Origin of the sequence: Flavicella sp. (assembly GCF_029238425.1) — a bacterium.
Lineage (GTDB): Bacteria > Bacteroidota > Bacteroidia > Flavobacteriales > Flavobacteriaceae > Flavicella.
Genome location: NZ_JAQWGB010000129.1, coordinates 1 through 57,671, shown reverse-complemented (window position 1 = coordinate 57,671; position 57,671 = coordinate 1). Strand labels below are relative to the sequence as shown.

Below are 57,671 nucleotides of genomic sequence, written 5' to 3'. Positions count from 1 at the left end.
GTTGTGTTCCTTCATCTACTTTGTTAATTTCATTCAGGGCTTTTAACAAAGCATCATAATGACGAGAATTGGTAACAATCGTGTCGTTATTATTCAAAGCACCAATTTTTACCAGTTTGGTCAATTCATTTGTCATTGTTTCGATACCTGCCTTTTCTTTTGCTGAGATTGTAATTATTTCAGGAATTTCAGCTTGTATATTTGCACGTTCTTTGTCAGAAATCTTGTCCGCCTTGTTGGCAATTATAATCAATTGCTTTTGCGGATATTTATTTTTTATGACTTCCAACTCTAGTTTTAAAATATCACTTTTAATCTTGTATTTTTCAGCGTCGAATAAATAAATAACAACCTGGGCTTGGGTGATTTTTTCAAAAGTTTTTTGAATCCCTATATTTTCTACCAGATCGGTAGTTTCTCTAATTCCCGCCGTATCAATAAATCGATAGGTAACCCCATCAATGATCATTTCATCTTCAATGGCATCTCTCGTAGTTCCTGCAATATCAGATACAATGGCTCTTTCTTCATTTAACAAAGCATTCAACAAAGTAGATTTCCCAACATTAGGTTCTCCTACAATAGCCACCGGAATTCCGTTTTTAATCACGTTTCCAACGGCAAAAGAATCAATCAAGCGTTTTAATACCAACTGAATTCTTTCAATCAAGGTTTTGAATTCAGATCGATCTGCAAATTCCACATCTTCCTCAGCAAAATCCAATTCTAGTTCTATCAAAGAAGCAAAATTTAACAATTGCTCTCTTAACAATTGAATCTCATTAGAAAAGCCTCCACGCATTTGTTGCATGGCTACTTGATGCGAAGCTTCGGAATCAGAAGAAATTAAATCCGCTACTGCTTCGGCCTGACTTAAGTCTAATTTTCCGTTTAAGAAAGCACGTAGGGTAAATTCTCCCGCATCCGCCATTCTGCATCCTTGTTTTAAAAACAATTGGATGATTTCTTGTTGGATATAAGAAGATCCATGACAAGATATTTCAATGGTATCCTCACCGGTATAAGAATTAGGATTTTTAAATACAGATACCAACACCTGATCAATGGCGCGCACCCCATCTATAATATGTCCTAAATGCAAGGTATGCGATTTTTGGTCTAAAAGAGATTTGTTGCTTTTTATCGATTGAAAATTAGCCGCAACTAAGGAGATTGCTTCAGGTCCGGATATACGGATAACGGCAATAGCGCCAACTCCAGAGGCCGTTGCTAAGGCAATGATGGTATCTTTGTGATTCATCTGGCAAAAATAGTGCTTTTTTGAATATTTTAAATGCTTTCGAGACTGCTAAATGGCATAACTTGTATTTTTGAATACTCCTTGCAACTTCTTTAATTTTTCTGCGTGTTTTAAAATATTGTAGTATTTTTACGTTCTTGTTTAGTGTCTCTACTGATGTTAAATTTTTAATGAAGAAACTACTGATAATCCTTACTTTTCTAACGTCTCTTTTTTCCTACGCACAGGTAGGAGGGGAAAAGGTGTATAGTTTTTTAAATTTACCATCTTCTGCACGTCAGTTAGGAGTAGGGGGAGCAGCGAATACTATTGAAGGGGATGTAAATATGCCCTTATGGAATCCAGCGATGTTAGATACCACCATGAACAACCAATTTGCAGTGAATTATACGTCTTATTTGGCGGGAATTTCTTTGGGAGCGGTGAGTTATGCTGCCAAGATAAACGACAAATTTGGAATGTTATATGCCGGAGTGCAATACCTTGACTATGGTTCTTTTACCAGAGCGGATGAGGATGGGACCATTACAGGTGAGTTCAAGGCTTATGATGTAGCACTTACTGCAGGATATGCGTATACCTCCAAAGAAAGTAATTTTACCATAGGTGCCAATGTAAAACTGATCAATTCATTGATAGATACCTATTCGTCTTTTGGAATTGCTGCAGATTTTTCTGCCTTGTACCGTCATTCTAACGAGAGAACTTTAATGACCTTAGTGGTTCGTAATGTAGGAACACAGTTAAAATCTTATGATGGCACGATTGAAGAGTTGCCCTTGCAAATTAATTTCGGGGTTTCTTCTAAACTAGAGCATTTGCCTTTGTTATGGTATGTAAACGTTGAGAATTTACAACAATGGAATGTGGCGGTTGCCAATCCTTCTAATGGAGAAATCGACATAGAAGGGAATACAAACCCAGAAAAAATATCGGCATTAGACAATGCGGTTCGTCATTTAGTAGTGGGAGCAGAGTTGTTTCCGGATAGAAAAATAACCATTAGAGGAGGCTATAATTTTAGAAGATCTAAAGAATTGGCTTTGAATGGAACCAACAGTTATGGTGGTTTTTCTTATGGTTTAGGATTGAACTTAAAAAGAATTCAGTTCAATTACGCAGTTACCAAATTTCACCCAAGTGCCAACTCAAATACGTTTAGCTTGGTGGTCAACTTATTTTAAGATATGAGTCATACAAATAAAATCATCGTTGCAATAGATGGATTTTCATCTACAGGAAAAAGTACGGTTGCCAAACAATTGGCTTCAAAACTAGGCTATATTTATGTAGATACTGGCGCTATGTATAGAATGGTGGCGTTGTATGCTTTTGATCAAGGATGTATTAGTCCAGATACTTTTGATGTTGAGAAGTTGATTACTCTCTTACCCAAAATAACGTTGAATTTTGTTTTCAATGAAAAGGCAGGTTTTGCAGAGGCTTATTTGAATGGTGTCAATGTAGAAAGTAGAATTCGTACCCTAGAAATTTCTAATTATGTGAGTCGTGTATCGTCCATCTCAGAGGTGCGTAGCAAATTGGTAGATATTCAGCAGAAATTAGGTCAGGACAAAGGTTTGGTTATGGACGGGAGAGATATTGGTACCGTGGTGTTTCCAGAGGCTGAGTTGAAATTATTTATGAATGCTTCTGCCGCAACTAGAGCCCAAAGAAGATATGACGAATTGCTAGCAAAAGGAGAAAGTGTTACCTATGAAGCCATTTTAGAAAATGTCACTTCTAGAGATGCTCAAGATACATCGCGTAAAGATTCTCCCTTAGTAAAAGCCAAGGATGCCATAGAAATTGACAATTCTGATTTGACCAGAGAAGCCCAGTTTGAATTGATATACGACCTTGCTTTAAAAGCCATGCAAGCCTAGTTAGAAATCAAGTCCATATGGGAATCCCGACTGTTTTATTTTAGTGATTTCAGATTCTCGAACGTCGGATGCCTTGCTGAGTGCATTGTTTAAAGCGGTGATCAAATGTTCTTCCAAAACGGTTTTATCGTCCATCACACTAGAGTCGATCGCAATATTTACAATTTGTTTGTTTGCCGTGATGGTTGCCACCACCAATCCATTCCCAGATTCTCCGTCAATAAAAACGGTTCTTAAGTGTTCCTTTTTAGCCACAATCTCTACTTGAGTTTGTTTCAATTCGTTTAATAAACTTTCTGCATCTTTTACCATATCCTGTGAGTTTTAATAATCATTTATTGTAAATTAGAGCTACAATAATCGTTCTATATAAATGTATAAAATAAATTTAGGTTTCGGGTTTTTAAGTCTTATTTTTGTCCTCTCTTGTAATAAAAATAATATGTCAAATATACCTGCGAAAGCACCTGTAGCAAAGAAGATTCCAACAACCTTTGAAATCCATGATGATCAACGTGTTGACAACTATCATTGGATGCGTTTGTCTGATGCTCAAAAGAATTCTAAAGATCCAGACGCGCAAACAAAAGATGTTTTGGAGTATTTAAACGCAGAGAATGACTTCTTAGAAGCTGCGTTAAAACATACCGAAGATTTTCAGAAGGATTTATTTGAAGAGATGAAGGGAAGAATTAAAGAAGATGATGCTTCTGTTCCCTACAAGAAAAATGGATATTTTTATATTACAAGATTTGAAAAAGGAAAACAGTATCCAATTTATACTCGTAAAAAAGGAAGTCTTGAGGCAGATGAGGAGTTATTGTTTGATGTCAATGAAATGGCAGAAGGATATGACTATTATACTTTAGGTGGTTTGTCTATTAGTCCAGACAATACCAAAGCAGCCTTTGCTATTGATACCGTAAGTAGACGCCAGTATATTATTTATGTAAAGGATTTGATTACAGGTGAAATTCTTTCAGATAAAATTGAGAATACTACTGGAGGAGCTGTTTGGGCCAATGATAGTGCTACTTTTTTCTATACAGAGAAAGATGCAGAAACCTTAAGAAGTACTAAAATTAAAAGACATAGTCTTGGCACTGTTGCTACCGAAGATGTACTGGTTTTTGAAGAAAAAGATGAAACTTTTGGTACCTATGTTACAAAATCTAAATCGCAAAAATATTTGGTGATAGGTTCGTATAGTACCTTGTCTACCGAATACCAATTATTAGAAGCCGATAACCCAACGGGTGCATTCAGAGTGTTTCAAAAAAGGGAAAGAGATTTAGAATACAGCATTGCTCATTACGAGGATCATTTTTATGTAGTGACTAATAAGGACAAGGCGACGAATTTTAAGTTGATGAAAACGCCTATTACGGCTACAGAAAAAGAAAACTGGGTAGATTTAATTCCGCATAGAGAAGATGTGTTATTAGAAGATATCTCCATCTTCAAAAATCATTTGGTTTTAGAGGAAAGAGCCAATGGTCTGAATTTGATTCGAATTAAAAAATGGGATGGATCTGAAGATTATTATTTGCCTTTTGGTGAAGAAACTTATTCTGCTTATGTATATGCCAATCCAGAATTTGATACAGAGGTAATTCGTTATGGATACAATTCAATGACAACCCCTAGTTCTGTGATCGATTTTAATATGGTGGATCAATCCAAAGAAATCAAAAAAGAACAGGAAGTTCTTGGGGGGGCTTTTGATAAAGAAAACTATACTTCCAAACGTGTTTGGGTAACCGCAAGAGATGGGAAAAAAGTAGCCATTTCTTTGGTGCATAGAAAAGATACCGAGTTGAATGAAAACACACCGTTTTTACAATATGCATACGGATCTTATGGTCATACCATTGATGCTAGTTTTAGCACCACTAGATTGAGCTTATTGGATAGAGGTTTTGTGTATGGAATCGCCCATATCAGAGGAAGTGAATATTTGGGTAGAGTCTGGTATGAAGACGGAAAGCTGTTGCGCAAAATGAATACGTTTACCGATTTTATCGATTGTAGTAAATATTTGATTGAAAATAAATATACTTCAGAAAAGCATTTATATGCCATGGGTGGTTCTGCTGGTGGATTGCTGATGGGAGCAGTGATCAATATGAATCCTGAATTGTACCATGGAGTATTGGCGGCAGTTCCTTTTGTAGATGTCATTTCTACCATGTTAGATGAGTCGATTCCTTTGACAACAGGTGAATTTGATGAATGGGGGAATCCAAAGAACAAAGAGTATTATGATTACATCAAACAATATTCTCCTTATGATAATGTAAGTGCTCAAGTATATCCTAATTTATTGATCACAACTGGTTTGCACGATTCTCAAGTGCAATATTGGGAGCCTGCCAAATGGATTGCTAAATTACGTGACTATAGTACCGGAACCAATAAGTTGTTGATGCATACAGATATGGAAACCGGGCATGGTGGTGCTTCAGGAAGGTTTGATGCATTGAAAGAAACAGCAAGAGATTATACTTTTATATTAGATTTGGAAGGCAAATTAGAATAAGGTGGATTTATTTAATTCAGACATTCAAACAAATCAATTACCATATGATGGGGACGTAGTGTATTACGGCCCCATTTTTTCTTTGCAAAAAGCGCAGGAGTATTTTACTATTTTAAAAGAAACGATTGCCTGGAAAAATGATACTTCTATCATGTTTGGAAAATTGATTACTACCGACCGAAAGGTTGCCTTATATGCGCATGAAAAATTGAGTTATACCTATGGCAGGATTCAAAAAACAACACTGCCTTGGACCTCAGAATTGTTGGAGTTAAAAAAGTTGATAGAAGAGAAAACAGGAGAGACGTATAATTCTTGCTTGTTGAATTTATATCATAATGGGAATGAAGGTATTGGTTGGCATACGGATGCGGAAAAAGAATTAAAAGAAAGTGGTGCCATTGCTTCCTTGAGTTTCGGAGCAGAACGTAATTTTGTTTTCAAACACAAAGAGTCCAAACAGAAAGTAAGTATCCTGTTACAAAAAGCAGGACTTTTAGTGATGAAAGGGGAAACCCAAAAACATTGGTTGCATAGTTTACCTAAAACCACTAAGGTTGCAACTCCACGGATCAACTTAACCTTTAGAACGATTCATAACCTCGGGGAATAATTATTGATAGGTATTGAGATTGTGATTGTCACTTCGAGTGTTTTCGGAATGAAATGAAGAAAATGTATCGAGAAGTGGTTTTTTATTGATAGTGCAGTTCTCGATACAAAATCATTTTCCACTTCGTTTCAAATAATTCCACTCGAACTGAAATCCTAAAATCTTAATTGTTGATTTTTATAAAGTGAACATTTGTATATCTATATTTTTTTGATATATTTGGTTTTCCAATATGGTTTACCAGATTGGAAAACCAAAAACCAATAGTATGAAAAATATTTCTATAAGCAAATGGAACCTGATATTGCTTATTTCATTTTTTGTGTCTTTAGCAGTATCGGCACAAAACAAAACCTATGAAATTGATGATCCCGAGGACGTAAGAAACGTTTTTTACCAACCTGGTGATGTCATTATTTTAAAAAATGGGACCTATACTACTGATGAAAGAATTCGTTTTTTGGGTTCAGGTACCGCTGAAAACCCAGTTACTTTACGAGCTGAAACACCAGGCGGTGTTATTTTTACTGGTGGACCACGATTGACTATTGGAGGAGAAACTGAAAATGATGTTGTAGTTGCAACTGGAGAATATTTGGTGGTTGATGGTTTTCACTGGAAAGGTGGATATGGTGCAAGTAATTTTATTGAATTTAGAAATGGTTATGACTATGCACATCATAGTACCATTCAAAATTGTGTCATTGACGGTTTGTCGGCAGAGCCAGCTGAATTGGCTGAAGATCTAGCAGATGGACAAATAACAAAGCACAGATGGATTGTTCTATATGGAACCTATAACACAGTGATCAATTGTTCTTTTATGAATAAAACAACCGCTGGAGCCATTGTATTGGCAGAATATTCCTACAATGCCTTCCCAAATGTTCCTGATGGTGAACCTGAAATAAATAATAGTTGTGAATTGGTTGGACATACCATTAGCAATAATTACTTTTTTAATTTCGAAAAAATGGATGCTGCTCTTAGTAATGCGGGAGATAGTGAAACTATTCGGATTGGAACAAGTGAATATCAGATGGTAAATTCGGGAGCTACCGTGAGTAACAATTATTTTGTGCGATCTGATGGAGAAAATGAAATCATCACTAATAAGAGTAAGAACAATACCTATTTTAATAATACTTTTAGAAGATGTAGAGGTTCGTTGGTATTGCGTCATGGATCCCATGCCAAGGTAGAGCAGAATTATTTTTTAGGTGAAGATGTTGATGGAACTGGTGGAATTAGAATAACGGATAGCGATCATACTATTAGAAATAATTACATCCAAGATTGTATCGCTGTAGTCAATCAGGCAAAGTGGAACAATGGAATTACTTTTATTGGAGGCTCTGCAAATGCGTCTGTCGATTGTACTTCTACGGATGTCACAAATGGCTATCAGAAAACAGAAAATGTTGAAATTTCTAACAATACCATTATCAACACCAATGCTCCATTGTTTTATAATACAGATAAAGGGTCTACTGATCCAAAAGGAGTATTCAGCAATAATTTAATTTATTTTGACGCGAATGATGCAAATATATCCACCGTTATTTCTGGAGAATATGCAGATTTAGGTACAGCTTTGACTTATTCAGACAATGTTTTTAAAGGAACAACCTTAGGAGCTACAAACAATGGGTTTTCAGAGGATACTGGAATTATAGCCACTGCCAATGGGGAGATTTTTGATATTACTGGCGTTTCTGGGAAAGGAGCCAATATGGGAAGTTATTCACCTACTACGGATACGGATGTGGGCTATGGAGTAGGAGCTTGCTTTGTAGATTTTGAAGGATTGAATATCAACGATGGTGACTGTACTATTGTAATTCCTGAACCAGGTAATTTTTTAACGATAGCCAGCGTACCCGCTTTTACGGCCGCTGCTGGGAGTAAAGAGGCAAGTGTTTCTGCCAATGTAAGTTGGACGGTTGCTTCTTCTTCTAATTGGATAACTGTGAATCCACAGTCGGGTACGGACAATGGAACGGTTTCTATTATGGTGAGTGAAAATACTGCTTATACCAGTAGAACGGGCTCTGTTGTGTTTTCTGAAGTTGCAGGGGGTGATGATATTGTAAAAACCATCACGATTCAACAAGAAGGAGCAGATCCTAAATCAAATTTTACTTTGATCAATGATGCGTCTTCCCATGATAAAGTAACGGTTGCTTCTGTTTTTCATGAAGAGATTACAGATTCAAAGAATAATATAGCCATCAATAGTTTGGATAAAAACTTGGATACGCAATGGTCAGGAAATGGAGTTCCGGGTGAAATTGTTTATGATCTAGGTGGGACTTTTGATCTAGGTTTGATTGATTTCGCAACAACTAGCGGTAAAACCTATGAGTTTCAGATTTGGGTTTCCAAAACAACAAATGAATCAAATGCATTCACAAATGCATTTCCAACGCAAGGCAATAATGACGGAAATTTAACTAGTAATTCCACGGGAGAATTTGAAACATATATTTTAGATACTGCCATAGAAGATGTAAAGTATGTGAAGGTTATTGGGTATGGTCAACCTGCTAGACCTAGTGATTGGAATACCATAAAGGAAATTGAATTTTACAAAACTAAAGAGCTGGTTTCTACTACAGATTCTGACGGGGATGGAGTTTTAGACGAAAATGATGTATGTGGCAATACACCAGCAAATACTGAAGTAGATGAAAAGGGCTGTCCAATAATTTTTGAATTGGATGCCGATAATTTTAGCATCAAAACAACTTCAGAGTCTTGTGATGGAAAAAATAATGGGATCATTTTTATGAGTGCCAAAGCAACATATGTGTACAAGGCCACTTTAGATGGAGTTGCCAGTAATTTTGATGGAAAAGAGTTGACTTTGGATGGATTGGCACCTGGTACCTATGAACTGTGTATCGAAATAGAAAGTGAAAATTATGTACAATGTTATAAGGTTGTAATTGATGAAGCTTCGCCAATTGCGGCAAAAATTACTACGGAGTCGAAAGTTTCTACCATTGAGATTACCTCTGGTACAGCACCCTATTCTATACTAAAAAATGGAACTCGATTTTTGGTGACTTCGGAGCAGACAATCAGTATGCCAACTGAAAATGGTGATGTTATTGAAGTTCTTACAGACAATGAATGTGAAGGAAGTTTGCATGAAAAAATAGAAGTGTTTACTGATATAGAAGTTTTTCCTAATCCAACAACCTCTCAAGTAACGATCCAAATGGCGAGTCAAGAGGAAGCTATGTTTGTAGAGGTATTTAATTCTTACGCCCAATTGGTACACTCTAAATACGAAACCATAGAAAATCAACAGATCACATTAGACTTAGAAAACAAACCAAAAGGAGTGTATTATATAAAGCTGTATACTGAAGAGCCGGTGGTTTTAAAAATTATTAAAGAGTAAACTATGAAAACATTTATATATTGGTTTCTTGTATTGTTAGTGATCACTGCTTGTGGGAGTGAAACAACAGAACCAGAGAATGATACAAATACAGCCCCAAGTAGTCCAAGTTCAATGTCCCCAGCGAATAATGAGCTGTGTACTGAATTGACTTTAACGTTTAATTGGAGCGCAGCGATTGATGACGAAGGAGATGCTGTTACTTATCAGTTCCAAGTGGCAACCGATGCAAACTTTACAGCAATTTTTCATGAGGAAACACTTTCAAGTACTACAAAAGTATTGACCTTAACAGTGGATAAGGGATATTATTGGAGGGTGAAAGCTATGGATACAGAAGAAGCAAGTAGCGATTATACATCAGTGCATAATTTTTATACAGAGGGAGAAGGAGTAGAGAACCATGTTCCTTTTGCCGCAGAACTTGTGTCGCCAGTATTGGGAAGTTCTCTAAGTTCGGGGACTACAAAATTGGAATGGTCTGCTACCGATTTAGATGGTGATTCCTTGTTGTTTGATATTTATATAGGCACAGCAAAAGATAATTTACAAAATATTTCTATGGATGTAAGTGATATTGAAGTAGAGGTTTCAACAGTAGCTTCAGAAACCTATTACTGGAGAGTAGATGTAAAAGATACCAATGGAGCGAGTTCTGTTGGGCAGGTATGGGATTTCAAAACCATGTGATTAGATTTAGATTTTGATTAGAAGCATCCATAGAAATATGGGTGCTTTTTTTGATTTTTATTTATCTAAAAAGGATTTATTCTTTAGAAGTGATTAGTTTTGTAGGGACATAAGCCTAGTCAACTCAAAATTTCTCATGCACAACGAAAATTCCTCCAAAAGAAAAAAAACACCTTGGCCAACGAAAAAGGCCATGGCTCAGATTTATGAGCAAAATTTATGGGGTGCTAATGGAGATTTGTTTTATTCTGGTGATGGCTCGCATAAGGAGGCTATTATAACCCCTTATATAAAAAAAGTATCTGAGTTTTTAGATTCCTTTGAAAAACCTATTACTGTTTGTGATCTAGGCTGTGGTGATTTTAATATCGGTAAACAACTTGTAGCAAAAACCAGTAGGTATATCGCTGTAGACATTGTTCCCAAGTTGATTGACTATAATAAAACCCAATTTAGCCAAGCAAATGTGAAATTTGAATGTTTGGATATCGCAAAAGATAGGTTGCCAACCGCAGATTGTGTGTTGATCCGACAAGTGTTACAGCATTTATCAAATGCTGAGGTACATGAAGTTGTAAAAAAAATTAAACAGTACAAATATGTGATTCTTACCGAACATATCCCAAATGGTGATTTTGTACCTAATATTGATATCATTTCTGGTCAGGGAATACGTATAAAAAAGAAGAGTGGCTTAGATTTAATGAAGCCTCCTTTTGATTTAAAAGCAGCAAAATTAACAGAGTTGATATCTTTGGATCTTGAGGGATCTAGAGGGTGTATAAAAACCGTCTTATATCAAATGTTTTAGTGGTTTGTTGTCGGCAATTTTGAGATGAATAAAGGCTTCAATATTACATTGAAGCCTGATAAATTATGTTCTCTAATTTTTAATCTTTTGTGACTAAACTTCCCCACCAGTTGTTATTGGGGTCAAAGTTTCGTCTTAGAAAAGTCAATCTTTGTTTTTCTAAACTTTTTAGTTTTTTAGTTGCTATTTTATGCAAATGTTTTGCTTCTAATTCCTTGTTGTAAATTGGGTCTTTTTCTGGGAAGTTAGCACCTACCTTTTCAAGATAGTCAAACAATTCCTGATCCAATTTTTTTGCAATCTCTGGTTGGCTAGAAACAAGATTGTTAGTTTCAGAAATATCTTGTTTGATGTTATATAATTCTTTTCTTCCGTCTTCGTAATAATGGATAAGTTTCCAGTCTCCTTTTCTAATAATAGAGGAAGGCTCACCTCCTTGATTTCCATAATGAGGATAATGCCATACAAGTGGTCGCTCATCAATTTGTTGCCCTTTTAATAAGGGTAAAAGACTTACACCGTCTTGATGTTCTGAGGGACGTAATTTTGCGCCAACCAAATCTAATATAGTAGGGTAAAAATCTGTTCCTGATACGGGAGTATTACTTTCTTTTATTGCGTTTTTAAGCCAAGGAACTTTGATAAAGTAAGGTTCTCTAATTCCACCTTCAAATTGATATCCTTTACCACCGCGTAAGGGAAGGTTAGAGGTAGAAAAAGAATCGCCCGCAGAAACCCCTCCATTGTCCGAAGTGAATACGACCAAGGTGTTTTGATCCAAGCCTAGCTCTTTTAATCCTTGCATTACTCTCCCGACTGCATCATCCATAGATTCCACCAAACCTCCATAAATTGGATTGTCTTGAACTTGTCTTATGGGAAGGTATTTGGCCATTTTATATCCTGTTTCATCGATACCATTTTTTTCTGCCTTATCTCTATATTTTTGCCATTTGTCTTGTGTTGTTTGTATGGCTCCATGCACGGCATAAAAAGATAGGTAGGCAAAGAATTTTTGGTCTTTATGTTCCTTCATAAAATCTACTGTCTCATTTGCCAAGCGCATGCTTAAATTTTCTCCGTCTTCTTTATTTTCAAGGTTAGGATTGTTCCAAGGAGAAAAATATCCCCCTCTGGGTCCACCGGCATCAAAACCACCAATATTGATGTCAAAACCATGATCTTCAGGCCATGATCCTTTTTTTCCTAAATGCCATTTACCTGCAAAAAAAGTTGTGTATCCTTCTTGTTTTAATGCCTCAGGTAAGGTAATATCTTTGTGTTCTAAATTGTGCTTGTAGGCTGCGGGAAGTAATTTAGAAAAACGCTTTTTTTCTCTCCATTTTTCACCTGATCGTGCACCAATCCAGTCTGTGATTCCATGTCTTGCAGGAAATTTTCCATTTAAAATACTCGCTCTAGAAGGACTGCAGACCTGACAAGTGGCATAGCCTTCATTGAAAATAGTTCCTTCTTTTGCAATTTTATCAATATTGGGTGTTTCATAGAAACTGTCATTTCTTAAGCTTAAATCGTTGTAACCGTAATCATCGGCTAGAATAAATAAAACATTTTTTATTTCTGGCTCTTCTTTAACGGTATCTTGACATGACGTAAATAATAAAGTAAGAAGGGCACCTGTGAATAATTTTCTCATTTTTATTTTTTTGCTAATTTTTTAGATTGAATTGGAATGGCAATGTTTCCGTTGGTGTTTTTATCATAAACGGCAACATATAACATGATAGGTTGTCCTTGGTCATTGGTCAGAACAAAGGGTCTTTCTACTCGTTTTGGTTTCCAAATACTGCCGTCATTTAAAGCAAATTCTTTCTTCATAAAAATCTTGCGTTCATCTGGTTGCCAGTCAAAACCATTCTCCGAGCTAAACAATGCCAATTCGCTTTTTCCCATGACGTGGCATACCATATAATGTTTCTTTATAATTTGATCATACCAAAAGCAAGCATCTTCAGTTTGAGCCTCAGCATACACAGGTTTTGGAACAAATTCAAAAGGACCATCTGGATTGTTAGAAGTTCCTACCAATTGTATTCTAAAGGGATCTTTATGAACCATATCATCCCCTTTCATAATCATATAATAGATGTTGTTTTTGTAAATTACAGCAGGGTTTACAGCAATTTTTTTGAACTTCTCATTGTCTGGTGCAACCACAACTTTTTCCGACCTTATAAATGGACCTTCTGGGTTGTTCGCTGTAGCGACTCCTATACATTGACTTTCTCTAATGATGGTTCTATTATTTTCTAACCATTCTGAAGATGGGTAGCTCGTTTTTCCGTTAACGTTGGGAAAAAAGGATTTAATATTATTTGCGATATAGTACAAATGAATTTTTCCTTCAGCTACAATGGCATAGGGATTGTGTGAGTTGTTGATATCCCAACCGCCTTCTTTTTTTGCTTTTAAAACTACATTCTGAAATATAAACGGTCCTTCAGGAGTTTTAGATACCGCATGAGCAATCTCACAATGTGTCATCCAACCTTTATGTTCGTACTTTTTTTTCCATCTAGAATAGTATGCATGATATTCACCTTCCCATGAAACAACACTCAAGCCCCAAACATAATAGCCCGGTTCCACTAGAACTTGAGAACTTATTTCTTCATTATAGAAGTTTGTTTGTTTCTCTTTGTTTAGTGTTTGGAATGTGATCTCATGATAGCTTTTTATAACTTTTTTCTCTAGGTCGATTTGTTGTTTACAAGTAGCAAATCCAAAGAAAAGTATGATGATTACTATGGGAATTCTCATTATTAAATTTTAAAATGTATGGAACTTTTTTTTAAAGCAAAATAAAGGCAATTATCTAAAAAGGAGAGAAAGGATTGGTTTAATAACAGTAACAAATGTTCAAAAAAAAAGCTCCTTATCATGGATAGGAAGCTTTGCTTAATTTTTGTGAGGATTTATTTTAATTGAATTTCGGCAATTTGAGGATCTGCTGCGCCTAGTTTTTTACTTAGTTTAGAAGGAGAAGAGTTTCCTATAAAGACTTTGTAAAGCCCCTTTTTCCAAATTTTTTCACCTTTTGAGTTGATTACCTTGAGCTCGTTTGATGGAACTGAAAAATTCAAGGTTTTAGTCACTCCCTTTTTAATTGAAATTCTTTGGAATCCTTTCAAACTAGTATTTGGTAAATTATCATTGTTCTTAACCGGACTGATGTAAAGTTGTACCACCTCATCAATATCAAATTCTCCTGTATTGGATACTTTGATCGAAAGCTCTAGATTTTTGTTTTTTCTGATTTTTGAGTTTCTAATTTCTAAATTGTCAAACTTAGTAGTAGAGTAGGTAAGTCCAAAACCAAAAGGAAACATAGGTTCTTCTGTCATATATTTATAGGTTCTACCTTGCATAGAGTAATCTTCAAATGGAGGAAGTTGCGCAACATTTTTTGGAAAAGTGATAGGCAAGTGTCCAGAAGGTGAAATATTTCCAAATAGCACATCTGCAACTGCATTACCTCCTTGTTCTCCAGGGTACCACATTTGTAATATGGCATCGCAGCCCTCTTCAATTCCTTCAAGTGAAACAGCACTACCACTAGCAATGACAAGAATTAATGGTTTGTCCTTCTTTTTCTCAATCATCGTTTTGATATAATCCACTTGGTTTTGAGGAAGCTTTAAGTTTTTTCTATCTCCTTTACTTGGAGAAGCGATTGCATCTACTTCTTCTCCTTCCATATCAGCTGAAATTCCCACGACACAAATAGTAGCATCAGACATACCTACAACAACGGGTGCATAATTCAAAGGGTTTAAGTTTTTTTGAAAAGGCAAAGCACCACTTCTATAATTTAAAGATGTCCCCAAAGAAACGGCATCAGCAATTCCTTCTAGAACAGTAACTAAATTAGGACTGACTCCATAATAGTTTCCCATCAATACATCTGCAGAATTCGCAAAAGGTCCTGTTACATAAGGAACTCGAATGTTTTTTGATAGGGGAAGGGTGTTGTTATCATTTTTCAATAGCACAATTGATTTTTGCGCGGCTTCTCTAGCCAAGGCAATGTGTTCGTCACAATGAATTTTATCTGGACCCATACTATTGTATGGATTTTCACTGTTTTCTTTATCAAGTATTCCTAATCTGAATCGAGTTTTAAAAAGTTGCTCGGTTCTTTCGTCTAGCAATTCTTCAGTGATATATCCTTCTTCAAGGGCTTTTCCTAAAAACTTATACGTAAATCCACAGTTCAGATTTACACCAGCCATCAGGGCTATTGCAGCGGCTTCTTCTTTAGTTTTTGCTGTTTTATGACCTTTGAAAATGTCGTTGATAGCACCACAATCGGATACAACATAGCCGTCAAAGTTCCAGTCTTCCCTTAAAGTTTCTTTCAATAAAAATTCACTTCCAGAGGCTGCTTTTCCATAGACTGCATTGTAAGCACTCATAACTCCTTCTACTTTAGCCTCCGTAATCAAGGCTTCAAATGCAGGTAGGTACGTTTCGTATAAATCTTGTTTGCTAGGCTCTGCATTGAAATGATGGCGTAATTCTTCTGGGCCAGAATGTACCGCAAAATGTTTGGCACAAGCAGCGGATTTTAGGTAATCTGGATTGTCTCCTTGCAAGCCTTTTACAAAAGCTACGCCCATTTTAGACATTAAATAAGGATCTTCACCATAGGTTTCTTGACCACGGCCCCACCTAGGGTCTCTGAAAATATTAACATTGGGAGTCCAAAATGTCAATCCTGCATATTTTCCTCTATTTCCCATACTTTGAGAAACCTCATATTTGGCTCTTGCTTCGGTAGAGATAGCAGAGGATACCCTATGAGCTAAAGTAGGATCAAAGGAAGCACCAATCGCAATTCCTTGTGGGAAAATGGTTGCCTTTCCATTTCTAGCAATTCCATGTAAAGCCTCATTCCACCAGTCATAACTCGGTATGTTTAATCTTTCGATGGCAGGAGCGCTGCTTAATAATTGTTTTAATTTTTCTTCATTGGTCATTTGAGAAACCAAAATTTCCGCTCTTTTTTCAGGCGATAAATTTGGATCCTGAAAAGAAAAATCAATTTCTTGTGCATAACCAGATACAATAGTCGCTATAAATACTAGTAGTGTTTGCTTTATAGAAGAGAGTTTGTTCATATGTTTAGCTTTTGTAAGTGAAGTTGAACTCATCTTGAGTCAATGGTTTTTTCTTGTTTTGCTCTTTAACAATCAACTTAAGAGTGTACTTCTGGTTGTTCTTTAATTTGTTTAATTTCTGAATAGATAGTGACTTATGACCACAACCCGCAAATAAATTTTCATTGAATTGAAGGACCATTTTTTTATCAGCATCCATTACTTTTATAATTACTTCACAATCCTTATTTGCTTTGTAGATATAACTAGTTTTGAGTCCTTCCTTTTTAGAAACCGATTGAGGTTTGTCAGTAAAAAAGATGTTTTCATTAAATATTTGTTGATTGCTGTATTGAGAAGGTGTCGTTTTTTCATCCACATCAACCAAAGTATAGGCTCTAACCCAATCATAATAACAACTGTTCTTTTTAGGATCTGCCAGCTCTTCATCAGTGGGTAATGAAATCCATGGAAATGGATAGGTTTCTGACACTAAATTCACATGCATCGGTTGATCAAAAGGTTCCTTTTTGATGTCAGAATAAAAGTGAACCGATTTTACTTTTCTATCGTCTATATAATAACTGACCTCACTGGCATCATGCCACCAACCTCCATAAGTGTAAAAATCTTGTGATGGTAATGTTTTGGTTTTTATTTTTGATTGAGGAGCTCTTAAATCATGTTTTTTCTTGTCACAATCTGAATACCAAAAATGAGAGTTTGAATTCATTCCTTGAGCAAAATAAGTTCCATTAAAATCTCCAGTTCGTCCAATACATTCCTGAATATCTAATTCCAAGCCATAATTATCACAGCCATTGGGACCTTCTGCTCTTTGATTTGTAGATAACCAAAAAGTTGTAGACATCGTTGTTTTGGCTGCCTTAAATTTACATTCATAGTATCCAAAAAAAGCATCATTACTTTTTGAAATAACAGCACCACCGGCAATATTGAAAGTTAATTCTCTACCATAAGCCTTTACAATTGTATCTTTTTTTAGTTTTTTTCCAGTGATTTGCATAAAACCGTTGCTAACAGAAACTTGAGAAGGTAAAAATATACCAGGCTCTCTACCAATCCATTTTGGGTGATAGTCGTACCATTTATCAGTATCTAATGTGGTTCCATTGAACTCATCAGAAAAAGTTTCATTTAGAATCCAGCGCTTTCCAATAGGTGGGTCTGGTGGATCGGCAACCATTAAAAAAATATTGAATAAAAAAAGTAATGCGGTGATGCTGTTTTTCATAGATGTTCAAATTATTTAGATTGCATTTTTTTATTTTCCTCTGCGATTCTTTTCTTTTGAGCACCATTCAATCCGTGCTTAAAATAATGTTCAGGTTTGTAGTAAACATGATTTTTCTTCATTCCTGGATCATTAATATCCTGACTTAAATCACAGTCGAAACGAGTTAGAATAGAATGGTTCGTTTTCCAACCATTGACCGCTGTAAAATGAGAGATTCCCCAAGTAATACCTCTACCATCTTTAGTATCGGTAAATGCATCAGGAATAAAAGGACCTCCTGCATTTGGCATTAGTTCTGTGATAGAAGCAATATCAAAATTAATTCCATCCTTTGCATACTGGATAGTATTATGTTCGTTTCCATCTCGGATGACCAAAGCAGCAATTCCTTCTTTAAAAGGGAAAAGTGTTGTTTCATGACCTGAATTTATAACTGGGTTCTGTGCGTATTTTGTAAAAGGTCCTAATGGGTTATCAGCAGTGGCTAAACCTTGCATTCTAATTAAGTTTCCTTTGACACCGTAATCCGATTTATAGTATAAATATATTTTTCCTTTGTATACCAATGGGTAAGGATCGTGAATTGAATATTGATCCCATTGTCCAGCGGCACCGTTTGGTATGACAACTTTGTTATAAGGAGTCCAAGGACCATCCGGAGAGTCGGAATAAGAAACGGCAACAGGGCAGTCATCTCCACGTTTTCCACTGGCTTCTTGAAAACCTTGGTAGTACAAGTAATATTTATCTTTCCATTTTAAGATATCTGTGGTTGCAACAGATCTCCATCCTACATTCGGTTTTGGAGGTCTAGGGACGGCAACACCTTGTTCTTCCCAGGTAAACCCATCTTTACTAGTTGCATACCAAATATCACATAAATCCCAGTCGCTTGAAGGAATTGTTTCTGTACTTAATTTAGCTCCTTTTGGAGAAGTAGGTGTTTGCCTATGTGTATACCAAACATAATATTTTCCATTTTCGAAAATAACTTTTGAAGGATCTCTACGAGTAACTGTACCATCATGGTTGCTATAATCCAAACCTTTTAATTCAGTATATTTAAATTGTGTGTACAATTCATTGTATTTAGGTTGGATTCCCATGTAGGCATCATAGTTTCTTTCCATGGCATGACTCAACTTGATGTTCGGTTTTTTATGCTGAATTTCAAATGGAAATCCTTTGTCCTCTTTTTCTGGTAATGACGCGTTTTCTGTTGTTGAATTCGAGGATACACTTGAGCAGGAAATCGCCAAGGGTACTAAAGCTAAGATAAAAAGGCTTTTGATTGTTTTCATAAAATTTAAATTATTGATGTTTACGTAACATTTATAATTACAAATTTCAAGAAAAATCAATAATTCCAAGAACTATAAACTAGACTTTAACTAGATGAATCCTATCCTAGCTAGATTTTAGCAATACATTTGGGTTGGGATTATAACAAATGGTTTATTCCTAAAAAAAAGCATCCATTAAATGAATGCTTTTTATATCAAACTGAAAACTGATGAAGATGATGGTCTAGATGTTTGTAAAACATATTGTTCCATTCTTTTGCTGTTAGAACACCGAAGGAATGAGATTCTTTATTCTCAAAATAGCTTTCTCCTAGTTCTTGCGTTTTTTTGATATATGCAATAAGTCTTTCCTTTTCAATATCGAAATCTCTAGAATCTGAAATAATGAACTCAGGAGCTGTTCGGCTATTTGTTTTATACGATTTCTCGCCAACAACGATATTTTTTACAAATAAATTTAACATCAGCGCTTTGAATTTATTTGGTTTGGCATGTTTCTTTTCAAAGGTGAACTCATAAGTAATACAACAATGTGCCAACATTTGAGCTACAGTCATTTTTCCCCAAACAGGCGTTGTATTGTGATGCAGTTTTTCTATTCTAGCAATGATATTATCACTAACCTTTTTATCAAAAATATTTTCCATGCTGTTATTTTTTCTTCATGTCAATTAAAATAGAAAAAGTGTTGTTCACATCTTCCTCTTTTACCACGATAGTCATTTCATGTGTCGTAGAAATAATTTCTTGCACCGAGATTCCAGCCCAAGCCAATTGTTTTAGAATAAAATAATAAACTCCAGATTGCTCAACATTTGTTTTTGGAAGTTTGATGGTGATAGAAGCAAGTTCATTATGACCGTAAATTAATATTTCTTTTGAAAATAATTCTTTAACCTGCTCTTCTAGGTTTTTACTAGTCACAATATTTGTCTCAAAAATTCCTTGTGAGATGGTGAAAAAATAATCTTTATCGTCACCAATAACATTCAGCAAAGATGTGATGGATCTCAATAAAGTGGGCGTGTTTTTATAAGTGAAATTACATAAGTTAGAACGCACAATAAAATCACCAAGAGAAAAGGTGAATTTTCTTATGTTTTTTCTGATACGCAATAAATTTGAAGGAGAAAGTCTGTTGATGGCCATCATAATTGCCCCAGATTTCACCTCCTTACCAAGGTCACTTTCTACATCCTCTTGAATGGCTCTAGCCAAAGACGATACATTGATCAATTTGTCATTTAAAGCTTCTTCATAAAAAGGAGTTTTTCTGATAATGCTTTCTACCGATTCTTGAATAGTTTTCATGGCCTGTTTAATTTTAAACAATTTGTAATAAAGTGTAAATATATTATAATTTTTTGCTGTAAATTAACAATTGGAGGATTTTTGCGAAACATTTTAACTCTTATAATCTTAACTATTTCAATAGGGGAGGCTTAGAGTTGCTAAATGAATTTAAACAAAAGCAAAATGAAAGTATTAAAATTTGGTGGAACTTCAGTAGGAAGCCCTGAAAGTATAAAAGAGGTAGCGAAAATTGTTTCTAATATAGAAGGACAAAAAATTGTTGTTTTGTCAGCAATGTCTCAAACTACAAATGTTTTACATCAAATAACTGATGCTATTGGTGCTTCTAATTTTGAAGAAGCAAATTCAATCATTGACATGATGATTGATCGTTATAAAAAAGTAATTGAAGGATTATTTTCAACGGAAGCTGTTAAGAATACAGCGAGTGCTTTTATTGAGGAGCGTTTTGATTTTATCAAGTCTTATGCACACGAAGGTTCTGTTGAAATTATTGATGCCATAGAAAAAATCATTGTAGCGCAAGGAGAGATTTTGTCTACAAATATGTTTTCTATATATATGAATGAAATCAATACAGCGGCAAGTTTATTGTCTGCTTTTGATTTTATGAGAATTGATGAAGCCGGAGAGCCTGATTCAGATTTTATCACGGAGAGTTTAGGAGAAATTATCAAGGCGAACGCCAATACAGATATTTTTATCACTCAAGGATATATTTGCTTGAGTCACCTTGGGGATATAGATAATTTAAAACGTGGAGGTAGTGATTATTCAGCTTCATTGATCGGAGCAGCTATTGTAGCAGAAGAGATTCAGATTTGGACAGATATTGATGGGATGCATAATAATGACCCTAGATATGTGGATAAAACCTTTTCATTGAAAGAAATTTCTTTTGATGAGGCAGCTGAGTTAGCGTATTTTGGAGCTAAGATTTTACACCCACAAAGTGTAATTCCTGCAAAAGAGAAAAATGTACCTGTATTGTTAAAGGATACTTTTAATCCAGAATCAGCCGGAACCATCATCCGTAACTGTGAGGTGCCAAATAAAGTAAGAGCCATTGCAGCAAAAGATGGGATTACTGCTATTAGAATTAAATCGTACCGAATGTTAATGGCATACGGTTTCTTAAAAAATATTTTTGAAGTTTTTGAGAAATTCAAGACTTCTATTGACATGATTACTACCTCAGAAGTAGCTGTATCTTTGACGATTGATGATGATACGAATCTTAGTGAAATAGTCAAAGAATTAGAAGATATAGGTAGTGTAAAAGTTGATAGTGATTTAAGTATCATTTGTTTGGCAGGAGATTTTTCTGAAAAACAAAAAGGTGGAAGTGCCGCGATTTTTAATAGCTTGACAAATATTCCTATCAGAATGATTTCTTATGGAGGAAGCAATTATAATGTTTCTTTGGTAGTGAATTCTAAAGATAAAATTCAAGCCTTGCAAGATTTGAATGCAGGAGTTTTTGAAAGCAAATAAAATTTATAAAAATTAAATAAAAAGCCTTCTTTTATGAGAGGCTTTTTTTAGATTGATACTAAAAAAGGCGTAGCGTTTAAAAAAGCTGTCATTTATCATGAAAGCAATAGAGATTTAAGAAACTTTTTTTTATTTTTGCGTTTCACAATTTAAGAAATTACAACAATGGCAATTATAATAACAGACGAATGTATTAACTGTGGGGCTTGTGAGCCAGAATGTCCAAACAATGCAATTTATGAAGGTGCAGAAGATTGGCGTTATTCAGATGGTACTGAACTTTCTGGAGATATCGTATTACCTAACGGAACAAAAGCAAATGCAGACGAGGATCAAGAGGCTGTAGATGATGAGGTTTATTTTATTGTACCAGATAAATGTACAGAGTGTAAAGGATTTCATGATGAGCCACAATGTGCTGCTGTATGTCCAGTAGACTGTTGTGTTCCTGATGATGATATCGTAGAAACAGAAGAAGAGCTTTTAGGAAAAAAAGCATTCATGCACGGAGAGTAATCAACGTACATATAAAAAATAATACATCCCGCTTTATAGTTATATTGCGGGATTTTTATTTCAGAATTATTGAAAATGAGGGTTTTATTTTTTGAATAAAATTTCAAGAAATGATTACATTTGCAACCTCTTAACAAGAATAAAAGATCTCATGTCGAATTGATTTTTGAAGATCTAAAAAATAGAATAACATGAAAGCAGGAATTGTAGGATTACCTAATGTAGGAAAATCAACTTTATTTAATTGTTTATCAAATGCAAAAGCACAAAGTGCAAACTTTCCCTTTTGTACCATTGAGCCGAACATAGGTGTGGTAAATGTGCCTGATTCTAGAGTTGCAACTTTAGAAGAAATGGTAAACCCAGAGCGCGTTGTTCCTGCAACCGTAGAGATTGTTGATATTGCTGGTTTGGTAAAAGGAGCGAGTAAAGGGGAAGGTTTAGGAAATCAATTCTTAGGAAATATTAGAGAAACGGATGCTATTATTCATGTATTGCGTTGTTTTGATAATGATAATATCATACATGTGGATGCTTCTGTAGATCCAGTAAGGGATAAAGAGACTATTGATATAGAATTACAGTTAAAGGATTTAGAAACTGTAGAAAAAAGGTTAGAACGTGTTAAGCGTAATGCGAAAACAGGAAATAAAGAGGCTCAAGCAGAATTTGATGTGTTGAGTAGAATTCAAGAAACTCTTTTAGAAGGGAAATCGGTAAGGACATTAGAGTTCACTGAAAAGGAAATAGAATTTGTTACACCAATGCAGTTTATAACTTCTAAGCCTGTGATGTATGTGTGTAACGTTGATGAAGCAGCTGCAGTAAACGGAAACGATTATGTAGAAAGAGTTAAGGAGACAGTGAAAGACGAAAACGCTGAAATCGTTGTGCTTGCGGTTGGAACTGAAGCAGATATCAATGAGTTAGATGACTATGAAGAGCGTCAAGTATTTTTAGAGGATATAGGTTTGGATGAGCCTGGTTCTGCTAAGTTGATTCGTTCTGCATACAAATTATTAAATCTTCAAACGTATTTTACGGTAGGAGTGAAAGAGGTTAGAGCTTGGACTATCAATATTGGTGATTCAGCTCCTCAAGCGGCAGGAGTAATTCATACTGATTTTGAAAAAGGGTTTATTCGCGCTGAGGTGATTAAGTACAATGATTATATTGAGCTTGGTTCTGAAGTGAAGGTAAAAGAAGCTGGAAAACTTGGAGTTGAAGGAAAAGAATATATCGTAGAAGATGGAGATATCATGAATTTTAGATTCAATGTTTAATCGATAACTAATGAATAAAAAAAAGGTTCAAATTAATTGTTTGAACCTTTTTTTATTGCTTTATATTTTTTGAATTTTAAATATTTTTTCTTCAACCTTAATAAGATACAGGTTTAAAGAAAGACTTGAAATGTCTACAGTATCGCCTTTTCCTTCAAGAAGAAGTGTTCCAAACATATTGTAAACTTTCCAATTTTTGTCTATATGAGTTCCTTTAATGAATAAGGTTTCTTTTGCAGGATTAGGATAAATTTTAATAACAGGTTTTTCTGTCTTTACTACGGATAATTCATCGTCAGTAATAGTTAAGAGTTTTTCCTCATTTACTATATCAGAGTCTGGTGAGGTCCCGCCAATGGGACGAATAGAGATACTTACTTTGTAGTTTTCTCCTAATTCAGCGGTTTCGGCCAACGATATGTTTAAGGTTGTGGATGCATTTTCTGCGGATACCGTTTTTTTTGCATTTCCAAGCCATTTTCCGGATGGAGAGTTAAGAATAGCGACCAAAAGACGGTCTTCTAAGCTATTGTAATTGACCTCTATCGGAATACTTGTGCTTGGGTTTATTGCGTTCTTGAAATCTATAAAATCTATACTTTCCTCAAATAAAGCAGTGTTGATAGTTGCTTTGCTCCAAGATTGACCAAAATGCGCACACCAAATTACATTTTCATCTACGGGGTCGGGTTTTAAGTCGGTAATATGATCAGGTCTTCCAATATTGTTATTTATTTTATACCAAGTCAATCCTGCATCTCTCGACATATAGGCACCTGGATTGATGGGATAAGATCCTTTGTTTTCATGTTGAAGCGGAACATTCACTAGAATAATATTCGAGTTTACCGGTGATACTTCAGTCTGCCATACATAAGGCATGTCAAAAATTTTACTCCAGGTAGTACCGTTATCTTTACTGACCCAAACACCACCTTCATTCAGTTCTCCTTCTTCGTCTCCACAAGAGATAAAAATATGGGCCGTATTTCGATCAATAAAAACATTATTTACCGCTTTGATATCACTTGGAATATCCATTTTAACCCAGCTAGATGCCTTGTCGGTAGATTTGTATAAACCACCATTTCCACCATTTCGTCCGATGTTTAAGGCTGCATATAAAATATCAGGATTTGATGGATCCATTTTTAATCTTCTCACAGAAGCATCGGCAGGTAAACCTGTGTTTTCTGTGGTCCAAGTATATCCACCATCTGTACTTTTGTGAACTCCTGTATCGGTAAAATCTTCAGGTTGTTTGGATGAAGATACTTCTGCAATAGCATTTGCAATAGATGTAAAATAGATATTATCAGTATCATTATAATCAATGGTTAATGAGTATTGAAATAAATTATCTCCAGATAGATTTGAAGCAGAATAAACCAAAGGTTCAGAAATGTTAGTCCATGTTTGTCCTGCATCACTTGATTTTCTAAAAAACCCTCGATGTGATTGCCTGAATTGTAAAGTATAGATGATGTCTGGGTTTTTAGGGTCTACTGCGACCGTTGCTGTTGAATGTGCACCTCCTGCATTCACTTGTCCCTCGAGTTGCTTTACAGCTACTTTGGTGTCATCAGGAAAATGACCTAATGGGGCTGATTCCCATAAGCCATGCTCTCCACTACAAAATAGTTTTCTATCAGTAACTCCGGTCTCAAGGAGCATAAATCTTCCAGGTAGATTACTTGCTCCTTTTCCTACCCAATGATCGCTACCCTCAGAAGTTTCAGTATCATCAATTTGTTCCCAGCTAGTTCCGTTGTTGGTTGATTTTAAAACTTGTTGATCTAAACAGATGAACACATGCCCTTGAGAATTGATGCTTAAAAAGCGATTTCCCCAGGTTTCTTGGTTTCTGTCAATTTCTGGTTGCAAGTGAGCAAATTTTGTATTCACGTCCATGGATACGCCTCGGTTATCCCAATAATCCTTGTTTTTTTGTTCAGACCAGTACGGACCTGTTTTGGCACATGGGAACCAGGTAGTACCTCCATCTTCCGTTTTCCAGATATCACCGGGTCCGAAGGATTTATCATGTTTTACATTATTACCAATATAAATTTCATTTTTATTCAAAGGATTTACAACAATCCTGTTGTAGTTAGGTAGGATGGATGTCGGATAATCAGGGTACTCTGTCTCAATGTAAGATTTCTCTTCCTCTAACCAAAAAGCGACCGCTTTAAAATATTTATCTCTTGTCGTGTAGTTTGTCACTTGGGTTAAATCCAAAGCTAAATTTCCGGTGATGCTAGCCCATGAACTACCTGCATCTGTACTTTTAAAAATTCCGCCTGTTGAGGATATTGTACTGCCATTTGGACTATATACAGGTTGTTCTACGAGATACATGATAAATTCTTCTGTTTCCGAATTGTAATAGGCGGTAAGGTCTTTAGGTAAGTTGTTAGGCAAACCGTTGTTGGTGCTTTTTGTCCAATTGATTCCTTGATCATCACTTAAGTATAAACCACTTTTAGCTATAAGAACAATCCTATCTGTATTCGTTGGGTCAATTACAATTTGTGCCACATCTAAAGTAGAAGGAAGTCCAGCTGTAATTTTTGTCCATGTAACACCTTTGTCTGTACTTTTATAGACATGGCCATACTGTGCGTATCGGTACACATGACCTTGAATATTGTTAACACTTCTATGATATTCTTTTACGTCCCAAAAGGTACCGGCACCTATATACCAGTTGTTATCGTTGGTTGGATCAACAACCAATTTAGAGTGTCTTCCTCCAAAATCAACAGGTTGTAATATCCATTTTTTTCCTTTGTCAGTAGTTTTTAAAAGATTTCCTCTAGTGTCGATCGCATATCCGAAATTTTCATCTTGATGAGAAAATGTGATATCTCGAACCCTTTTCATTAATTGTCCTGTGTCATCAGAGTCCTTTAGTGTTTTCCATGATTCTCCACCATCAGCAGTGTAATAGGAATCGAACATATCTGGACTTTGATACATGAAATTATCATCGGTTGGATGAATCCAAAAGTGTTCACAATAGCCAGCCATACCGGGGCCAAATTGAACCCAGTTTACTGAATTGTGTGAGTTAACTTTTTCTGTTCTAAGTTTTTCAAAATATGCCTCATCCAATTGAGCATAAATATTAAAACCTATGAAAAAGAATAAAAATAATAGATTATGAATTGATTTTTTTGTTCGTTGCATTTTGGTTTTTGATTAGGTGTTACGAAAAAAATCATAAAACCATAAACCTAATAGCACATATGTGTAAACCTGTTTTATTAAAACATATGAAGTAGTGTTTTGAACATCTCTTTTAAAAAATCTATTTCTATGCTGGTTTTATCTAGTTAAAGTGTAATGTTTTGAAAGCATTTTACAAGAAGTAAAAACCATCCAATTACCAAAAACAAACCTCCTAAGGGGGTAATAGGGCCAAGAATTTTTATTTTCTTGTTTTTAGCAGAGCTTAATACCAATCCATAAATACTGAATGAAAACAGAAAAGTTCCTATGATAAAACTATAGGCGATATAACTCTCTATTGGACTGGTGAAACTAAGAGTACTTGAGATAAATAATAAAACAAGGGCATGGTACATTTGGTATTTAACTCCTGTCTCAAAACTTTTAAGTAAGTCTTCTGGTACTATTTTTTTTAAGGCATGAGCTCCAAAGGCTCCAAAAACAACAGCAAACATTCCATAGAAGCTTGCAAATAGTAATGTGATTTGATTCATATCGGTAATAATTTTTATAAAACTTTTATATTTTTTAAGAGCTGCAAGATAACATGGAACATCCTACTTTGTTCTTCGCCCATTCTGGTCTTTTAGCAAACCATTTTTCAAATTCTGGTTGTTCGTCGTATGGCTTTTTTAATAATTGATAAAATTGGTCAATAAGGCTATAGTCTGAATTGTCAGCTGCATCAATGGCTAATTGCGCCATATAATTTCTAAGTACGTATTTAGGATTTACTAGATTCATTTGTTTTTTCCTTTCGGAATCATTCTGTGTTTCTTTTTTTAGTCGATTTAAATAACTTTCGATCCAAGCAAGCCATTTCGTTTTTGTGTTTTCCTTAGTTTTGGGAATATCGTAGAAGGCATCTGATATTTTTTTATAAGCAGCTTCAGAGCTATCATTGATTGAGATCGACGCTAAATTTCTGAAGAAAATAGTCATGTCAGTTTCCGTAAGATGTAGCGTGTTTTCAAGTTCGTTGATCAATTGACCATCCGTATCAAAATTATTTTCAAGACCAATTTTAGAACACATCATTTTATGATATTTCTTTTCGAAGTCTGTTTTATAGCTCTCTAATACCGATTCTAATGGAGCTGTTTCTTCAATTAACGGATAAATAGCATTGGCTAATTTCAAAAGATTCCATAATCCCATATTTGCTTGGTTTCCGTAACGATATCTTTTGTTTTGTCGATCCGTTGTGTTTGGAGTCCAGTTGTAATCATAGCCTTCTAACCAGCCATATGGACCGTAATCTATGCTAAGTCCTAAGATAGACATGTTATCTGTATTCATCACTCCATGCACAAAACCTACACGTTGCCAGTGAATAATCATATCCAAGGTTTTATCGGCAACTTCCTTAAAGAAATCGAGATATACTTGTTTAGACGGTTTTCCTAAATGTTTGTAAAAGTGATTGATGGTATAGTCAATAAGTGTTTTTAGGGTTGTGATTTCTTCTCGAGCAGCGAAAATTTCATAATTTCCAAATCTTAGAAAAGACGGGGCAACTCTTGTTACGATAGCTCCTTTTTCATAAGCAGGATTTCCATTGTATAAAATATCACGTAAAACATCATCACCAGACAAGGATAGACTTAGGGCTCTTGTGGTTGGAACTCCTAAATGAAACATAGCTTCACTACATAAATATTCTCTTATAGAAGATCTTAAAACAGCCAATCCATCTGCGGTTCTTGAATAGGGGGTTGGACCTGCTCCTTTCAATTGAAGCGCCCAGGAATTGTTGTTGTGTTCAACTTCTCCAAGATTGATAGCTCGGCCATCACCAAGTTGTCCTGCCCAATTTCCAAATTGATGTCCTCCATAACACATGGCATAAGGTTGCATCTCTTTAAAGACTTTATTCCCTGTAAATACTTGAAGAAATTCGTCCGAGGCAGCGTCTTCTTTAGTCAGGCCCAAAAGATTTTGAACCTCAGCTGAAGAATGCAGTAACTTAGGCTCTTTTGTTTTTTTAGGTTTTACATATGAGTAGCATGCATTTGATACTTGTCTACGCGAATTTTCTATAATTGGATCAGATGGGAGCTCTTTGTTAAAGGTATCTTGTAAGTTCAGCTTCATGTGTACAAAGTTACCACATTAGGCTCAATGATATTGCTTTTGCTGGCTTATAAATAAAAAAAGAAGGTTTTCAAACCTTCTTTTTTTATAGGTGGGGTAGAATTTAATTGGTTTCAATTACATCGGGCATATAAGATGCTGGAAGTTTTACGGCAGGGTCGTCGTGAGTTTCAATGCTATAATTGCTAACATCATTATAAAAAAGAATATAATCTAAACTACATCCTTGTGCCCTTCCTGAGATGGTTAAAGTATAGGACTGACCTGCGGATAGATAATAAATGGCTTTGTTTAACTTTTTTACACCGTTTACATGACCTTCCATTTTATGCGCCGATCCCCATTTGCGAACTCCTCGTCCCCAAAATTTATGGTTTTTCTTTAGGTCTTCTGTAGGGAATACGCATTTGGAAGAAAAGGTTCCGGCTAATTTTATCCATACATCATTTCTTTTGTCTCCCTCTTCATGGTCATTGAGCGGTTGGTACATACGCATTACAATTCTATACTTTGCTGTTTTCGGACAAGTAAACGTATACTTAAGAGGTGACTTAGCGCTTCCTCCGTTTAGATTATTTCCTGTAAATTCTAGGTAACCATTGTTTATCGGTGCAACATTTCCTTCGTGGTATTCTGGGTTTCCAGGTACTCGTTTGACCCATAGCCCTAAATCAGATTTTGTTATTTCCGGCTCAAAGACAACATAATCTTCACCATATTTTACACCATCTTTTGTAAATGGATATGTTGTGGGTTCTTCTTCTTCTTCAGGCTCCTCCTCTTTAATAGGAGTATCACTTGGAGTTTCATCTTTTTCAGTTTCTGTAATGTCAGTATCACTACTTGAATTACATGCTTGGATTGATAGTACTATTAAAAATAGTGCAAGGAATTTCGTTTTCATAGTTTAAGTTGTAGGGTTTAGTGAACTCAATGATAGTGTTTTCTTTGAGTTATTTATAGAACTCTAGTTTCTAAGATTAGAACATATGTTTCAAATGAATCTAGTATAATTGGTATAGAAAACTAACTCGTTTTAGGTCCTTTAAAATACGAAGTCAATGGATAGCGCTATGTTGAACATCGTATATTGAAAGTATTTGAACAAGGGCAGCGTATTATAAATACTAATATTTGCAATATGTTTAAATTAAAAGCAAATACATTAGGAGTTGTATTGGCGGTATTAGGAGTGATCCTTTTTTCGGCCAAAGCGATTATGGTAAAATTAGCTTATCATTATGAAATTGATTCGGTAAGTCTTTTGTTGTTAAGAATGTTGTTTTCGCTACCGGTATACGTTGTAATTGCATTTGTAACAAGAAAACAAACGAATCAAAGCATAAAGAAAACGGATTATCTATGGTTGGTCTTTTTCGGGTTTGTGGGCTATTATCTTGCGAGTTATTTTGACTTTGAAGGCTTGCAATATATAAAAGCGGGTCTAGAAAGAATTGTTCTATTTGTGTATCCAACGTTGGTACTTATCATTTCCCGATTGTTTTTGAAAACTAAAATATCAAGAATTCAAATATTTGCTATTTTTCTAACTTATTTAGGGGTTCTAACTGCTTTTTCAGGAGAGCTAGATCTTTCTAGTGAAAATTTGTACTTAGGAGTTGGCTTGATTTTTATGAGTGCATTGACCTATGCCATGTATTTGGTAGGTAGTGGCTGGTTGATCCCAAAATTTGGAGTCGTTCGTTTTACGTCCTATGCTATGATAATTAGTACAATTTGTGTGTTGTTACATTATATTTTTACGCATGAAATTGATTTGCTTGGTTATCCTCAAGAAGTATACTTCTTAGGTATTGGAATGGCTATTCTATCCACAATTATTCCTTCTTTTATGGTTTCTAAATCTATTGAATTGATAGGAAGCTCTAATTTTTCAATAATTGCTAGTATTGGTCCAATTTCAACAATATTATTGGCCTATATTGTTCTTGGAGAACAGTTGAATGCAAGTCAATTGATAGGGACAATTATTGTAATTGTAGGAGTATCTCTTGTGTCTAGAAAAGCAAAAAAATAATTAATTGATAATTAGGTTTTTTGTTGCTGTTCCATGTTGGTTTGCAAGTTGGATATAGTAGATTCCTTTTGATAAATTTTCTGTACTTAATTGGATTGTTTCCTTTTTTTTAATCTCCGTTAAAACAAGTACTCCAAGGGAACTAAATATGCTTATTTGTCCGGTATTTTCCGATTTCAGATTCAGGGTTGTTTTAGCCGGGTTTGGATACATAGTGAAGACGGTTTTTTGTTCCGCTTCTGATATTGAAGCTGTATTGTCATTCTCAAAGACAATATCATCAATATAAAACAAAGCATTTGAACTTGAAATATCCTGTCCTCTTACACGAATAGAAAGTCTGTCCCCATCCGTTACATTAGTGTCTGAAGCAGAAGCTCTATTAAAGCTTTTTGAAACCTCAACCCATTCACCTTTGTTAACTCCAGTCAGGTCAAAGAAAATTGTGGTACCTGGATTTTTAAGCTGACAATACAACCTATCAATGTCAGTTGTAGGATCTATCCATATTTTTAAAGTAATTTTATTACTTCCAGAAGGCAAATCTAAAGAACCGAAAGGTGCATCCGCATAGGTATTTGTTGCAAAGGGAGATTCTTTTTCAAAACGTAAAGAAATATCTCCAGAAGCAGATTTTTCGTCTTTCATTCTAAAACCAGAATTTGGGTTTGTTGACCAATTCCTGCTTCGTCCTTGATAATAGAAGGGGCCTTCAAAGCCTAATGAATTGAAATCAGGGCCAATTATTTCTTTTTGCCAGATTCTTATATAGTCAATTTTGTATTCAGCATCTGGAGTAAGATCCGCTAAAGTTGGCATTCCGTACCAAGAGAAAACCTCTGAATCAATCCAAAGTTCCTGCGGGTATTGATGTCTCCATTGGTCGTTTGCTTCGAGTTCAGCGCGTGTGGCTGTTCTTATCAATTCTCCCTCAAAATATATTTTTATATAATCTTCATCCCATTCAAAACCATAAACATAATAATCACTGGCAACTCTTACATCTAATACCTCTTCTACCTTCCAGTTTTGATGATTTTCATCCGCATCAGGATCCCAGTTGATCATATTGGTGCGATATTTCTTTTCTAATTCTTCAGGTCTGTTTTCTGGATTTCCGATAGGTCTTTTTCCGTAATTTTCTGTCATGTCAATTTCAGAATGATAACCGGTGGTCTAGAAAGAAGAGGTTACTGGAGCATCTGGGGCGATGCACCTTATTTCCATGTAGCCATATTTGAAAAAACGTTCACTGATAATAGCAGCTTGAGTAATAGGCTGACTTTTATTTTCTCCTCCGTAAGGTATATCCCCTAGGGATTCATCTGCAAATTCAAAGTCAGGATCCCATTTGGAATATAAGATAAGTTCATTGTTGATAACAGCTACGTTTTCAGGAGCAAACTGAGCTGGAGCTCTCCCTTTCCATTTATTTCTGTAGTCATTGTTTTCTCCAAGAATCCACCATTTATCCTTGTCTAACGAATTTCCATCAAACTCATCACTCAATGCCTCGTTTAGAATCCACCCTTCAGAATTTGTAGGGTCTGAAGCTGGGTAGTTCTGACCATGCATATAACTTATTACGAAAAGAAATAGTGGAATCAAAAAAGTAGATGTCTTGCTATAATTGGCTGTAGTTGTCATTTTATTCTGTAGGGTTTGATTTTAGAGAAAAACAAATCAGGTAAAAATGTTCCTTCTCGAACCTCAAAGAAATGAATTGATGCCGCAAGAAAAACAAACGTTTTTACCTGATTGTATGTTGATTTTAACCCTTTTTACGGAATAAAATGATAAAAATAAAGTGGATTACTTTTTTATGCCAAATTGATAGCTACAAAAAGAATAATATTCTTCTCCCGGATTTAGTAGGGTAGAAGGGTATGTTTTTGAGTTGGGTGAGTTCGGAAAATGTTGTGTTTCGATGCAAAATGCATCTTTATTCAGATAGGTTTTATTTTGCTTTCCTGTTCCACATCCTGTTACCCAGTTTCCTGTGTAAAACTGAGCACCTGGCTCATTGGTAAATACAGTCAAGGTTCTTTTTGAACTTGGATCTATGGCATACGCAGCAATTTCCTTTTGATTAGGATTAGAAAACACAAAAGTATGATCGTATCCACGTGCCATTTCTAGTTGTTTATTATCGTCATTGATGTTTTGACCGATAGCCTTAAGTTCTCTAAAGTCGAAAGGAGAGTTTTCTACAGACTCAGGATCTCCTAACGGTATGGCAGTTTCATCGGTTGGTAAATACCTATTTGCATTTAATTGTAATAAATGATCTGTAATGGTACCAGATCCTGCTCCTTTTAGATTGAAGTAGGAGTGGTTGGTAAGGTTTACATGGGTTGCTTTGTCTGTGGTTGCTGTGTATTTTATTTCAAGAGCATTGTTCTCAGTAAGGCTATACACAACGGTAACGCTTAAGTTTCCTGGGTATCCCTCTTCTCCATCTTTCGATACATAACGCAACTGAAGTTGTGAGTCATTTAACAATTTAGCATCCCATACAACATGAGAAAATCCTTTCAAACCACCGTGTAAATGATTAGGTCCATTGTTAATCGCACCCTTGAATTCATTTCCATTCAATTCAAATCTACCTTCTGCGATTCTATTTCCATATCTTCCAATAAGAGCACCTAAGTAAACCTCACTAGGTGGATTCATATAACTTTCTAAATTGTCGTATCCCAAAACTACATCATCAAAGTTTCCATCAGCATCCGGAGCCCATAAGGAAACAACTCTACCACCAAAATTGGTAATCTGCGCAGTGAATCCATTTGCATTGGTCAACGTAAATAGTTTTACATTTTTTCCATCGATAATTTTTTCAAAATTCTGTGAGTTAACAAGGTCTAGGGTCATTAGTTTTTTTTTTGAATTATGATTTCTTCGAAAGTGGCGGAGGAGTCACATCTTTTTACCAATAGAGAAACTTCCATTTCTTTAAGTTCTCCATTGATTCTATAGGTTTGACATGGTTTTTTTGTATCTGTGTCACTTTGAGAAAAGTCCACATCACTTTGTGTTAAAAGATAAGCGATTTGAATAGAGTCTAAATTAAACTGGGTATAGGTTTGTTGTGCTTGATCTGAGAAATAACGATGTTCTTTGACACGTATACTTTTTAGAGTTCTTGCATCTGGACCATACGGAAATTGAATATTCTTTTTCTTAGCCAAAAATATCACAGCTATGATACCTAAAGTTAAACCAAAAAAGAAATAGATGAAGCGGTTCGCTATGTTCATAAGTAGTTTTTAAACGGCAAAAATACTATTATAAAGCGAGAATCATAAAGAAAAATATATTTTTATAAAATCAATAAGTTGATATCATTATAGGGTAAATTAAACCATTCTCCAACCGCTTTGTTGGTAAGGATTCCATGATAATAATACATTCCACTTCTGAGGGTTCTTTCTTTTCTAAAAGCTTGCTCAAAACCTCCTTCATCTGCGATATGAATTAAAAATGGAGTAAGTATATTACTTATAGAAACGGTTGCTGTTCTTGCATATCTCGATGGAATATTGGGAACACAATAATGCACAACATCGTGTTTTTTAAATGTAGGCTGACTATGTGTTGTAACTTCTGAAGTTTCAATACACCCTCCACGATCAATACTTACATCTACAAGCACAGATCCTGGTTTCATTAGTTGTACCATGGCGTCCGTAATTACAATAGGAGCACGTGACTTACCTCTAATAGCACCAATCAATACATCACAACGCATCAGGGCTTTTTGCAAAGTCCTTGGTTGCAAGGAAGAAGTATAAATTGGTTGGTTTAAGCTTTTTTGCAAGCATCTTAATTTTGAAATCGAATTGTCAAAAACTTTTACCGAAGCTCCTTGTCCGATAGCCGATTTAGCGGCAAATTCTCCAACAGTACCTGCTCCAATGATAACAACCTCTGCAGGAGGTACACCTCCAATATTACCAAGTAACAATCCATTTCCTTGATTTTGGGTGCTCATCAATTCTGCAGCAATAAGTATAGAGGCGGTACCGGCAATTTCACTCAAAGATTGAACAACTGGATACATGCCTTCTCGGTCTTTGATAAAATCAAATGCAATGGCAGTAATTCTTTTGCTAGCCAATGCTTCAAAATATTTTTTTTGTTGTGTTTTGAGTTGAAGCGCAGAGACAAGAATCGTCTGAGGCTTTATCATTTCTATCTCCTTTAAAGAAGGCGGTTCAATTTTAAGAACAATATTACAACCGAATACTTCTTCAGAATTGTAAGCGATTTTGGCACCAGCTTCTGAATAATTTTGATCGGTAAAATTGGCACCTTCCCCAGCACCCGTTTCCACAATAATTCTATGTCCACATTGCGTCATTGCTGCTACGGCATCTGGTGTTAGACAGATTCTTTTCTCTTCAAAAGAAGTCTCTTTAGGCAAACCTATCAATAGCTCTCCTTTCTGTTTTCGAGTTTCAAGTTTTTCTTCTTGAGGCATTAATTCTTCTTTGCTGAATGGGGAGAAATGTTGACTCATGTTCTTAGAATAGGTAGGTTAGCAGTTTATTAGGTCAAGTTAATTTTCCAATTGAATGGATCTAGAATTATCTTCGTTTTTAGTGATGTGTAATTTAACACTCTCTAAAGGTAGTAAATTTTCTAGTACAGAAGGCCATTCAATAAAACACCAAGAGTCACTATATAAATATTCTTCTAGGCCAATATCATACGCCTCTTCTTCATGATTGATTCTGTAAAAATCGAAGTGAAAAAGGCTTTCTTTGTTTTTTGTAATGTATTCGTTTACCAATGAAAATGTTGGAGAGCTAGCTTCTTCCTTTACACCAAGTTCTTTCGCTAACTGCTTGATCAAAGTAGTTTTTCCCATTCCCATTTCACCGTAAAAAAGAAACGTTTTATGTTTTGCGTTTTTTAGGATTTCCTGCGCGGTTTCCGTCAAGTTGTCCAAGGTATATTGTAATTCCATGTTATACTTATAAAAAAATTATTTGGGTTCAAAGATAGCACATGGAATGATCATTTCCTCCAAAGAAATTCCCCCATGTTGGTAGGTGTTTTTATAATATTTCACAAAGTGATTGTAATTATTTGGGTATGCAAAAAATAAATCTTCTTTTGCGAAAATAAAAGAACTGTTCATATGTTGCGTCGGAAGAAATATGTCCTTCGGGTTTTGAACGGCATATACATCTTTGTCTTCATAAGTAAGACTTCTTCCTGTTTTATATCTCAGATTAGAGCTAATACTTTTTGTCCCAATTACTTTAGTAGGTGTTTTACTATTGATAGTTCCATGATCGGTGGTGATGATCAGTTGCATACCTGCCTTTTTAGCTTTCTGAATAGTACTAAAGATAGGACTGTTTTTAAACCAACTTAAGGTAAGAGATCTATAGGCTTTTTCATCACCAGTCAACTCTTTGATCACGTCTAATTCCGTTTTAGAATGTGAAAGCATGTCTACAAAATTATACACGATAACTGACAAGTCAGTTGCTTTCAAACTATTGAAATTAGCATCTAATTCTTTGGCTCCTTTTAAAGTTGTTATTTTATTGTAGTCAAATGTAAGATCTGGTTTTAGTCTTTTTATTTGGGCTGCCAAAAAATCTTTTTCATGTAGGTTTTTTCCTCCCTCGTCTTCATCATTTTTCCAAAAATTAGGGAACTGTTTTTCCATGTCCAAAGGAGTCATTCCGGAGAAAAACGCGTTTCTTGCATATTGAGTTGCTGTTGGCAGTATACTGAAATAAGGAGTTTCTTTTGTTTTTTTATAAAAAGGACTGATGTGAGTTTCAATGGATTTCCATTGATCGTATCTTAGATTATCGATAACAATCAATAAGGTTCCGTTTTTGTTCGTCATTTCCGGAAGAATCTCTTCCTTAAACAAGGTATGAGAGAATGCCGGTCTGTCATTATCTGTTAAAAGATCTTGATAGTTCTTTTTAATAAATTTAAAAAACAAACTATTTGCTTCTTGTTTTTGACTTTCAAGAATACTAAGCATTCCAGTATCACTGATATTCTCCAGTTCTAATTCCCAATGCAAAAGCTTTTGATACAGTTCTATCCATTCTTCATAAGAATTAACCATGGCTAAATCCATAGAGATTTTACGAAACTCTTGCTGGTAATTTGAAGTAGTTTTTTGAGAAATCAAACGGGAATGATCTAAATTCTTTTTTAAGCTCAATAATATTTGGCTTGGATTCACTGGTTTGATAAGATAATCGGCGATTTTAGAACCAATGGCATCTTCCATGATATATTCCTCTTCACTCTTTGTGATCATGATTACAGGTAAGTTTGGCTTTGAGTTTTTTATTTCCGTCAAAGTTTCTATTCCTGTGAGTCCTGGCATGTTTTCATCCAGAAACACAATGTCATAATTGTTCTCGGCAATTAAGTCGATAGCATCCGCTCCATTAGTACATTTTGAAACCTCATAGTTTTTACCTTCTAGAAATAAAATATGGGGTTTTAATAATTCAATTTCGTCATCAACCCAAAGAATATGTATGTTTTTCATTTTTTGCCTTTCATGTTATTTAAAGTAATCATTTTCAATAGAGCTAATAATTGAATATTTAGTCACTGTTTCTTAAAGAATGTTATATTTGTTACAATCAAAAAAACAAAATTTTGAGCGCTAAACAAACAAATAAATTAAAAATATTAAACGACCCAATTTACGGATTTATTGCTATCCCTAACGCATTAATTTTTGATTTAATCGAACACTCTTATTTTCAGCGATTAAGAAGGATTTCTCAGATGGGACTTTCGTATTTAGTTTATCCCGGAGCACATCATACAAGATTTCATCATGCCATTGGATGTATGCATCTAATGCAGAGTGCAGTTCAAACCTTAAGATCCAAGGGGGGTGAAATTTCGGAGGACGAAGCTACGGCTCTTTATATTGCTATTTTATTACATGATATTGGGCATGGACCTTTTTCTCATGCTTTGGAACATAGTATTGTGACTGGAATTAGTCATGAAGAGATTTCTTTGTTTTATATGAAGGAGTTGAATAAAGAATTCAATGGTCAGCTAAGTTTAGCCATTGAGGTGTTTGAAGGAAAGTATCCAAGAAAATTTATGCACCAATTGATTTCGAGTCAATTAGATATGGATCGATTGGATTATTTAAAACGAGATAGTTTTTATAGTGGAGTAGCAGAAGGGAATATCAATTCAGAACGTTTGATTGCTATGTTATATGTAGTAGATGACGAATTGGTACTAGAAGAAAAAGGGATTTATTCTGCAGAAAAATTCATTGTAGGAAGACGTTTGATGTATTGGCAAGTATACCTTCATAAAACAGGAGTTGTGGCCGAAAAAATGCTTGTCAATTTATTAAGAAGGGCAAATGAATTGGCTAAAAAAGGGGATAAGTTAAGTGGAAGTAAGGCTTTTAGTTTCTTTTTAGAAAATCAAATTTCAGAGAATAACTTTGATTTCGAAGTTTTAAAAACATTTGCCAAGTTAGATGATTATGACATTCTATCTGCTATAAAAGATTGGATCAGTCATGACGATAAGGTTCTTTCTAGCCTATCTAAAATGATTATTAATAGGAATTTATTGAGAATTGAATTGAGCAATGATCCAATTGATGAAGATTATTATCATTCAATGATAGATTTGAAGAAAAAAGAATTGGAGTTTTCTGATGAGGAACTGAGCTATTTTATCTTTACAGATTGTGTTCAAAATCAAGCCTATGACTCTTCAAAAAGTAAGATAAACATCTATTTTAAAAATGGTGTTATTAAGGATCTCTCTGAAGCTTCAGATCAATTAAATATTCAAGCATTGACAAAACCAGTGATTAAATATTTCATATGTTACCCGAAGAAATAGGATTGGCAGAAACCATATTAATTTTATACTTTTGCAAGCAATGAAATTTACAGCAACGCAAATAGCAGAGTTATTAGAAGGTGATATTGTTGGGGATCCCAATGTTGAAGTTTCTAAGCTTGCAAAAATAGAAGAAGGGACAGAGGGAGCTTTGACCTTTTTATCTAACGAAAAATATACCTCGTATATATATACAACAAATGCCTCTTTGGCAATTGTTAACAAAAGTTTTGAACCGACAAAGAAGATTTCTGCAACCTTAATTAAAGTAGATGACGCTTATGCTGCATTTACCAAATTACTTACTTTTTATAATGAAGTAAAGCAGAATAAAACAGGAAAAGAGGAACCGCATTTTATTAGTGACTCCGCAGAGATTGGAATTAATATATATTTAGGTGCGTTTGCATATATTGGAAACAATGTGAAAATAGGAGATGATGTAAAGATTTACCCTCATTGTTATATAGGAGATAACGTAACTATTGAAAGTGGTACCACTTTATTTAGTGGCGTAAAAGTATATTCTGATTGTAAAATTGGTAACAATTGTAAAATTCATGCGGGAGCCATTATTGGTGCAGATGGATTTGGATTCGCACCCGATGAAAATAAGGTGTATACAGCAATTCCTCAGATAGGAAATGTTATCATTGAAGACAATGTTGATATTGGAGCGAATACGACCATAGATAGAGCAACTTTAGGGTCTACCATTATCAGGAAAGGAGTGAAGTTGGATAATTTAATTCAAATAGCTCATAATTGTGAAATTGATGAGAATACGGTGATAGCTGCACAAACAGGAATATCAGGATCTACTAAAATAGGAAAAAGAACTATGATTGGTGGTCAAGCCGCTTTTGCAGGACATATCAAAATTGGAGATGATGTTGTTGTTTCTGGGTTTTCTGGTGTCAGAAAAAATGTAAAAGATAAAGACATTGTTATTGGGTTTCCGGCTTACAATATTCAGAAATGGAACAAATCGTCTGCTATTGTAAGGAATTTACCATCTTATGTGGAGAAAATAAACGAGTTAGAAAAAGAAATTAAAGCATTAAAAGAAAAATAGAATGCAACGCAACCAACAAACTATAGAAAAAGAAGTTACGCTTAAAGGTATTGGATTACATACAGGAAAAGAGGTAACCTTAACTTTTAAGCCTGCACCAGAAAATCATGGTTATGCTTTTGTAAGAGTTGATTTAGAAGGGAAGCCTAGTATTGAACCTAAAGCTGAATATGTAACAGATACACAAAGAGGAACCAATTTAGAGAAGAATGGTGTTAGCATTAATACCTCTGAGCATGTACTTGCAGCCGCAGTTGGATTGGGAGTTACCAATCTAATTATTGAGTTAGATGCTTCTGAGCCTCCAATTATGGATGGTTCTTCAAAATTTTTTGTACAGGCAATAGAACAGGCGGGTATCTTAACTCAAGAAGCTATTGTCGACGAATACATCGTAAAAGAAATTATAAGTTACCGAGATGAGGAAACTGGAAGTGAAATAATGATTGTTCCTTCTGATGAGTATCAAGTAACAACAATGGTAGATTTTGGAACTCAAATCTTAGGGACGCAAAATGCTTCTTTAGAGAAAATGAGTAATTTCAAATCAGAAATTGCAAATGCGCGTACTTTTAGCTTTTTGCACGAATTAGAAATGTTATTAGATAACAACCTTATCAAAGGTGGAGATTTAAATAATGCTATTGTTTATGTAGATAAAGAGATCTCTGAAAATACAATGTATAAGTTGAAAAAAGCATTCAATAAGGATGCTATTGCTGTAACGGCAAATGGTGTGTTGGACAATCTTACATTGCACTGGGCAAATGAAGCAGCAAAACATAAATTATTAGATGTAATAGGGGATTTGGCCTTAGTTGGAACTCCGATTAGAGGTAAAGTTATTGCGAATAAACCTGGACACTCTATCAATACTAAGTTTGCTAAGAAATTGGCAAATATTATCAAGAAAGAAAAAAGAAACAAAGTTCCTCAATATGATTTGAATACGCCACCGTTGATGGATATTCATAGAATTATGGAGATACTTCCTCACAGACCTCCATTTTTATTGATTGATAAGATTTTGGAGTTGACCGATACCTATGTAGTAGGTTCTAAGAATGTTTCAATGAATGAACCATTTTTTGTGGGACATTTTCCTGAAGCACCCGTAATGCCTGGAGTATTGCAAATTGAAGCAATGGCACAGTGTGGTGGGGTTTTGGTGTTAAGTACGGTGCCTGACCCTGAGAATTATCTTACTTTCTTTATGAAAATGGATAATGTTAAATTTAAGCAGAAAGTATTACCAGGTGATACTTTGATTTTTAAGGCGGAATTAATGTCGCCTATAAGAAGAGGTATTTGTCATATGCAAGCTTTTGGATATGCAAATAATAAAGTAGTTGTTGAAGCCGAATTAATGGCGCAAATCGCAAAAAAACAATAATATGAATCAACCATTAGCCTATATTCATCCTCAAGCTAAAATAGCTAGAAATGTGGTGATTGAACCATTTTCTACTATTCATAATAATGTTACCATCGGTTCAGGAACATGGATTGGTTCTAACGTTACCATTATGGAGGGTGCTGTAATTGGTGAGAATTGTAAAATATTTCCCGGAGCAGTTATCTCAGCAATGCCTCAAGATTTGAAGTATAATGGAGAGGAAACCAAAACTATTATTGGTAATAACGTAACCATTAGAGAGTGCGTTACTATTAATAGAGGTACTTCTGACAGAATGAAAACTGTGATTGGAGACAATTGTTTGATCATGGCATATTGTCACGTTGCTCACGATTGTATCGTTGGAAACGATTGTATTTTTTCTAATGGAAGTACTTTGGCAGGACATGCTAGAATCGGGAATAGTGTAATTTTGGCTGGAATGACAGCGATTCATCAGTTTTGTTCTATTGGGGATCATGCTTTTGTTACTGGTGGTTCTTTGGTAAGAAAAGACGTTCCTCCTTTTGTAAAGGCAGCAAGAGAGCCTTTGTCTTATGTTGGTATCAACTCAGTCGGTTTAAGACGTAGAGGTTTTACAACTGAAAAAATTAGAGAAATTCAGAATATATACAGAATTTTATTTCAAAGTAAATACAACAACAGTCAGGCAATAAGAATTATTGAGGCTGAAATGGAAGTATCAAACGAAAGAGATGAAATCATAAGGTTCATACAGACTTCGCAAAGAGGTATTATGAAAGGATATTTTAATAGTTAAAAGAAACATACAATGGCATCTACATCAGATATTAAAAATGGATTGTGTATCAAATACAACAGTGATACCTACAAAATTATAGAGTTCCAACACGTAAAGCCAGGTAAAGGTCCTGCTTTTGTAAGAACTAAATTGAAAAGTTTGACATCGGGAAAAGTAATTGATAATACATTTTCTGCAGGTCATAAAATTGAAGAGGTAAGAGTTGAGACTAGAAAGTATCAATACTTATATGCTGAGGGTGATATGTATAACTTTATGAATACTATTGATTACAATCAAATTACTTTGGAAAAAGCAATTTTAGATGCACCAGACTTGATGAAAGAAGGTGAGGTTGTAACTGTAGTTGTAAGAGCAGAGGATGAATTACCATTAGCTGTTGATATGCCTGCAAATGTTATTTTAGAAGTAACTTATACAGAGCCAGGAGTAAAAGGAAATACTGCAACAAATGCAACGAAACCTGCAACTGTTGAAACAGGAGCAACAATCAATGTACCTTTGTTTATCAATGAAGGAGACAAGATTAAGATTGAAACTACAAAAGGTACGTACCAAGAACGTATCAAAGAGTAATTATATCGTTTAGAAATTACTATATAACAATCATAAAGGAATCTTACAATTGACTAATAAAAGTTGAGTAAGGTTCCTTTTTCTTTTAAAAGAAAACAATATGAAATTCAAGAAACAACAAGAATTAAAAGAGATAGCTGCAATTTTAAATTGTAAATACGTTGGACTTGATTCCTTTCCTGTTTTGGGAATGAATGAAATTCATGTTGTAACACCTGGTGATATTGTCTTTGTGGATCACCCAAAATATTATGACAAAGCCTTAGAATCTGCTGCTACTATTGTTTTAATTAATAAAGAAGTCGCATGCCCTGATGGCAAGGCACTTTTAATTTCTGATGACCCTTTTCGTGATTTTAATACGCTAACGAAATATTTTAATCCGTTTATAGCAAGTACTGCAAGTATTAGCGAATCTGCTATCATTGGAGAAGGAACTGTAATACAACCTAATGTGTTTATTGGAAATAATGTTACAATAGGAGAAAATTGTTTGATTCATCCAAATGTTGCTATTTACGACAATTGTATTCTAGGAGATAATGTAACTATTCATAGTGGTACGGTTTTAGGAGGGGATGCCTTTTATTATAAAAAAAGAGAAACAGGTTTTGATAAATTAATTTCTGGAGGGAGAGTTGTTTTAGAAGACAATGTTGATTTAGGCGCGCTTTGTACATTGGATAGAGGAGTAACAGGCGATACTTTGATCAAAGAAGGCACAAAAATTGATAATCAAGTTCATATTGGACATGATACGGTAATTGGTAGAAAATGTTTGATCGCTTCACAAACCGGAATTGCAGGTTGTGTTGTTGTAGAAGATGAAGTTACGATGTGGGGACAAGTTGGGGTAACCTCAGGAATTACCATAGGAGCAAAGGCTGTAGTTTTGGCTCAGACAGGTGTTTCTAAAGGTTTAGAAGGAGGAAAAACATATTTTGGTTCTCCTGTCTCTGAAGCTAGAGAAAAACTAAAGGAGATTGCTGGTATCAGACAATTATTGAACGATACTAAAAAATAAACAATACCATATTGTAAGTATTGGTTAGTATATCGAACAAATAGTACGAATTATAGAAAATTAGATTCATGAAGATTGGAATTGTGTGTTATCCTACTTTTGGTGGGAGTGGCGTAGTGGCTACAGAACTTGGTATGGCTTTGGCTCATAAGAACCATGAGGTTCATTTTATAACTTACAATCAGCCGGTTCGATTGGATTTTATTTCTAGTGGTTTGCATTTTCATCAGGTTCAAATAAAAGAATACCCTCTTTTTGAATACCAACCTTATGAATTGGCTTTATCGGCTAAAATGGTTGAGATTGTCTCTAAGTTCAAGTTAGAAATATTGCATGTGCATTATGCCATTCCTCATGCGTATGCTGCTTTCATGGCTAAACAGATGTTAAAAGAGCAGGGGATTGATGTAAAAGTTGTAACTACTTTGCACGGAACGGACATTACATTAGTTGGAAGTCATCCTAGCTATAAAAAATCAGTTGAATTTAGTATCAATAGTTCTGATGCTGTGACAACGGTATCAAATAGTTTGAAAAATCAAACATTGGATTTGTTTGATATCAAAAAGAAAATTCATGTAATTTATAATTTTATAGAATTAGAAAAATATCCAGATATTCTGCATGAAGAGTGTCAAAGAAATTCGATAGCTGAGGAAAACGAAAGAATTCTAACGCATATTAGTAATTTCAGACCTGTGAAGAGGACTTCTGATGTGGTAGAGATATTTTATAAAGTTCAAAAAGAAATACCTTCTAAATTATTGTTAGTTGGAGATGGTCCAGACTTACATGCCGCAAGATTGAAAGCTAAAGAATTGGGGATTTATGAAAATGTATTGATCCTTGGGAATAGTGTTGAGCTAGAAAAGATTCTTTGTTATACAGATTTGTTTTTACTGCCTTCTGAAACAGAAAGTTTCGGGTTGGCAGCTTTGGAAGCCATGGCTGCAAAAAGTCCTGTGATTTCGAGTAATTCAGGGGGTTTGCCTGAGGTAAATGTCAATGGCGTCACTGGGTTCTTAAGCGATGTAGGTGATGTGGATGATATGGCGAAAAATGCCATTCATATTCTGTCCGATGCAGATCGATTGAAAGAATTTAAAAACAATGCCTGGTTGCATTCTAGAAAATTTGCGATTGATGAAATACTACCTTCCTACGAGAAGATTTATGCAGATTTAGATGCTGAAAGAGACAAATAACTATTCGTTTTTTTCAAGAATGGCTAGTCCAAATTTTATAGTGTTATAGGGCAATTCTTCTTTAAAAAACTCATAATATGCTTTTAAGGTTTTAGGACTTTTCAGCGCTGTTTTTGCATTTTCTAAAAGCTCTAATTCTTTGTCGTTTACAAATTCATTTAAATTTATATCATGTCCCTCTTGATATAATTTTATAAAATGGGTTTGTACAGTCATCAAATTTAATTTTCGTTCTACAGATATTTCTTCTGCCGAAAGTCCTTGTTTGAATAACTTTAAGGTTTCTAAAAACGTATTACCTTTTGTTTTTTTAACCTTCTTTTTTGTAATTGTCTTTTCTTTCTGAAAGGCGATAATTTCTTTTATAAATTCAAAACCAAAGTCTTCAAACTTTTTACGTCCAACTCCATCAATGGCTAGGAAGTCTTCATCCGTCATTGGTCTTTCCTTTTCCATTTGTTTCAAGGCAGCGTCATTAAAAACCAAATACGCTGGTATTTCATGATCCTGGGCAATTTTTAATCTTAATAGACGTAACCTTTCAAATAAATCAGTAGTCGACTTTTTTGTTTTACCAGCTTTCGCAAGTTCTTTTTTGGTTAATGGAACTGGTAAGACTTTTGTAAGTCTCACTTTTTCTCCTTCAAAAAGAACATTTTTGGCTAGAGAGCTAAATTTTAAAGCGTTGTTTTGATGAAATGCAATTTCGCAATATCCGAGGTTGATCAATTGGATGATATATTGCTGCACATCTCTCCATGGAACATCCTTTGCAATTCCATACGTTTTTAAATTTTGATAGCCTTTGTCGTAAATTACTGCATTCTGAGAGCCTCTTAAAAAGTCGACTAAGGTTCCTATGGGTTCGCTTTCTTTCAATCTAAAAACGCCAGATAATATTTTTTGAGCAATGACAGTTCCATCAAAGAATTCTGGTGGGTTTTTACAGACATCACAGTTGCCACAGTCTTTTTCAATAAATTCACCAAAGTAGCTCAATAATATTTTTCTTCGGCAGCTCAATGCTTCTGTATACTGTTGCATTCTTTCTAACTTGGAAAGTTGCACCTCTTTATTTCCTGAATTTTGCGCAAATTTTTGAAGTTGAATAACATCAGCATAACTATAAAACAAAATGGTTTCAGAATTGACGCCATCTCGACCGGCTCTTCCAATTTCTTGATAGTAACCTTCCATATTTTTGGGAAGGTTGTAATGAATAACCCAACGGACATTAGATTTGTCGATCCCCATTCCAAAAGCTATGGTGGCACAAATAATTTGACTTTTGTCGTAAATAAAATCTTCTTGAATTTGAGCTCTTTCTTCATGCGGAAGTCCAGCATGATAGGCTTTTGCCTTGAAACCATTTTTAGAAAGTCTAGCAGCAACTTGTTCTGTTGCTTTTCTACTCAAACAATAAATGATTCCTGAGGTGTTAGGTCTTTCCTTTATGAATTTTACAATTTGGATAATTCTGTCCTGAGCACTTCTAACTTCTAAAGAAATATTGGGTCTGTCAAAAGAAGCAATGTGTCTTTCTAATTTTGGAAGTCCTAGCTGCGTAAGAATATCTTCTCTTGTTGCCTTATCCGCAGTAGCGGTAAGAGCGACAATAGGCGTTTCAGGAAGTCTTTTCTTTAAAAATCCTAATTGGGTATAAGCAGGTCTGAAATCATGACCCCAAGAAGAAATACAATGGGCCTCATCAATCGCAATCAAACTAATTTTAATTTCTTGGACAACCATTTCAAAAAAAGCCAAACTCTCTGGAGCTAAGTATAATAGTTTGATAGCCCCTTTTTTAAGTTTATTGATTATGGTTTGGTTTTCTTCTTCAGTTTGCGAGCTGTTTAAAAATGCAGATGGAATTCCATTGGCATTCAAACCATCTACCTGATCTTTCATCAATGCAATCAATGGGGATATCACTAAAGTTACTCCCTCTAAAATAAGTGCAGGTAACTGAAAACAGACAGATTTTCCTCCTCCGGTTGGCATGATCACAAGGTTGTCGTTGCCCTCTAAAATTGAAGTGATTATTTTTTCTTGATGTGGTCGGAATTTTTCATAACCAAAATATTCTTTTAAAGTGCTGTGTAATAATTCTTTTTGAGACATCGAAAAAATAAACTTTTATAGACTTACAAATATAGTTTTTTCGTCTCTATTCTTTATTTTTTTAATGAATTATTAAAACACAAAGGAGTGTGGAAATAGCATTAAAATCTTTTGTATCTTCCATTCACATCTGTAAATAGTTTCCATTGCAAAAAATAATAATAGTATTAGGACTTCAATTTATATGTAGCAGCTTATTTGCTCAGGAATGGAAAAATATAAAAACCTATAAAAAAGAGACAGGTTTAGAGGAATTGCAAAACGGCTGTTGGTTAAAAAAGGACCGAAGAAAAAATACTGAAGTTTGGGAAAATGCAAATGTTTTTAATTTGCAAGATTCTTTAGGTTTTCAAAAATACCAAAGCGTTTCAGAAATCAGAGATTTTTATATATGGTTTGATACTCTGAGAAAGGAAAAAGGAGATGAAATAGAATGGGTAGGATATGCGGCTATTGCTTCTAAACAATTGTCTAAAGTAGATTCTTATTTTGTTCGCTCTTGGATTGTTAGAAATAAAGAAATAGTTGAGTTTATAAACTCAGGATCACATGAAGTTTTTGAATTTGCTTTTCCCTTATTGAAAAGTGTGTATAAAAGTCCAGAACCAATCACAGAGAAAAAAGCTTTGCAATGGGATATGGAATATGGTAGGGTGGAGCAATGTACTATTATTGAGCCTTTGTATGAGAAGTTAACTCCAAAAGCAATGAAAAAATTGAATAAAATGGCTGCAGGTAAAGGTATTTATGCATTTGGGGTTCCAAAGAAAATTCGTTTTGAAGGTGCTATTGCAAGCTGTGAGAATCGTGTGGCTCATATTCAATTAAAAATAAAACCTTATTATAAAAGAAATCAAGAGTAATTCTAATTCAACGATATTTTAACAATGCGTTAAAGATAAGTTGATTGATGAACCGAGATATTTAAAGCATTACAATACAAGGAAATTAAATCCGACGATTAACATTTGTTTACTTTTTCCTGTTTTAGCGTGAACTTGGTTTCTGTATGGCAAGGCTATTTCAACATCAAAACTTTACATTGCCCCTACAAAATGTTGAATACCTAATTTATATGGGGGTCTGGAGAGTTTAGTTTTTCATTAGAAATGCCCTTTGTTTATTGATTTTTGAGAGCTTTTTATGAGGGAATCTATTTTTTTTCAAGTTGTATGTTCTGTGTAGTGTCACAATTATAGTTGTGGGTCTTTGCTTTTAGTAATTTTGGTTACAACCAAATAAATTAAACTAAATCAAAATTATGAAGTATTCTAAAATGAGGTATGCGAGTTTCGTGTTACTATTATTTATAGGCTGTGTTCAAAACATTATTACTGCTCAAACGGTAGGTGTAGGAAGTGCAAGCTATACCAAAAGTTTTCCTGGTGTTGATGAGGCAGGAAGAAATGGTTATCCAAGTGGCTCTCCTCAGTTAAGTGGTGATGCTATTGGAAAACCCGTGCCAACAAACGATTGGTGGTCTAGTGTTGTAAAAGAAGATCATGCATCAAATCTATTTACGTATCCAATGACTTTAAAAACAACAAACACAGGTCTTGTTGTTACTTATATACCTTGGGGAGTTATAGGTGATTCTGCACCGATCAATATAGGTCTTTCCAATTTAAATACTTCAAAGACTACGGTTTCAGATTATTCGGATTGGACCGTAACCATGGATTGGAATGATAATACAAGGCAGATGAAAACCACGACAGGAATAGCAATGCCTTTTTTATATTTTGAAAAAGATTCAGAATCTGAGGTTCGAGTTGAGGTGGTGTCAGGAACAGTTACTGTTTCCAACGAAATGTTATTGATTGAAAATGCTAGTCATGGGGCAGATTTTGCTATATATGCACCGGTAGGTAGTCAGTGGGAGGTTTCAGGAAATGTATATACATCTTCTTTGAATGGCAAAAATTATTGGTCAGCTGCCATGCTGCCTCAAAATACATCTGCAGTTTCTACCGTTGCGAATGAGTATAAAAAATATGCCTATGTTTTTCCTGCAAATACAGAAGTTAATTGGGATTACAATACCACGGGAGGTACTGTTGTAACCGATTTTAGTGTTACTACTGAGGTTAAGGAAGGAACGGATTCGGATATGCTACTAGGATTGTTACCACATCAATGGAACAATTTAGCGGCAGGTTCTAATAGTCCTCAGAAGCATAGCTATGAGTCGGTTAGAGGAGAGGTGAAAACCATGAGTGGAAATACTTTTTCAGTGTCAAATAATTATAGTGGTATTTTACCAACATTACCTTATTTATCAAACTATAGTGAAAGTTTTAGCCCTTCTGAGCTGTCTGAGAAAATTAGTCAAATTGAAAATGATGGATTGGCTACTTGGACGGATTCTTATAATGAAGGTCAAGTTATGAATAGGCTCATTCAAACAGCCAGGATCGCAGATCAAATGGAGGATCTGGAAGCACGTGACAAGATGATTGCTACGATTAAGGAAAGGCTTGAAGATTGGTTGACATATCAGTCAGGAGAAGTAGCTTTTTTGTTTTATTATAATGAAAATTGGTCAGCAATGTTGGGGTATCCTGCAGGACATGGTCAAGATTCTAATATAAATGACCATCACTTTCATTGGGGATATTTTATCCATGCGGCTGCGTTTATGGAACAGTTTGAACCTGGATGGGCAAATGAATGGGGAGAATTCATAGATATCTTGGTAAGAGATGCTGCAAGCGCAGATAGAAACGATGACAAATTTCCATTTTTAAGAAATTTTAGTCCCTATGCAGGTCATTGTTGGGCAAATGGTTTTGCAACTTTTCCTCAAGGAAACGATCAGGAATCTACTTCAGAGAGTATGCAATTCAATTCTTCTTTAATTCATTGGGGAACCATTACGGGTAATGATGAAATTAGAGATTTAGGAGTTTATTTATATACTACAGAACAAACTGCCATAGAAGAATATTGGTTTGATATGGAGGAACGTAATTTTAAGGACGGTCAATTGTATGGTATGGTTTCGAGGGTATGGGGTAACTCTTATGACAATGGTACTTTTTGGACATCTGATATTACCGCATCTTATGGAATCGAATTGTATCCGATGCATGCAGGATCTTTATATTTAGGTCAAAATCAAGATTATTTGCAGAAAATTTGGGATGAATTACAAGCTAATACCGGGATTTTAAGTACCAATGACACAAATCCAAATTTATGGCATGATACTATATGGAAATACTTGTCTTTTTTAGATCCTGAGAGAGCGATTGAATTGTACGATTCTTATCCAGATAGAGTGATGAAATTTGGTGTGTCGGATGCGCAAACTTATCATTGGATTCATAGTATGAATGCGATGGGACAATTAAAGAATGAAATTAAATCAGATTACCCAATCTCTGCTGTTTTTGAAAAAAATGGTAGCAAAACTTATGTAGCGCACAATTATTCTAATCAAGAATTGGTAGTTTCCTTTTCGGATGGATTTCAATTGACAGTGGCGCCCAATTCTATGGGGACCAATAGAGATGTTGACATTACAGGAGTATTATCATCAAGTTTTGAAAATGCTTATGCAAATGGAAGTGTTGCTTTGGAAGTTGCTATTGGTGCAGGAAATGTTTCTAAAGTGGAATTTTACGATAATGGTAAATTGATAGGAGAAGATACCAATGCTCCTTATGAAATTGATGCTGCTAATTTAAGTTTAGGAAAACATGGTATGTATGCTAAAATTTATGATGGCGTAAACTTTAATGTTTCAAATTCTGTTGAGGTTATTGTTGGTGAACAACAACCCTATAGTGGATCGGAGTTTCAAATTCCAGGTAGTTTTGAATCTGGACATTATGATAGCTATGAAGGAGGAAATGCTAGTGGAATTTCTTATGTTGATGTTTCTACAGTAAACGAGGGAGATTTTAGATTGGAAGATGCTGTTGATGTTGCCTCTGTAAATGGCGAAGGAGCAACTATCGGTTGGATTTCTTCCGGTGAATGGGTAGAATATACGGTTGATGTTGAAAGTTCTGGACTGTACGATTTAAGCTTAAGGTATGCTTCTGGGAATTCTAATGGAGGTGGACCTTTTCATTTAGAGGTAGAGGGAGCAAAAATCAGTTCGGATATCTATTTGAACTCAACTAGTAGCAGTAATTGGTCTACTTTTGCGACCAAAACGGTAAATGCAATTCCATTATACAAGGGAAAACAAGTGCTAAGGTTGAATTTTGATCAAGGTGAATTTAACTTAGGAAAGTTGACATTTACAAGAACCGGAGATTTAAGTTATTCCGCTCCTTATGCAAATGCAGGAGAAAATGTGGTGGTCGTGTTGCCTGCAAGTACGGCTACTTTAAATGGATCTGCAAGTAGTCCAAGTTCAGAAGGAGCAACATATGTATGGGAACAAATATATGGACCTACTGTTGCAAGTTTCTCAGATCATACTACTATTTCTCCTTCGGTTGAAAATTTAGTTGACGGGATTTATAAATTTAAATTAAAGGTATATAAAGGAAATTATGTGTCTTCTAGTGAAGTGTTGGTCATTGTATCAGAAACAGGAAATACAAATCCTACTGTTACGATAACATCTCCAGAAGACGGTACTACTTTTAAGCAGGGACAAGATATTGAAATAACAACTTTGGCAAATGATTTGGAAGCGGAAGTGGTGAAAGTTGAATTTTACGATGGTGAATTAAAGTTAGGAGAGGATCTATCGGCTCCTTTTGAATTTGTTTTTGAAGAGGCTAGTGTTGGAGAACATACGATTACCGCAAAAGCAATAGATGCGGATGGTTTAGAAGGAAATTCTGAAGCAGTGGTAGTCTCTGTGGAAGCTGTTAAATTCTGTGAAGAAACTTCTTCAGACAGTCAGCAAGGTAGTTTTACTGTTGGATATAAAGCAACTTTTGAGTCTGTAGGAGAATCTGTAACAATTTTCTTTGAATTATTAGATTCTGACAAACAAGGAGCTGCAGCTTATTTGTGGAAAGAAAGTCCGTTTGAGGAATCAGAAATGGATTATTTAGGAGATGGTGTGTATTCTAAAACGATAGCAGGTCCTAGTAACGGTGAAAGTATTAGTTATGCATGTAAGTTTGCGTTCAATGGCGGACAAGCAGTAACAAAATATCTAAATTATGTAGTTGGTACAGATTGTAGTGGAAATGGTAGTAATGATGTTGCAGCCCCTACTGATTTTACGGCAACTACAGCGAGTGTTACTGGTAGTTCTGTAGTTTTAAATGCTTTTGCAAATGATGATTCAGGTGTGATAGTGTATACCGTATCTTATGGAAATAAAGAAATTGTTGTTTCAGCAGATTCTGGGAAAACAGAAGCGATTACAATTACAGCCTTGAATCCGAATACAGCGTATACTTTCAATATTTCTGCAGCGGATTTAGCCGGAAATATTACAACAAATTCTCCAATGGTTGTTTCGGCAACGACATCAGTAGATACCAATACAAATTGTAGTGGTCAGAAATCTGGTGCAATTGAAGGAAGTTTTGGGATAGGATATTCTTATGAATTTGAAACCGTTGGTAACGATTTAAAAATAACATTTGAATTATTGGATGAAAGAGATGGAGTTCTTGCATTTTTATGGCAGAAAAGTCCTTTTGTAGAAACTCAAATGGATTTAGTGTCTGGAAAAAAATTCACAAAAACAATTAGCAATGTAAGCAATGGTACTATTGTGAATTACGCCTGTAAGTTTGCTTTTGCAGGAGGTTTAGCAGTGACGGACTATTTAACATATGAAGTGGGGACAACTTGTGAAGATACGGGTGGTGATTTAGATAGTGATGGAGACGGTGTGTTAGATATAAGTGATTTATGTCCTGATACTCCAGGAAACACAGCTGTTGATGCCAATGGTTGTCCGTTGAATATTGAGATTCCTTCAAATAATTTTACTATTAAAACAATTGGAGAAGGTTGTATTGGGAAAGGAAATGGAATGATTGAAATATCGGCAAATGAAAACTTTAATTATGAAGCTAGTTTGAACTCAGTTAAATACACTTTTGAAAATAATAAATTGAACATTGAGGACTTGGAGCCTGGCGAATACGACCTGTGTATAGAAACAATTGGGATGAATCATATTCAGTGCTATACTGTGGAAATAGAAGCGGGTGTCTCTGTAGCGGCAAAAAGCTTGATTTCAAAGAAATACACAACAATTACCATGGAAAAAGGGACAGCGCCTTACCAAGTATATGTAAATGACGCAATGATTTTAAAAACAGATTTAGAAACATTTACCATACCAGCGAGTCAGGGGGATGTTGTGTCTGTTAAAACGGATGCGGAATGTGAAGGAATTTATGAGAAGAAAATTGACCTGTATAGTGATATTAAAACCTATCCAAATCCGGTGAAAGACGAATTGTTTATTCATACTCCAAATTTTGAAGATCAAGTAATGGTCCAAATTTATTCGGCTTATGGAGCTCTTGTGTTTTCAGAGAAAGTTTCAGTTGAAAATGAAAGGATAGCTTTAGATGTTGATAAGCTTTCTAAAGGTGTTTATTATGTGCAATTGGAATTGGAGGAATCTATTCAGTTAAAAATTATTAAAGAATAAATCATGAAAAATATTATATATATCATCGGTCTGACTGTATTGTTTTATAGTTGTGCCACAGAAGACTCAAATAATGCTCCAACGATACCAGAATTGGTGTTTCCTGCCAATAATCAAGCTTGTACAGATTTGATTTTGACATTGGAATGGGAGCCATCGGCAGATTCTGATGGAGATACCGTTTCCTATTTGTTAGAGGTTTCTAACACCATATCTTTTTCATCTTTGGTATTGGAAGAGGTGGTGGAGCAAACTTCAAAAGCGATTAGCGTAACTGGAGATGCTATTTATTACTGGAGAGTTCTTGCCACGGATAATTCTGGAGCTTCAAGTGAATTTAGTAGTGTTTACAGCTTTTATTCTGAAACAGAAGGAATTGAAAATCATGTTCCTTTTGCGGCCAGTTTGTTGGCCCCTTCTCAGAATGACAATATTGCTTCTGGCATCATAAGATTGCAATGGGAAGGTGAGGATTTGGATGAAAATGATGTGCTAGTTTTTGATGTCTATGTAGGAAGTTCTGAAAATATGCTTGTGAAAGAAGCCACAGATATTAGCAATAATTATTTTGATGTTAGTTTGACTGCAGATACCTATTATTGGAGGATTGATGTGAAGGATTCTAATGGAGGAGAGGCAATTGGACAAGTTTGGCAGTTTACAGTGGACTAAGCTTTAAAATTGATAGTTTCTAGTTTGTGATTTTTGTGTTATTTTGGCATAAATAATGCTTTTATGGAAGAATTGAATGAACTATTGAATTTTGAATTGTATGTGTACCAACATCATTCTTTGACTGTTTTTGAGGTTGTCACAGCGACTTTGTTGTTTTTTGCGACCAAATTAATTTTGTGGTTGATCAAAAAAGCATTGGATAGAGAGACAAGGATTCATAACATAGATACCGGAAATTCTTTCGCTATGTTCCAAATAATTAAATATTTTATTTGGATTATAGTGGTGATTTTTATGTTAGAAATAGTTGGTGTGAAAATCAGTGTTTTACTGGCTGGTTCTGCCGCTTTGTTAGTGGGTATTGGACTTGGGTTTCAACAAACATTCAATGATATTTTATCAGGTGTGTTGCTTCTCTTTGAGAAGTCCGTTAAAGTTGGTGATATTTTAGATATTGACGGTGAAATTGTGATTATAGAAGAGATTGGCCTTCGAACTTCGCAAGCAAAAACAAGAATGAATATTGTGATTTTGATCCCGAATTCTATCATCACGACAAACAAGGTGATCAATTGGAGCAATCAATCAAGAAGAACACAATTTGTAATCACTGTGGGAGTAGCTTATGGAAGTGATGTGACTTTGGTGATGAAATTATTACAAGATGCTGCAACTAGTCATAATGAAGTTTTGGAAGATGGTACGGTTCAGGTGCGACTTTCTAATTTTGGAAACTCTTCTTTAGATTTTTCTTTATTGTTTTCAAGTGTAAATATTTTTGAAATCGAAAGAATAAAAAGTGATATTCGAATCGTAATAGAAAAAAAGTTTCAGGCAAACGATATTTCCATTCCTTTTCCGCAATTGGATGTGCACATGAACAATTCAAATCCAATCAAATAAATGGATTTGATAGAACAAAAAAAGTTCATGAAAATCATGAGCTTTTTTAGTTTAATGGATTTTAAGAAAAATTAATGAGCTAATATTTAATTTCCAATCGTTTGTAAATAAAGTGTAACAACCAACCAGGTCCTATCAATAGGAATTGTAGGTCCTTTAAGAATGATGGTTTTTTACCTTCTACTTTATGACCATAAAATTGCCCAATCCAAGCTAAAACAAATACAACTAAACTTGTCTGCCATAAAGGGACCTGCATATAAGTTTCTAAAAATTCACAGAGATGTACACAAATTATGCTAAAGGCAAACATACCAATAGCAAGTGATCTAGAAAGGGACATGTAATATATTGATACTAACAACAATGCAATACTTGCCCAATTGGAAAAAAAATTAGCTCCTAGTATGGACTGCAATTGCGTATTGGGAATGCTGTATAATAGGGCAACGATAGACCAAAATATCAATGGAACACAGATCCAATGAATGGCTTTGTTGGTTTCGTTTTTATGACTTACACCATATTCTTCTAATAATGTGTCAATTTTTCTAGACATAAATTATCTTATTTTACCTAGAAGTTACTAAATTTTTGGCAATATTAGAAATATAATTTGATAGTAAATTATTGAAAATAAATTGACTAGTAGGATAGAAATAGCTGTATGTTTTAGACTACAGGAAGTAACAAGTTAATTTATTTTACGTTCTAAAAAATGTGCTAGTTTTTTAGTGAAAGGTAAAAGAATAATTGCAATAGCTATATTGAAGAATAAATGAGCAAAAGCTACCTGGTATGCTAATGAGTTGGTAAGTTGTTGAACTAAGATTACAAAAAAAATAGCTAAGGGTAAATAGATTAATACTCCAATACTATTAAAAATTAGATTGGCTATGGCTGTTCTTTTGGCAGCATGTTGCAAGTTCATAGCAGCTAAAAATGCAGTACTCGTGGTTCCAATGTTAGAACCTACCACAATAGCTATAGCACCATTTAAATCCAAAACTCCATTTGAACATAAAATTATGGATAAACCGATCGTTACTGAACTTGATTGGCAAATTGCTGTTACAAAGGCTCCTATTAAAACCCCGATAATGGGAATAGTAGCGTATGATAAAAATGTTTCCATCAAAGGACTCTCCTTGACGGGGTCTAGATTCTGGCTAATTAATTCTAAACTAAAAAGTATGAGTCCTAAATAAAATATAGGTTTGGCAGCTATTGAAATTCTACCTTTAAAATAACCGAGTATAAATCCCAGAGCAATTAAGGATATTCCTAAAGCTTCAATTTTAAAGGAGACCAACCATGCTGTGACTGTGGTTCCAATATTGCTTCCTAACAATATAGGTAATGAATTTCCGAAAGAAATAACCCCGCTGTCTACGATACTAATAACGATGGCTACCACCGCGCTACTAGATTGAACCAAAGCAGTAGCCGAAAAACCGAAAAAAACACCTTTGAATTTATTTTGTGTAAATCGTTCGATACTGGATTGAAATGTACCACTTACATATTTTAAAAAATTTTGAGAAAAACTTTCAAGACTATGCGTAAAGAGTCCAATTGCTGCAATTACTGAGACCAATACTTTCCACCAAATTACTTCCATTCTAGTTTTTTATAGGAACTACAAAATATAAAAAAAAATGGAATAAATTTTTCATTTTTAATTATTATAATTTGGAGGGAGAGATGATTTTGAGAAGTATTGAATGATTAAGATAGATAAGAAGCTACAGGCAAAAAATCCTACAAACATTGGTAGTGCGGTTGTGTTGATGAATTTTCCGATTAACATTGCTATAGGAACTGCAATTAATGTGGATAGGAATCCTGATAAAGCAGCTCCTATACCAGCAACATGACCAATAGGTTCCATTGTAAGTGCTCTTATATTTCCAAAAATAAATCCAAGACATAGAAATTGAAGAGCCATAAAAATATAGATAGTTAATATATTTGGATTTGGCTGATTGAAAAATAAACCGATATAAAGTAAAGAGACTATTGAAAATATACAGAGTGCCATGTTTGAAATTCTTTTCATGCCAAATTTCAATACCATGCTACCGTTAAATAATGTAGCAAGCCCAAGGAAAAAAGAGATTGCTGCAATGATGTATACATAGGCGTTTTGATATCCATATTGGTCTTGGAATATTTGTTTGGAGGCACTTAAGAAAACCATAAAGCATCCAGTTATAATTCCTGTAATACTGGTGTATAAAAGAGTTGTTCGGAATTTGAAAAATTCTTTAGCACCATTGATAAAAAGTTCTTTTGTAAGTTTTAATCTGTTAGATTTTATCAAAGTTTCTTCTTGACGGAATGCAAACCATAGTAATACCAATAGAGCAAATAGAATTTGAAAATAAAATATGCTTTGCCAATTGAAATAAATTAAAATTTGTTGTCCTATGATAGGAGCAACCATTGGAATAAGAATGAAAATTACAGTCACAAATGACATAATTCTTGCCATGTAGTTTCCTGAATATTTATCTCTAATGATGGATACGCTTATCGTTCTTGGTGCGGAAAGTCCAATGCCTTGTAGAACCCT

46 protein-coding genes (1 of these 46 running past the window's edge) are annotated in these 57,671 nt (G+C 34.8%); 22 read left to right on the top strand and 24 right to left on the bottom strand.

Going from position 1 to position 57,671, the window contains the following annotated elements; all coding sequences use genetic code 11:
- Positions 1–1,261, bottom strand: the 5' portion of a protein-coding gene (gene mnmE, locus P8H68_RS09810) for a tRNA uridine-5-carboxymethylaminomethyl(34) synthesis GTPase MnmE (protein ID WP_300324222.1). Its footprint begins 131 nt before the window's first position; the window shows 1,261 of its 1,392 coding nt (coding positions 1–1,261); it begins with the start codon at positions 1,259–1,261; its stop codon lies off the left edge, out of view.
- 170 nt (positions 1,262–1,431) lie between these two features.
- On the opposite strand from mnmE, the gene porQ reads away from it, so the two are divergent.
- Together porQ and cmk are read left to right on the top strand one after the other, a co-directional pair.
- On the top strand, positions 1,432–2,445 hold the full coding sequence (porQ, locus tag P8H68_RS09805) for a type IX secretion system protein PorQ (protein ID WP_300324219.1): 1,014 nt from the start codon (positions 1,432–1,434) through the stop codon (positions 2,443–2,445).
- Between the two features lie 3 nt (positions 2,446–2,448).
- Positions 2,449–3,147, top strand: a complete 699-nt coding sequence (gene cmk, locus P8H68_RS09800) for a (d)CMP kinase (protein ID WP_300324216.1) — start codon at positions 2,449–2,451, stop codon at positions 3,145–3,147.
- On the opposite strand, the gene P8H68_RS09795 is transcribed toward cmk, so the two are convergent.
- Complete coding sequence (locus P8H68_RS09795) at positions 3,148–3,459, bottom strand: YbaB/EbfC family nucleoid-associated protein (protein ID WP_300324213.1); 312 nt, start codon at positions 3,457–3,459, stop codon at positions 3,148–3,150.
- Positions 3,460–3,589: 130 nt separating this feature from the next.
- Between P8H68_RS09795 and P8H68_RS09790 the strand changes: the two genes are divergently transcribed.
- From P8H68_RS09790 to P8H68_RS09770, 5 genes are all read left to right on the top strand, one after another.
- Positions 3,590–5,686 (top strand): S9 family peptidase, encoded by a 2,097-nt coding sequence (locus tag P8H68_RS09790; protein ID WP_300324210.1) that lies wholly within the window; start codon positions 3,590–3,592, stop codon positions 5,684–5,686.
- 1 nt (position 5,687) lies between these two features.
- The gene (locus P8H68_RS09785) at positions 5,688–6,299 is read left to right on the top strand and encodes an alpha-ketoglutarate-dependent dioxygenase AlkB (RefSeq protein ID WP_300324207.1); all 612 of its coding nucleotides are present in this window, start codon (positions 5,688–5,690) and stop codon (positions 6,297–6,299) included.
- A 268-nt stretch (positions 6,300–6,567) separates the two neighbouring features.
- Positions 6,568–9,708 carry a chondroitinase-B domain-containing protein gene (locus tag P8H68_RS09780; protein WP_300324204.1) on the top strand — a complete coding sequence of 1,047 codons (3,141 nt, stop codon included), beginning with the start codon at positions 6,568–6,570 and terminating at the stop codon, positions 9,706–9,708.
- Positions 9,709–9,711: 3 nt separating this feature from the next.
- Entirely contained in the window at positions 9,712–10,398 is a 687-nt protein-coding gene (locus P8H68_RS09775; RefSeq protein ID WP_300324201.1) for a hypothetical protein, read from the top strand.
- A gap of 136 nt (positions 10,399–10,534) precedes the next feature.
- A complete protein-coding gene (locus P8H68_RS09770) occupies positions 10,535–11,209 on the top strand; it encodes a class I SAM-dependent methyltransferase (protein WP_300324198.1) in 675 nt (224 codons plus the stop codon).
- Positions 11,210–11,288: 79 nt separating this feature from the next.
- On the opposite strand, the gene P8H68_RS09765 is transcribed toward P8H68_RS09770, so the two are convergent.
- The 7 genes from P8H68_RS09765 to P8H68_RS09735 form a co-directional block, all read right to left on the bottom strand.
- Positions 11,289–12,866, bottom strand: coding sequence for a sulfatase (locus tag P8H68_RS09765; RefSeq protein ID WP_300324195.1), 1,578 nt, complete (start codon positions 12,864–12,866; stop codon positions 11,289–11,291).
- Between the two features lie 2 nt (positions 12,867–12,868).
- Positions 12,869–13,990: a glycoside hydrolase family protein gene (locus P8H68_RS09760; protein WP_300324192.1), complete on the bottom strand. Its 1,122-nt coding sequence runs from the start codon at positions 13,988–13,990 to the stop codon at positions 12,869–12,871.
- Between the two features lie 155 nt (positions 13,991–14,145).
- Positions 14,146–16,350, bottom strand: a complete 2,205-nt coding sequence (locus tag P8H68_RS09755) for a glycoside hydrolase family 3 C-terminal domain-containing protein (RefSeq protein WP_300324189.1) — start codon at positions 16,348–16,350, stop codon at positions 14,146–14,148.
- 4 nt (positions 16,351–16,354) lie between these two features.
- Complete coding sequence (locus tag P8H68_RS09750; RefSeq protein WP_300324186.1) at positions 16,355–17,584, bottom strand: family 16 glycosylhydrolase; 1,230 nt, start codon at positions 17,582–17,584, stop codon at positions 16,355–16,357.
- 11 nt (positions 17,585–17,595) lie between these two features.
- Entirely contained in the window at positions 17,596–18,888 is a 1,293-nt protein-coding gene (locus P8H68_RS09745; protein ID WP_300324184.1) for a glycoside hydrolase, read from the bottom strand.
- 197 nt (positions 18,889–19,085) lie between these two features.
- Complete coding sequence (locus tag P8H68_RS09740) at positions 19,086–19,538, bottom strand: DUF1569 domain-containing protein (RefSeq protein ID WP_300324181.1); 453 nt, start codon at positions 19,536–19,538, stop codon at positions 19,086–19,088.
- A gap of 4 nt (positions 19,539–19,542) precedes the next feature.
- The gene (locus P8H68_RS09735; RefSeq protein WP_300324178.1) at positions 19,543–20,202 is read right to left on the bottom strand and encodes a hypothetical protein; all 660 of its coding nucleotides are present in this window, start codon (positions 20,200–20,202) and stop codon (positions 19,543–19,545) included.
- Between the two features lie 165 nt (positions 20,203–20,367).
- On the opposite strand from P8H68_RS09735, the gene P8H68_RS09730 reads away from it, so the two are divergent.
- From P8H68_RS09730 to ychF, 3 genes are all read left to right on the top strand, one after another.
- Positions 20,368–21,699: an aspartate kinase gene (locus tag P8H68_RS09730; RefSeq protein ID WP_300324175.1), complete on the top strand. Its 1,332-nt coding sequence runs from the start codon at positions 20,368–20,370 to the stop codon at positions 21,697–21,699.
- A 165-nt stretch (positions 21,700–21,864) separates the two neighbouring features.
- Complete coding sequence (locus P8H68_RS09725) at positions 21,865–22,215, top strand: 4Fe-4S dicluster domain-containing protein (protein WP_300324172.1); 351 nt, start codon at positions 21,865–21,867, stop codon at positions 22,213–22,215.
- Between the two features lie 191 nt (positions 22,216–22,406).
- Positions 22,407–23,498 (top strand): redox-regulated ATPase YchF, encoded by a 1,092-nt coding sequence (gene ychF, locus P8H68_RS09720; protein WP_300324169.1) that lies wholly within the window; start codon positions 22,407–22,409, stop codon positions 23,496–23,498.
- 60 nt (positions 23,499–23,558) lie between these two features.
- On the opposite strand, the gene P8H68_RS09715 is transcribed toward ychF, so the two are convergent.
- From P8H68_RS09715 to P8H68_RS09700, 4 genes are all read right to left on the bottom strand, one after another.
- Positions 23,559–26,690 carry a T9SS type A sorting domain-containing protein gene (locus tag P8H68_RS09715; RefSeq protein WP_300324167.1) on the bottom strand — a complete coding sequence of 1,044 codons (3,132 nt, stop codon included), beginning with the start codon at positions 26,688–26,690 and terminating at the stop codon, positions 23,559–23,561.
- A gap of 146 nt (positions 26,691–26,836) precedes the next feature.
- Positions 26,837–27,226 (bottom strand): DUF423 domain-containing protein, encoded by a 390-nt coding sequence (locus P8H68_RS09710; RefSeq protein WP_300324164.1) that lies wholly within the window; start codon positions 27,224–27,226, stop codon positions 26,837–26,839.
- Positions 27,227–27,260: 34 nt separating this feature from the next.
- On the bottom strand, positions 27,261–28,826 hold the full coding sequence (locus P8H68_RS09705; protein WP_300324161.1) for a protein adenylyltransferase SelO: 1,566 nt from the start codon (positions 28,824–28,826) through the stop codon (positions 27,261–27,263).
- A gap of 103 nt (positions 28,827–28,929) precedes the next feature.
- The gene (locus P8H68_RS09700; protein WP_300324158.1) at positions 28,930–29,730 is read right to left on the bottom strand and encodes a hypothetical protein; all 801 of its coding nucleotides are present in this window, start codon (positions 29,728–29,730) and stop codon (positions 28,930–28,932) included.
- A gap of 237 nt (positions 29,731–29,967) precedes the next feature.
- Between P8H68_RS09700 and P8H68_RS09695 the strand changes: the two genes are divergently transcribed.
- Entirely contained in the window at positions 29,968–30,864 is an 897-nt protein-coding gene (locus tag P8H68_RS09695) for a DMT family transporter (RefSeq protein ID WP_300324155.1), read from the top strand.
- Here the strand turns inward: P8H68_RS09695 and P8H68_RS09690 are convergent, their stop codons facing one another.
- The 7 genes from P8H68_RS09690 to P8H68_RS09660 form a co-directional block, all read right to left on the bottom strand.
- Positions 30,865–32,019, bottom strand: coding sequence for a T9SS type A sorting domain-containing protein (locus P8H68_RS09690; protein WP_300324228.1), 1,155 nt, complete (start codon positions 32,017–32,019; stop codon positions 30,865–30,867).
- A 21-nt stretch (positions 32,020–32,040) separates the two neighbouring features.
- Positions 32,041–32,511, bottom strand: coding sequence for a hypothetical protein (locus P8H68_RS09685; RefSeq protein WP_300324152.1), 471 nt, complete (start codon positions 32,509–32,511; stop codon positions 32,041–32,043).
- A 165-nt stretch (positions 32,512–32,676) separates the two neighbouring features.
- Complete coding sequence (locus P8H68_RS09680) at positions 32,677–33,741, bottom strand: aldose epimerase family protein (RefSeq protein ID WP_300324149.1); 1,065 nt, start codon at positions 33,739–33,741, stop codon at positions 32,677–32,679.
- Positions 33,741–34,127 carry a DUF4258 domain-containing protein gene (locus P8H68_RS09675; RefSeq protein ID WP_300324146.1) on the bottom strand — a complete coding sequence of 129 codons (387 nt, stop codon included), beginning with the start codon at positions 34,125–34,127 and terminating at the stop codon, positions 33,741–33,743. Before P8H68_RS09675 ends, P8H68_RS09680 begins: the two co-directional genes overlap by 1 nt.
- A gap of 62 nt (positions 34,128–34,189) precedes the next feature.
- Positions 34,190–35,389, bottom strand: a complete 1,200-nt coding sequence (locus P8H68_RS09670; RefSeq protein ID WP_300324143.1) for an alanine dehydrogenase — start codon at positions 35,387–35,389, stop codon at positions 34,190–34,192.
- Between the two features lie 39 nt (positions 35,390–35,428).
- Positions 35,429–35,839, bottom strand: a complete 411-nt coding sequence (tsaE, locus tag P8H68_RS09665) for a tRNA (adenosine(37)-N6)-threonylcarbamoyltransferase complex ATPase subunit type 1 TsaE (protein WP_300324140.1) — start codon at positions 35,837–35,839, stop codon at positions 35,429–35,431.
- A gap of 18 nt (positions 35,840–35,857) precedes the next feature.
- Positions 35,858–37,405: a bifunctional response regulator/alkaline phosphatase family protein gene (locus P8H68_RS09660; RefSeq protein WP_300324137.1), complete on the bottom strand. Its 1,548-nt coding sequence runs from the start codon at positions 37,403–37,405 to the stop codon at positions 35,858–35,860.
- Positions 37,406–37,518: 113 nt separating this feature from the next.
- Here P8H68_RS09660 and P8H68_RS09655 point away from each other — a divergent pair, with 113 nt between their 5' ends.
- The 7 genes from P8H68_RS09655 (at position 37,519) to bshA (ending at position 44,808) form a co-directional block, all read left to right on the top strand.
- A complete protein-coding gene (locus P8H68_RS09655) occupies positions 37,519–38,748 on the top strand; it encodes an HD domain-containing protein (protein ID WP_300324134.1) in 1,230 nt (409 codons plus the stop codon).
- 40 nt (positions 38,749–38,788) lie between these two features.
- A complete protein-coding gene (gene lpxD, locus P8H68_RS09650) occupies positions 38,789–39,823 on the top strand; it encodes a UDP-3-O-(3-hydroxymyristoyl)glucosamine N-acyltransferase (protein WP_300324131.1) in 1,035 nt (344 codons plus the stop codon).
- 1 nt (position 39,824) lies between these two features.
- A complete protein-coding gene (locus P8H68_RS09645; RefSeq protein WP_300324128.1) occupies positions 39,825–41,216 on the top strand; it encodes a bifunctional UDP-3-O-[3-hydroxymyristoyl] N-acetylglucosamine deacetylase/3-hydroxyacyl-ACP dehydratase in 1,392 nt (463 codons plus the stop codon).
- Between the two features lies 1 nt (position 41,217).
- Positions 41,218–42,000 carry an acyl-ACP--UDP-N-acetylglucosamine O-acyltransferase gene (gene lpxA, locus P8H68_RS09640; protein WP_300324125.1) on the top strand — a complete coding sequence of 261 codons (783 nt, stop codon included), beginning with the start codon at positions 41,218–41,220 and terminating at the stop codon, positions 41,998–42,000.
- Between the two features lie 12 nt (positions 42,001–42,012).
- A complete protein-coding gene (gene efp, locus P8H68_RS09635; protein WP_300324122.1) occupies positions 42,013–42,579 on the top strand; it encodes an elongation factor P in 567 nt (188 codons plus the stop codon).
- Positions 42,580–42,679: 100 nt separating this feature from the next.
- Complete coding sequence (locus P8H68_RS09630; protein ID WP_300324119.1) at positions 42,680–43,603, top strand: UDP-3-O-(3-hydroxymyristoyl)glucosamine N-acyltransferase; 924 nt, start codon at positions 42,680–42,682, stop codon at positions 43,601–43,603.
- Between the two features lie 68 nt (positions 43,604–43,671).
- Positions 43,672–44,808: an N-acetyl-alpha-D-glucosaminyl L-malate synthase BshA gene (gene bshA / locus P8H68_RS09625; RefSeq protein WP_300324116.1), complete on the top strand. Its 1,137-nt coding sequence runs from the start codon at positions 43,672–43,674 to the stop codon at positions 44,806–44,808.
- Here bshA and recQ read toward each other — a convergent pair whose 3' ends face one another.
- A complete protein-coding gene (gene recQ, locus P8H68_RS09620; RefSeq protein WP_300324113.1) occupies positions 44,809–46,929 on the bottom strand; it encodes a DNA helicase RecQ in 2,121 nt (706 codons plus the stop codon). It lies immediately after the preceding gene.
- Positions 46,930–47,075: 146 nt separating this feature from the next.
- Here recQ and P8H68_RS09615 point away from each other — a divergent pair, with 146 nt between their 5' ends.
- The 4 genes from P8H68_RS09615 (at position 47,076) to P8H68_RS09600 (ending at position 55,096) form a co-directional block, all read left to right on the top strand.
- Positions 47,076–47,792 carry a hypothetical protein gene (locus P8H68_RS09615; protein ID WP_300324110.1) on the top strand — a complete coding sequence of 239 codons (717 nt, stop codon included), beginning with the start codon at positions 47,076–47,078 and terminating at the stop codon, positions 47,790–47,792.
- A gap of 398 nt (positions 47,793–48,190) precedes the next feature.
- Positions 48,191–53,518, top strand: coding sequence for a glycosyl hydrolase (locus P8H68_RS09610; RefSeq protein ID WP_300324107.1), 5,328 nt, complete (start codon positions 48,191–48,193; stop codon positions 53,516–53,518).
- A 3-nt stretch (positions 53,519–53,521) separates the two neighbouring features.
- A complete protein-coding gene (locus P8H68_RS09605; protein ID WP_300324104.1) occupies positions 53,522–54,190 on the top strand; it encodes a hypothetical protein in 669 nt (222 codons plus the stop codon).
- Between the two features lie 63 nt (positions 54,191–54,253).
- The gene (locus P8H68_RS09600) at positions 54,254–55,096 is read left to right on the top strand and encodes a mechanosensitive ion channel domain-containing protein (RefSeq protein ID WP_300324101.1); all 843 of its coding nucleotides are present in this window, start codon (positions 54,254–54,256) and stop codon (positions 55,094–55,096) included.
- A 79-nt stretch (positions 55,097–55,175) separates the two neighbouring features.
- On the opposite strand, the gene P8H68_RS09595 is transcribed toward P8H68_RS09600, so the two are convergent.
- The 3 genes from P8H68_RS09595 to P8H68_RS09585 form a co-directional block, all read right to left on the bottom strand.
- Positions 55,176–55,655 carry an Mpo1-like protein gene (locus P8H68_RS09595; RefSeq protein WP_300324098.1) on the bottom strand — a complete coding sequence of 160 codons (480 nt, stop codon included), beginning with the start codon at positions 55,653–55,655 and terminating at the stop codon, positions 55,176–55,178.
- Positions 55,656–55,790: 135 nt separating this feature from the next.
- On the bottom strand, positions 55,791–56,717 hold the full coding sequence (locus tag P8H68_RS09590; protein WP_300324095.1) for a Na/Pi symporter: 927 nt from the start codon (positions 56,715–56,717) through the stop codon (positions 55,791–55,793).
- A 57-nt stretch (positions 56,718–56,774) separates the two neighbouring features.
- Positions 56,775–57,671, bottom strand: an 897-nt coding sequence (locus P8H68_RS09585) for an MFS transporter (RefSeq protein WP_300324092.1), incomplete at its 5' end; no start/stop codon positions are given.

What these genes read in the sequence shown, in the direction of transcription:
- P8H68_RS09725 (WP_300324172.1), top strand. Translation starts at nt 21,865, where the DNA reads ATGGCAATTATAATAACAGACGAATGTATTAACTGTGGGGCTTGTGAG.
- P8H68_RS09670 (WP_300324143.1), bottom strand. Translation starts at nt 35,389, where the DNA reads ATGAGTCAACATTTCTCCCCATTCAGCAAAGAAGAATTAATGCCTCAA.
- ychF (WP_300324169.1), top strand. Translation starts at nt 22,407, where the DNA reads ATGAAAGCAGGAATTGTAGGATTACCTAATGTAGGAAAATCAACTTTA.
- P8H68_RS09680 (WP_300324149.1), bottom strand. Translation starts at nt 33,741, where the DNA reads ATGACCCTAGACCTTGTTAACTCACAGAATTTTGAAAAAATTATCGAT.
- P8H68_RS09715 (WP_300324167.1), bottom strand. Translation starts at nt 26,690, where the DNA reads ATGCAACGAACAAAAAAATCAATTCATAATCTATTATTTTTATTCTTT.
- P8H68_RS09590 (WP_300324095.1), bottom strand. Translation starts at nt 56,717, where the DNA reads ATGGAAGTAATTTGGTGGAAAGTATTGGTCTCAGTAATTGCAGCAATT.
- P8H68_RS09755 (WP_300324189.1), bottom strand. Translation starts at nt 16,350, where the DNA reads ATGAACAAACTCTCTTCTATAAAGCAAACACTACTAGTATTTATAGCG.
- lpxD (WP_300324131.1), top strand. Translation starts at nt 38,789, where the DNA reads ATGAAATTTACAGCAACGCAAATAGCAGAGTTATTAGAAGGTGATATT.
- P8H68_RS09775 (WP_300324201.1), top strand. Translation starts at nt 9,712, where the DNA reads ATGAAAACATTTATATATTGGTTTCTTGTATTGTTAGTGATCACTGCT.
- P8H68_RS09770 (WP_300324198.1), top strand. Translation starts at nt 10,535, where the DNA reads ATGCACAACGAAAATTCCTCCAAAAGAAAAAAAACACCTTGGCCAACG.
- P8H68_RS09705 (WP_300324161.1), bottom strand. Translation starts at nt 28,826, where the DNA reads ATGAAGCTGAACTTACAAGATACCTTTAACAAAGAGCTCCCATCTGAT.
- P8H68_RS09795 (WP_300324213.1), bottom strand. Translation starts at nt 3,459, where the DNA reads ATGGTAAAAGATGCAGAAAGTTTATTAAACGAATTGAAACAAACTCAA.
- tsaE (WP_300324140.1), bottom strand. Translation starts at nt 35,839, where the DNA reads ATGGAATTACAATATACCTTGGACAACTTGACGGAAACCGCGCAGGAA.
- P8H68_RS09710 (WP_300324164.1), bottom strand. Translation starts at nt 27,226, where the DNA reads ATGAATCAAATCACATTACTATTTGCAAGCTTCTATGGAATGTTTGCT.
- P8H68_RS09600 (WP_300324101.1), top strand. Translation starts at nt 54,254, where the DNA reads ATGGAAGAATTGAATGAACTATTGAATTTTGAATTGTATGTGTACCAA.
- P8H68_RS09645 (WP_300324128.1), top strand. Translation starts at nt 39,825, where the DNA reads ATGCAACGCAACCAACAAACTATAGAAAAAGAAGTTACGCTTAAAGGT.
- P8H68_RS09745 (WP_300324184.1), bottom strand. Translation starts at nt 18,888, where the DNA reads ATGAAAACAATCAAAAGCCTTTTTATCTTAGCTTTAGTACCCTTGGCG.
- lpxA (WP_300324125.1), top strand. Translation starts at nt 41,218, where the DNA reads ATGAATCAACCATTAGCCTATATTCATCCTCAAGCTAAAATAGCTAGA.
- P8H68_RS09790 (WP_300324210.1), top strand. Translation starts at nt 3,590, where the DNA reads ATGTCAAATATACCTGCGAAAGCACCTGTAGCAAAGAAGATTCCAACA.
- P8H68_RS09735 (WP_300324178.1), bottom strand. Translation starts at nt 20,202, where the DNA reads ATGAAAACTATTCAAGAATCGGTAGAAAGCATTATCAGAAAAACTCCT.
- P8H68_RS09695 (WP_300324155.1), top strand. Translation starts at nt 29,968, where the DNA reads ATGTTTAAATTAAAAGCAAATACATTAGGAGTTGTATTGGCGGTATTA.
- P8H68_RS09780 (WP_300324204.1), top strand. Translation starts at nt 6,568, where the DNA reads ATGAAAAATATTTCTATAAGCAAATGGAACCTGATATTGCTTATTTCA.
- P8H68_RS09700 (WP_300324158.1), bottom strand. Translation starts at nt 29,730, where the DNA reads ATGAAAACGAAATTCCTTGCACTATTTTTAATAGTACTATCAATCCAA.
- P8H68_RS09605 (WP_300324104.1), top strand. Translation starts at nt 53,522, where the DNA reads ATGAAAAATATTATATATATCATCGGTCTGACTGTATTGTTTTATAGT.
- recQ (WP_300324113.1), bottom strand. Translation starts at nt 46,929, where the DNA reads ATGTCTCAAAAAGAATTATTACACAGCACTTTAAAAGAATATTTTGGT.
- P8H68_RS09765 (WP_300324195.1), bottom strand. Translation starts at nt 12,866, where the DNA reads ATGAGAAAATTATTCACAGGTGCCCTTCTTACTTTATTATTTACGTCA.
- P8H68_RS09630 (WP_300324119.1), top strand. Translation starts at nt 42,680, where the DNA reads ATGAAATTCAAGAAACAACAAGAATTAAAAGAGATAGCTGCAATTTTA.
- P8H68_RS09595 (WP_300324098.1), bottom strand. Translation starts at nt 55,655, where the DNA reads ATGTCTAGAAAAATTGACACATTATTAGAAGAATATGGTGTAAGTCAT.
- P8H68_RS09685 (WP_300324152.1), bottom strand. Translation starts at nt 32,511, where the DNA reads ATGACAACTACAGCCAATTATAGCAAGACATCTACTTTTTTGATTCCA.
- P8H68_RS09760 (WP_300324192.1), bottom strand. Translation starts at nt 13,990, where the DNA reads ATGAGAATTCCCATAGTAATCATCATACTTTTCTTTGGATTTGCTACT.
- cmk (WP_300324216.1), top strand. Translation starts at nt 2,449, where the DNA reads ATGAGTCATACAAATAAAATCATCGTTGCAATAGATGGATTTTCATCT.
- P8H68_RS09675 (WP_300324146.1), bottom strand. Translation starts at nt 34,127, where the DNA reads ATGAACATAGCGAACCGCTTCATCTATTTCTTTTTTGGTTTAACTTTA.
- P8H68_RS09610 (WP_300324107.1), top strand. Translation starts at nt 48,191, where the DNA reads ATGAAGTATTCTAAAATGAGGTATGCGAGTTTCGTGTTACTATTATTT.
- P8H68_RS09750 (WP_300324186.1), bottom strand. Translation starts at nt 17,584, where the DNA reads ATGAAAAACAGCATCACCGCATTACTTTTTTTATTCAATATTTTTTTA.
- P8H68_RS09740 (WP_300324181.1), bottom strand. Translation starts at nt 19,538, where the DNA reads ATGGAAAATATTTTTGATAAAAAGGTTAGTGATAATATCATTGCTAGA.
- bshA (WP_300324116.1), top strand. Translation starts at nt 43,672, where the DNA reads ATGAAGATTGGAATTGTGTGTTATCCTACTTTTGGTGGGAGTGGCGTA.
- P8H68_RS09730 (WP_300324175.1), top strand. Translation starts at nt 20,368, where the DNA reads ATGAAAGTATTAAAATTTGGTGGAACTTCAGTAGGAAGCCCTGAAAGT.
- P8H68_RS09660 (WP_300324137.1), bottom strand. Translation starts at nt 37,405, where the DNA reads ATGAAAAACATACATATTCTTTGGGTTGATGACGAAATTGAATTATTA.
- efp (WP_300324122.1), top strand. Translation starts at nt 42,013, where the DNA reads ATGGCATCTACATCAGATATTAAAAATGGATTGTGTATCAAATACAAC.
- porQ (WP_300324219.1), top strand. Translation starts at nt 1,432, where the DNA reads ATGAAGAAACTACTGATAATCCTTACTTTTCTAACGTCTCTTTTTTCC.